This is a genomic window from Dactylosporangium maewongense (genome assembly GCF_039531485.1).
Lineage (GTDB): Bacteria > Actinomycetota > Actinomycetes > Mycobacteriales > Micromonosporaceae > Dactylosporangium > Dactylosporangium maewongense.
In genome coordinates, this window is sequence record NZ_BAAAQD010000005.1 from 339,359 (window position 1) to 395,608 (window position 56,250).

The 56,250-nt window shown below is 74.1% G+C and carries 53 protein-coding genes (1 of these 53 running past the window's edge); 18 read left to right on the plus strand and 35 right to left on the minus strand.

What is annotated here, in order from left to right; all coding sequences use genetic code 11:
• The 3 genes from ABD332_RS15845 to ABD332_RS15855 form a co-directional block, all read right to left on the minus strand.
• A protein-coding gene (locus tag ABD332_RS15845; RefSeq protein WP_344502656.1) for an aldo/keto reductase crosses the window boundary here: on the minus strand, positions 1-817 show its 5' portion. The gene continues 110 nt to the left of window position 1, outside the view; 817 of the gene's 927 nt are visible here — the first part of the coding sequence; its start codon is at positions 815-817; its stop codon lies beyond the left edge, outside the window.
• The gene (locus ABD332_RS15850; RefSeq protein ID WP_344502657.1) at positions 814-1,569 is read right to left on the minus strand and encodes an SDR family NAD(P)-dependent oxidoreductase; all 756 of its coding nucleotides are present in this window, start codon (positions 1,567-1,569) and stop codon (positions 814-816) included. Before ABD332_RS15850 ends, ABD332_RS15845 begins: the two co-directional genes overlap by 4 nt.
• A gap of 76 nt (positions 1,570-1,645) precedes the next feature.
• Positions 1,646-2,539, minus strand: a complete 894-nt coding sequence (locus ABD332_RS15855; RefSeq protein WP_344502658.1) for a serine/threonine-protein kinase — start codon at positions 2,537-2,539, stop codon at positions 1,646-1,648.
• 112 nt (positions 2,540-2,651) lie between these two features.
• On the opposite strand from ABD332_RS15855, the gene ABD332_RS15860 reads away from it, so the two are divergent.
• Both ABD332_RS15860 and ABD332_RS15865 read left to right on the plus strand, forming a co-directional pair.
• Positions 2,652-4,997: a putative bifunctional diguanylate cyclase/phosphodiesterase gene (locus ABD332_RS15860; protein ID WP_344502659.1), complete on the plus strand. Its 2,346-nt coding sequence runs from the start codon at positions 2,652-2,654 to the stop codon at positions 4,995-4,997.
• Positions 4,994-6,823 (plus strand): diguanylate cyclase domain-containing protein, encoded by a 1,830-nt coding sequence (locus tag ABD332_RS15865; RefSeq protein WP_344502660.1) that lies wholly within the window; start codon positions 4,994-4,996, stop codon positions 6,821-6,823. Before ABD332_RS15860 ends, ABD332_RS15865 begins: the two co-directional genes overlap by 4 nt.
• Here the strand turns inward: ABD332_RS15865 and ABD332_RS15870 are convergent.
• Complete coding sequence (locus tag ABD332_RS15870; RefSeq protein WP_344502661.1) at positions 6,802-7,005, minus strand: hypothetical protein; 204 nt, start codon at positions 7,003-7,005, stop codon at positions 6,802-6,804. The genes ABD332_RS15865 and ABD332_RS15870 overlap by 22 nt on opposite strands.
• Before the next feature lie 152 nt (positions 7,006-7,157).
• Between ABD332_RS15870 and ABD332_RS15875 the strand changes: the two genes are divergently transcribed.
• On the plus strand, positions 7,158-8,024 hold the full coding sequence (locus ABD332_RS15875) for an aldo/keto reductase (protein ID WP_344502662.1): 867 nt from the start codon (positions 7,158-7,160) through the stop codon (positions 8,022-8,024).
• Between the two features lie 3 nt (positions 8,025-8,027).
• Here ABD332_RS15875 and ABD332_RS15880 read toward each other — a convergent pair whose 3' ends face one another.
• Genes ABD332_RS15880 through ABD332_RS15890 form a run of 3 tightly spaced genes read right to left on the minus strand, consistent with a single transcriptional unit; the run spans position 8,028 to position 11,461 of the window.
• Positions 8,028-9,299 carry an aldehyde dehydrogenase family protein gene (locus tag ABD332_RS15880; RefSeq protein ID WP_344502663.1) on the minus strand — a complete coding sequence of 424 codons (1,272 nt, stop codon included), beginning with the start codon at positions 9,297-9,299 and terminating at the stop codon, positions 8,028-8,030.
• Positions 9,300-9,347: 48 nt separating this feature from the next.
• Positions 9,348-10,202, minus strand: coding sequence for a class I SAM-dependent methyltransferase (locus ABD332_RS15885; RefSeq protein ID WP_344502664.1), 855 nt, complete (start codon positions 10,200-10,202; stop codon positions 9,348-9,350).
• Positions 10,199-11,461 (minus strand): glycosyltransferase 87 family protein, encoded by a 1,263-nt coding sequence (locus ABD332_RS15890; protein WP_344502666.1) that lies wholly within the window; start codon positions 11,459-11,461, stop codon positions 10,199-10,201. The genes ABD332_RS15885 and ABD332_RS15890 overlap by 4 nt, the downstream gene beginning before the upstream one ends.
• Positions 11,462-11,734: 273 nt before the next feature.
• Between ABD332_RS15890 and ABD332_RS15895 the strand changes: the two genes are divergently transcribed.
• Together ABD332_RS15895 and ABD332_RS15900 are read left to right on the plus strand one after the other, a co-directional pair.
• A complete protein-coding gene (locus ABD332_RS15895; RefSeq protein WP_344502667.1) occupies positions 11,735-13,267 on the plus strand; it encodes a diguanylate cyclase domain-containing protein in 1,533 nt (510 codons plus the stop codon).
• 9 nt (positions 13,268-13,276) lie between these two features.
• On the plus strand, positions 13,277-14,491 hold the full coding sequence (locus ABD332_RS15900; protein WP_344502668.1) for an RNA polymerase sigma factor: 1,215 nt from the start codon (positions 13,277-13,279) through the stop codon (positions 14,489-14,491).
• On the opposite strand, the gene ABD332_RS15905 is transcribed toward ABD332_RS15900, so the two are convergent.
• The gene (locus ABD332_RS15905; RefSeq protein ID WP_344502806.1) at positions 14,472-14,822 is read right to left on the minus strand and encodes a MarR family winged helix-turn-helix transcriptional regulator; all 351 of its coding nucleotides are present in this window, start codon (positions 14,820-14,822) and stop codon (positions 14,472-14,474) included. The two genes, ABD332_RS15900 and ABD332_RS15905, sit on opposite strands and share 20 nt — an antisense overlap.
• A 154-nt stretch (positions 14,823-14,976) precedes the next feature.
• Between ABD332_RS15905 and ABD332_RS15910 the strand changes: the two genes are divergently transcribed.
• Together ABD332_RS15910 and ABD332_RS15915 are read left to right on the plus strand one after the other, a co-directional pair.
• Positions 14,977-16,764, plus strand: coding sequence for an ABC transporter ATP-binding protein (locus ABD332_RS15910; RefSeq protein WP_344502669.1), 1,788 nt, complete (start codon positions 14,977-14,979; stop codon positions 16,762-16,764).
• 53 nt (positions 16,765-16,817) lie between these two features.
• Entirely contained in the window at positions 16,818-17,057 is a 240-nt protein-coding gene (locus tag ABD332_RS15915; RefSeq protein ID WP_344502670.1) for a hypothetical protein, read from the plus strand.
• Between the two features lie 317 nt (positions 17,058-17,374).
• Here ABD332_RS15915 and ABD332_RS15920 read toward each other — a convergent pair whose 3' ends face one another.
• Both ABD332_RS15920 and ABD332_RS15925 read right to left on the minus strand, forming a co-directional pair.
• Entirely contained in the window at positions 17,375-17,740 is a 366-nt protein-coding gene (locus tag ABD332_RS15920) for a DoxX family protein (protein WP_344502671.1), read from the minus strand.
• 1 nt (position 17,741) lies between these two features.
• Positions 17,742-18,560, minus strand: a complete 819-nt coding sequence (locus ABD332_RS15925; RefSeq protein WP_344502672.1) for an NAD(P)H-binding protein — start codon at positions 18,558-18,560, stop codon at positions 17,742-17,744.
• Positions 18,561-18,641: 81 nt separating this feature from the next.
• Here ABD332_RS15925 and ABD332_RS15930 point away from each other — a divergent pair, with 81 nt between their 5' ends.
• Positions 18,642-19,139 carry a MarR family transcriptional regulator gene (locus ABD332_RS15930; RefSeq protein ID WP_344502673.1) on the plus strand — a complete coding sequence of 166 codons (498 nt, stop codon included), beginning with the start codon at positions 18,642-18,644 and terminating at the stop codon, positions 19,137-19,139.
• Between the two features lie 22 nt (positions 19,140-19,161).
• On the opposite strand, the gene ABD332_RS15935 is transcribed toward ABD332_RS15930, so the two are convergent.
• The 4 genes from ABD332_RS15935 to ABD332_RS15950 are packed head-to-tail and all read right to left on the minus strand — an operon-like array spanning position 19,162 to position 22,873.
• The gene (locus tag ABD332_RS15935; protein ID WP_344502674.1) at positions 19,162-20,130 is read right to left on the minus strand and encodes a glycoside hydrolase family 88 protein; all 969 of its coding nucleotides are present in this window, start codon (positions 20,128-20,130) and stop codon (positions 19,162-19,164) included.
• A 1-nt stretch (position 20,131) separates the two neighbouring features.
• Positions 20,132-20,569: a nitroreductase family deazaflavin-dependent oxidoreductase gene (locus tag ABD332_RS15940; RefSeq protein ID WP_344502675.1), complete on the minus strand. Its 438-nt coding sequence runs from the start codon at positions 20,567-20,569 to the stop codon at positions 20,132-20,134.
• A 36-nt stretch (positions 20,570-20,605) separates the two neighbouring features.
• A complete protein-coding gene (locus tag ABD332_RS15945) occupies positions 20,606-21,937 on the minus strand; it encodes an AI-2E family transporter (protein ID WP_344502676.1) in 1,332 nt (443 codons plus the stop codon).
• Positions 21,938-21,997: 60 nt separating this feature from the next.
• The gene (locus ABD332_RS15950; RefSeq protein ID WP_344502677.1) at positions 21,998-22,873 is read right to left on the minus strand and encodes a hypothetical protein; all 876 of its coding nucleotides are present in this window, start codon (positions 22,871-22,873) and stop codon (positions 21,998-22,000) included.
• 237 nt (positions 22,874-23,110) lie between these two features.
• Between ABD332_RS15950 and ABD332_RS15955 the strand changes: the two genes are divergently transcribed.
• Positions 23,111-23,392, plus strand: coding sequence for a DUF3040 domain-containing protein (locus tag ABD332_RS15955; protein WP_344502679.1), 282 nt, complete (start codon positions 23,111-23,113; stop codon positions 23,390-23,392).
• A gap of 174 nt (positions 23,393-23,566) precedes the next feature.
• On the opposite strand, the gene ABD332_RS15960 is transcribed toward ABD332_RS15955, so the two are convergent.
• On the minus strand, positions 23,567-24,436 hold the full coding sequence (locus ABD332_RS15960; RefSeq protein WP_425552218.1) for an NAD-dependent protein deacetylase: 870 nt from the start codon (positions 24,434-24,436) through the stop codon (positions 23,567-23,569).
• Between the two features lie 31 nt (positions 24,437-24,467).
• Here ABD332_RS15960 and secA2 point away from each other — a divergent pair, with 31 nt between their 5' ends.
• On the plus strand, positions 24,468-26,795 hold the full coding sequence (gene secA2 / locus ABD332_RS15965; protein WP_344502681.1) for an accessory Sec system translocase SecA2: 2,328 nt from the start codon (positions 24,468-24,470) through the stop codon (positions 26,793-26,795).
• Positions 26,796-26,856: 61 nt separating this feature from the next.
• Here the strand turns inward: secA2 and ABD332_RS15970 are convergent, their stop codons facing one another.
• Positions 26,857-29,655: an ATP-binding protein gene (locus ABD332_RS15970; RefSeq protein ID WP_344502682.1), complete on the minus strand. Its 2,799-nt coding sequence runs from the start codon at positions 29,653-29,655 to the stop codon at positions 26,857-26,859.
• 126 nt (positions 29,656-29,781) lie between these two features.
• Here ABD332_RS15970 and ABD332_RS15975 point away from each other — a divergent pair, with 126 nt between their 5' ends.
• The 3 genes from ABD332_RS15975 (at position 29,782) to ABD332_RS15985 (ending at position 32,829) form a co-directional block, all read left to right on the plus strand.
• Positions 29,782-30,846, plus strand: a complete 1,065-nt coding sequence (locus ABD332_RS15975) for a class I SAM-dependent methyltransferase (RefSeq protein ID WP_344502683.1) — start codon at positions 29,782-29,784, stop codon at positions 30,844-30,846.
• Positions 30,847-31,042: 196 nt separating this feature from the next.
• Positions 31,043-32,344: a ferredoxin reductase family protein gene (locus ABD332_RS15980; protein WP_344502684.1), complete on the plus strand. Its 1,302-nt coding sequence runs from the start codon at positions 31,043-31,045 to the stop codon at positions 32,342-32,344.
• On the plus strand, positions 32,344-32,829 hold the full coding sequence (locus ABD332_RS15985; RefSeq protein WP_344502685.1) for an FMN-binding protein: 486 nt from the start codon (positions 32,344-32,346) through the stop codon (positions 32,827-32,829). Before ABD332_RS15980 ends, ABD332_RS15985 begins: the two co-directional genes overlap by 1 nt.
• A 4-nt stretch (positions 32,830-32,833) precedes the next feature.
• On the opposite strand, the gene ABD332_RS15990 is transcribed toward ABD332_RS15985, so the two are convergent.
• Both ABD332_RS15990 and ABD332_RS15995 read right to left on the minus strand, forming a co-directional pair.
• Positions 32,834-33,313 (minus strand): GNAT family N-acetyltransferase, encoded by a 480-nt coding sequence (locus tag ABD332_RS15990; protein WP_344502686.1) that lies wholly within the window; start codon positions 33,311-33,313, stop codon positions 32,834-32,836.
• A gap of 12 nt (positions 33,314-33,325) precedes the next feature.
• Positions 33,326-35,401 (minus strand): ABC transporter ATP-binding protein, encoded by a 2,076-nt coding sequence (locus ABD332_RS15995; protein ID WP_344502687.1) that lies wholly within the window; start codon positions 35,399-35,401, stop codon positions 33,326-33,328.
• Between the two features lie 127 nt (positions 35,402-35,528).
• Here ABD332_RS15995 and ABD332_RS16000 point away from each other — a divergent pair, with 127 nt between their 5' ends.
• Together ABD332_RS16000 and ABD332_RS16005 are read left to right on the plus strand one after the other, a co-directional pair.
• Positions 35,529-36,047 carry a type 1 glutamine amidotransferase domain-containing protein gene (locus tag ABD332_RS16000; RefSeq protein ID WP_344502688.1) on the plus strand — a complete coding sequence of 173 codons (519 nt, stop codon included), beginning with the start codon at positions 35,529-35,531 and terminating at the stop codon, positions 36,045-36,047.
• A 221-nt stretch (positions 36,048-36,268) separates the two neighbouring features.
• The gene (locus tag ABD332_RS16005) at positions 36,269-37,312 is read left to right on the plus strand and encodes a hypothetical protein (RefSeq protein WP_344502689.1); all 1,044 of its coding nucleotides are present in this window, start codon (positions 36,269-36,271) and stop codon (positions 37,310-37,312) included.
• 38 nt (positions 37,313-37,350) lie between these two features.
• Here ABD332_RS16005 and ABD332_RS16010 read toward each other — a convergent pair whose 3' ends face one another.
• Positions 37,351-38,013: an SDR family NAD(P)-dependent oxidoreductase gene (locus ABD332_RS16010; RefSeq protein ID WP_344502690.1), complete on the minus strand. Its 663-nt coding sequence runs from the start codon at positions 38,011-38,013 to the stop codon at positions 37,351-37,353.
• A 58-nt stretch (positions 38,014-38,071) separates the two neighbouring features.
• Between ABD332_RS16010 and ABD332_RS16015 the strand changes: the two genes are divergently transcribed.
• Complete coding sequence (locus tag ABD332_RS16015) at positions 38,072-39,037, plus strand: dipeptidase (protein WP_344502691.1); 966 nt, start codon at positions 38,072-38,074, stop codon at positions 39,035-39,037.
• A 52-nt stretch (positions 39,038-39,089) separates the two neighbouring features.
• Here ABD332_RS16015 and ABD332_RS16020 read toward each other — a convergent pair whose 3' ends face one another.
• From ABD332_RS16020 to uraD, 11 genes are all read right to left on the minus strand, one after another.
• Positions 39,090-39,593, minus strand: a complete 504-nt coding sequence (locus ABD332_RS16020) for a flavin reductase family protein (protein ID WP_344502693.1) — start codon at positions 39,591-39,593, stop codon at positions 39,090-39,092.
• Between the two features lie 102 nt (positions 39,594-39,695).
• On the minus strand, positions 39,696-40,652 hold the full coding sequence (gene alc / locus ABD332_RS16025; protein ID WP_344502694.1) for an allantoicase: 957 nt from the start codon (positions 40,650-40,652) through the stop codon (positions 39,696-39,698).
• On the minus strand, positions 40,649-41,947 hold the full coding sequence (gene allB, locus ABD332_RS16030; RefSeq protein WP_344502695.1) for an allantoinase AllB: 1,299 nt from the start codon (positions 41,945-41,947) through the stop codon (positions 40,649-40,651). Before allB ends, alc begins: the two co-directional genes overlap by 4 nt.
• Positions 41,944-43,098, minus strand: coding sequence for a DUF6986 family protein (locus ABD332_RS16035; RefSeq protein ID WP_344502696.1), 1,155 nt, complete (start codon positions 43,096-43,098; stop codon positions 41,944-41,946). The genes allB and ABD332_RS16035 overlap by 4 nt, the downstream gene beginning before the upstream one ends.
• 2 nt (positions 43,099-43,100) lie before the next feature.
• Complete coding sequence (gene pucD / locus ABD332_RS16040) at positions 43,101-45,353, minus strand: xanthine dehydrogenase subunit D (protein WP_344502697.1); 2,253 nt, start codon at positions 45,351-45,353, stop codon at positions 43,101-43,103.
• Between the two features lie 61 nt (positions 45,354-45,414).
• Positions 45,415-46,761 carry an 8-oxoguanine deaminase gene (locus ABD332_RS16045; protein WP_344502698.1) on the minus strand — a complete coding sequence of 449 codons (1,347 nt, stop codon included), beginning with the start codon at positions 46,759-46,761 and terminating at the stop codon, positions 45,415-45,417.
• Positions 46,758-47,216, minus strand: coding sequence for a (2Fe-2S)-binding protein (locus tag ABD332_RS16050; protein ID WP_344502699.1), 459 nt, complete (start codon positions 47,214-47,216; stop codon positions 46,758-46,760). Before ABD332_RS16050 ends, ABD332_RS16045 begins: the two co-directional genes overlap by 4 nt.
• The gene (locus ABD332_RS16055; protein WP_344502700.1) at positions 47,207-48,058 is read right to left on the minus strand and encodes an FAD binding domain-containing protein; all 852 of its coding nucleotides are present in this window, start codon (positions 48,056-48,058) and stop codon (positions 47,207-47,209) included. The genes ABD332_RS16050 and ABD332_RS16055 overlap by 10 nt, the downstream gene beginning before the upstream one ends.
• Positions 48,046-48,897 (minus strand): factor-independent urate hydroxylase, encoded by an 852-nt coding sequence (gene pucL / locus ABD332_RS16060; protein WP_344502701.1) that lies wholly within the window; start codon positions 48,895-48,897, stop codon positions 48,046-48,048. The genes ABD332_RS16055 and pucL overlap by 13 nt, the downstream gene beginning before the upstream one ends.
• A 3-nt stretch (positions 48,898-48,900) precedes the next feature.
• Positions 48,901-49,191, minus strand: a complete 291-nt coding sequence (locus ABD332_RS16065) for a hydroxyisourate hydrolase (RefSeq protein WP_344502702.1) — start codon at positions 49,189-49,191, stop codon at positions 48,901-48,903.
• On the minus strand, positions 49,188-49,664 hold the full coding sequence (uraD, locus tag ABD332_RS16070; RefSeq protein ID WP_344502703.1) for a 2-oxo-4-hydroxy-4-carboxy-5-ureidoimidazoline decarboxylase: 477 nt from the start codon (positions 49,662-49,664) through the stop codon (positions 49,188-49,190). Before uraD ends, ABD332_RS16065 begins: the two co-directional genes overlap by 4 nt.
• 140 nt (positions 49,665-49,804) lie before the next feature.
• Between uraD and ABD332_RS16075 the strand changes: the two genes are divergently transcribed.
• Positions 49,805-51,082 carry an AAA family ATPase gene (locus ABD332_RS16075; protein WP_344502704.1) on the plus strand — a complete coding sequence of 426 codons (1,278 nt, stop codon included), beginning with the start codon at positions 49,805-49,807 and terminating at the stop codon, positions 51,080-51,082.
• Positions 51,083-51,309: 227 nt separating this feature from the next.
• Here ABD332_RS16075 and ABD332_RS16080 read toward each other — a convergent pair whose 3' ends face one another.
• The 3 genes from ABD332_RS16080 to ABD332_RS16090 form a co-directional block, all read right to left on the minus strand.
• Positions 51,310-52,083, minus strand: a complete 774-nt coding sequence (locus ABD332_RS16080) for a GNAT family N-acetyltransferase (protein WP_344502705.1) — start codon at positions 52,081-52,083, stop codon at positions 51,310-51,312.
• Between the two features lie 48 nt (positions 52,084-52,131).
• Entirely contained in the window at positions 52,132-52,488 is a 357-nt protein-coding gene (locus tag ABD332_RS16085) for a hypothetical protein (protein WP_344502807.1), read from the minus strand.
• A gap of 361 nt (positions 52,489-52,849) precedes the next feature.
• The gene (locus ABD332_RS16090) at positions 52,850-54,289 is read right to left on the minus strand and encodes an MFS transporter (RefSeq protein WP_344502706.1); all 1,440 of its coding nucleotides are present in this window, start codon (positions 54,287-54,289) and stop codon (positions 52,850-52,852) included.
• A gap of 102 nt (positions 54,290-54,391) precedes the next feature.
• Here ABD332_RS16090 and ABD332_RS16095 point away from each other — a divergent pair, with 102 nt between their 5' ends.
• Positions 54,392-54,787 (plus strand): MarR family winged helix-turn-helix transcriptional regulator, encoded by a 396-nt coding sequence (locus ABD332_RS16095; RefSeq protein ID WP_344502707.1) that lies wholly within the window; start codon positions 54,392-54,394, stop codon positions 54,785-54,787.
• Here the strand turns inward: ABD332_RS16095 and ABD332_RS16100 are convergent.
• Together ABD332_RS16100 and ABD332_RS16105 are read right to left on the minus strand one after the other, a co-directional pair.
• On the minus strand, positions 54,769-55,467 hold the full coding sequence (locus tag ABD332_RS16100; RefSeq protein ID WP_344502708.1) for a class I SAM-dependent methyltransferase: 699 nt from the start codon (positions 55,465-55,467) through the stop codon (positions 54,769-54,771). The two genes, ABD332_RS16095 and ABD332_RS16100, sit on opposite strands and share 19 nt — an antisense overlap.
• 300 nt (positions 55,468-55,767) lie before the next feature.
• On the minus strand, positions 55,768-56,220 hold the full coding sequence (locus ABD332_RS16105) for a hypothetical protein (protein ID WP_344502709.1): 453 nt from the start codon (positions 56,218-56,220) through the stop codon (positions 55,768-55,770).
• Positions 56,221-56,250 lie beyond the last annotated feature (30 nt).

Sequence of the window (56,250 nt, forward strand, 5' to 3'; positions counted from 1 at the left end):
CGGCGGTGACGGCCGGGTCCGTGGCGGCGAAGGCGAGCGCCGCCGCCGGCAGCGTCGTGCCGTGCCGGTCGCAGGCGGCGGCGAGCTCGCGGGCCTTCGCGACGAGCGCGGCGGGTGCGGTGGCGTACTCGTAGGGCAGGTCGGCGCGCGGGTCGGGCAGCGCCAGGAGCCCGCTGTTGAACACGCCCGCGTTGTACACCTGGACCCCCGCCGCCTTGCACGCCGGCAGCAGCCGCTCCTCGGCGGTCTGGTCGAGCAGCGTGTGGCGGCCGGCGACGAGGACGACGTCTGGGGTGCACTCGACGACGACGCGGGTCAGCACCGCGGCGTCCTTCGACCCGGCGCCGATGGCGCCGACGACGCCTTCCGCGCGCAGTTCGGCGAGAGCCGGGAAGCCGGTGCGCAGCGCGACCTCCGGATGCTGCTCGGGGTCGTGCAGCAGCGCCACGTCGATCCGGTCGAGGCCGAGCCGGGCCAGGCTGGCCTCCAGGGAGCGGCGGATCCCGTCGCGGCTGAAGTCCCAGACCCGCCGGTGGGTGGCGGGCACCACGAACCCTTCGGTGTCCATGCCGCCGGCGTAGGACGGGTCGCCGACGAGGAGCCTGCCGACCTTGGTGCTGACGGTGTACTGGTCGCGGGGCCGCCCCCGCAGCGCCTCGCCGAGCCGCCGCTCCGACAGGCCGAGCCCGTAGTGCGGCGCGGTGTCGAAGAGCCGCACCCCGGCGTCCCAGGCGGCGTCGACGGTCGCGTGCGCCCGCTCGTCGTCGATCTCGTGGTACAGGTTGCCCAGCTGGGCGCAGCCGAGCCCGAGCTTCACGCCGGGGGTCGCAGTCGCAGGCCGTGCATGCCGCCGTCGACGGACAGCACGGTGCCGGTGGTCGCCCCGGCGAGGGGGCTGGCGAGGTAGGCGATGGCGTGCGCGACCTCCTCGGCGCTGACCAGGCGGCCGGTCGGCTGGCGGGTCTTGAGCGCCGCGAGCTCCGCGGCGGGGTCCGCGGCCTGGTCGAGGAGCCGGCGCACCCAGGGCGTGTCGGCGGTGCCGGGGTTGACGCAGCAGACCCGGATGCCTTCGCGGACGTGGTCGGCGGCCATCGCCGCGGTCAGCGCCTGCACGGCGCCCTTGCTGGCGCTGTAGAGGGCCCGGTCGGGCAGGCCGGCGTGGGCGGCGATCGAGCAGGTGTTGACGATCGCGGGGTGCGCGGAGCGGCGCAGGTGCGGCAGCGCGGCCCGGCTCACCCGGACCAGGCCGACGACGTTGACGTCGAGGACCCGGTGCCACTCGTCGTCGGGGTTGCTCTCCACGGTGCCGATGGCCCCGATGCCGGCGTTGTTGACCAGGATGTCGATGCCGCCGAGCCGTTCGGCGGCGGCGGCGATGCCGGCCCGCACGGTGGCGTCGTCGGACACGTCGGCGGTGATGCCGATCAGCGGCTCGGGCAGCTCGCCGGGCCGCAGGTCGAGGCAGGCGACGCGGGCGCCGCGCTCGGCCAGGTGCAGCGCCGTGGCGAGCCCGATCCCGGACGCGCCCCCGGTGACGACGGCGGCGAGCCCGTCGAATTCTCCTCGCACAAGACCCCCAAATACATCGGAGGTTTGATGTGTATCAGGCGCAAGCCACGAAACACAAGGGCTGGCCTTTCGAGATTCATCCGATGACATCGGTTGCGAGCGTCGGGGCGTCCAGCGCGTGGGGCAGCGGGCGCGGCCGGTGCGTCAGGACCGGCGGGACGTGGACCGACACGTCGACGGCGGCGGCCAGGATCAGGGCGAGGGCGACCGCCGTCGGCCGGCACTCGGGGACCTTCGACAGGCATGACGTGCACAGCTCGGCGATCTCCGGGGGCAGGCCCGGGATCGGCGGCAGCGCCTCCGGCGGGGTGAACCGGTGGGCGCGCAGGACCTGCTCGTCGGTGCTGGCCGGCCACGGGATGCGGCCGGTCAGGCACTGGTAGAGCAGGACACCGAGGGCGTAGACGTCGGTGGCGGGGCTGGCGGGCCCGGTGTCGAGGCGCTCCGGGGCCAGGTACGCGGGGGTGCCGAACACGATCCGCTCCGACGGGTGGCCGACGGGGGCGGCGACCCCGAAGTCGAGGATCTTCGCGCCCGCGGGGGTCAGCACGACGTTCGCCGGCTTCACGTCGCGATGGACGATGCCGTGGCCGTGCGCGGCGGCGAGGCCCGCGCCGACCTCGGCGCAGATCCTGACCGCGACCTGCCAGTCGAGGGGGCCGGCGCGCATCGCGTCGACGAGCAGCGGGCCCTCGACGAGCTCCATCACCAGGTACGCGGTGCCCCGGCCGCCGCGGCGGGACGTGCCGAAGTCGTAGACGGCCACCACGTTGGGGTGGGCGAAGCGGGCGCCGGAGCGGGCCTCGTTGCGGGCGCGGTCGAACGCCTCGGGGTCGGCGGCGTGCTCGGGGGTGAGCAGCTTGACCGCAACGTCCCGGTCGAGGACGTCGTCGTGCGCCCGCCAGACACTCGCCATGCCGCCCTCGCCGAGTTTCGCGCCGAGGTGGTACCGCCCGCTCAAGCACCGCATGTGTATTCCATGCCCGCTTCACCGCGGAACCACACGGCAACGACCTGGGCAACCGCGCCGCAACCACCCGCGGGTGCACTCGACGTAACCCGATCACCGAGCGGAGGCGCGCGTGCACACGACGAGATGGGTGCTGCTCACCGCCGGTGCGGCCGGGATCGCCGCATCGGCGGTGACCGACGGCCGGCTCGGGCGGGTGATCTGGCTGCTCACCGCGCTCGTGTGCGCGTCGCCCCTGCTCGCGCGCATGTGGCGGGAGCGCGCCCGGGCACGCGGGCCGTGGCGGCTGGTCGCGGCCGGGTTCGCGGTCCGGCTCGGCGCCGACCTGGCATGGGGCGCCGAAGGGCTGAGCAAGGGCACGGTCCCGTTCCCGTCCTGGAACGACATCGGCTACCTGGCGTCCTACGGCCTGCTGATCGCCGGCCTGATCCGCGCGGCGGGCGGGCGGGCCCGCACCGCCCTGCTGGACGCGTCGATCATCGCGGCCGGGCTGGCGCTCGTCGACTGGATGATGCTGCTGCACCCGTACCTGCACCACGCCGACCCGGGCGGGCCGGGCGCGACGACGCTGGCGCTGCTGTACCCGGTGTGCGACCTGGTGCTGTTCGCGGCCGGGGTGCGGGTGCTGTTCGCCGGCGCGATGCGCGACCCGGCGAACCGGCTCGTGCTGCTGGCCCTGGGCCTGCTGCTGGCGGCGAACTTCATCTTCTTCGCGCACGCCGCGACCGGCGCGACCCGGTCGGTGGCGCTGCTGGACAACGTGCTGTGGCTGCTGTCGTACCTGGCGCTGGGCCTCGCCGCCCTGCCGCGGCACCGGCCGGAAAAGCAACCGCAGGAGCGGCAGACGCAGGAGCGGCGGCCGCAGGTGGACGCCGAGGTGGCCTCCCACCCCCGGATCCTCATGTTCGCCGGCGCCGCGGTGATCGGGCCGGTCGCGTTCGTCGTGCAGCGGGGCACCGCCGGCAACGACCACCTGTACGTGCCGGCGCTGCTGTCCGCCGCCCTGTCGCTGCTGCTGGTGCTGCGCCTCGGCGGCCTGGCCAGGGTCGCGCAGCGGCGCTCCGGCGAGCTCGACGCGCACGCGGGCGAGCTGGAGCGGCGCGGGCGGGAGCTGTCCGACGCGCTGGTGGAGCGCGAGGCGCTGGAGCACCAGCTGCGGCACGGCGCCCTGCACGACCCGACGACCGGCCTGGCCAACCGTGCGCTGCTGACCCAGCGGATGGAGTGGGCGCTGACCCGGGCCGAGCAGGGCCGGCACGCGCTGATCCTGCTGGACCTGGACCGGTTCACCGACGTCAACGACGCGCACGGGCACGCCTTCGGCGACGAGGTCCTCGTCGCGGTCACCGCCCTCCTGCGGCAGCTCGCCGCGCCCTCGGACACGCTCGCGCGGCTCGGCGGCGACGAGTTCGCGCTGTTCGTCGAGGACGTCGAGCAGCTGCGGGCCGCGCACCTCGCCGAGCACCTGCGGGCGGAGCTCAAGGCGCCGCTCACCGTCGGCGGGCGGACGGTGCACCTGACGGCGAGCCTCGGGCTGGTGCACCTCGCGGCGAAGGCCGCGCCCCGCGACGCGGTCGCCGACGCCGAGCTGGCGCTGCGGGCGGCGAAGCGCTCCGGGCGGGACCGGGTCAGCGTGTACCGGCCGGAGCTGCGCACGGCCCGCGAGACGTTCACCCGCATCAGCGCCGGGCTGCGGCACGCGATCGACCGCGGCGAGCTGGCCGTGCACTACCAGCCGGTGGTGGAGCTGCCGTCGGCGCGGATCGTGGCGGTCGAGGCGCTGCTGCGCTGGACGCCGGCGGGCGGGCCGGTGCCGCCGCTGGACTTCATCCCCGTCGCCGAGGAGACCGGGATGATCGTGCCGATCGGCGCGTGGGTCCTGGACCAGGCGTGCCGGGACGCGAAGGCGTGGCACGACCGGCACGGCGCGTCGCTGACGGTGAACGTGTCGGTGCGGCAGCTCGCCGAGCCCGGCTTCGCCGAGCAGGTGCTGCGGACCCTCGCCCGGACCGGGCTGCCGGCGTCCGCGCTCGTCCTGGAGATCACCGAGTCGGTGTTCGTCGGGGTCGCCGACGACGCGGCGCCGCTGCTCGCCGCCCTCGACGGGCTGCGCGAGCACGGGATCCGGGTCGCGATCGACGACTTCGGCACCGGGTACTCGTCGCTGTCGTACCTCACCCAGCTGCCCGTCGACATCCTGAAGATCGACCGGTCGTTCGTGCCGGCGGACCCCGCCGACGCCGCGGGCGGCGACCACGCGTTCACCCGCGCGGTGCTGCAGCTGGGCACCAGCCGGCAGCTGCCCGCGATCGCGGAGGGCATCGAGACCCAGGAGCAGGCGCGGCTGCTGCACGACCTCGGCTGCCGGCTCGCGCAGGGCTACCACTTCGCCAAGCCGGGGCCGGTCGCGCACGTCGAGGCCGCGTTCCTGCGCCTCAATCCGGCGCTGACCCCGTGATCGGGCACCTGCGGCGCGACCGTGCCCTGCTCGCGATCGCCGCGGCCGCGGTGGTCGTCGTCGGCTGCCTGCTGACCGGCGCCGGCGGGGTCCGGCTGTTCTGGACCGTGCTGCCGGTGTCCGACCTGCTGATCTGGGTGTTCGCGCGGCGGGTCGCGGCGCTGCCGCAACTGTCGGGGGACGCGCGCCGGTTCTGGCGGCAGGCGGCGAACGCCGCGGTGTTCTTCGTCGCCGGCGACCTCAGCCAGACCGTCGTCGCGTGGACGCACCCGGGGCCGGCGGCGGCGGTGCCGAACTCGTTCCAGGCCGTGGCGATCCTCGCCGGTGCCGGCTGGCTCATCTGGGTCATGCTCAGCCACCCGGCGCCCCTGACGACGCCGCGGTTCTGGCTGGACGCCGGGTCGGTGATGATCGGCGCCGTGGTGCTCATCTGGCTGCTGCTCCTGCCGCAGGCCGGCGGCTCCCCGGTCGCGCTGCTGCTCGGCACCGTGATCACCGCGTTCGCCGGGTTCGCGGCGGTGAAGCTGGTGCTCAGCGGCAACGCGCCGCTGAGCGTGCTGGCGGCGGCGCCGATGGTGGCCGCGGCCGTGATCCAGGGGTTCGTCGGATCGCTCGTCACCGCCGACGGCCGGCACCTGCGGCTGCTGCTGGCCGCGCAGGTGCTGCCGGCGCTGCTGCTCGCCGTCGCGCCGCGGCTACAGGAGCACTCGGTGCGGCTGGACCAGCGGTCTACGCAGCGGACCCGGCGGCCCTACAGCCTGCTGCCGTACACGACCCTCGCCGGGCTCTTCGCGGCGCTGCCGGTCGTGCTGCGCGACGGGCTCGGCCCCGACGTGTGGCTGCTGCTCGGCGGTCTCGCCGCGACCACCGTCCTGGTCGTGACCCGGCAGCTGCTGGCGTTCCGGGAGAACGCGGCGCTGCTCGCGGAGCTCGGCGCGCAGCAGGAACGCTTCCGGTCGCTGCTGGCCCACTCGACCGACATCACCTCGGTCGTCGACGCCACCGGCGCGCTCACCTACGTGACCCCGGCGACGGAGCGCCTGCTGGGCAAGTCACCCGCGGCGGTGCTCGGCACGACCGTCATGTCGCACGTGCACCCCGACGACCTGCCGGCGTTCGCGGCGGCGATGGACACGCTGCGGGCCGCCCCGAACGCGTCGGTGAGCTACCAGGTGCGGTACGCGCACGCCGACGGCTCGTGGCGGTGGCTGGACGTCGTGAGCCGCAACCTGCTGCACCTGCCGAGCGTCGGCGGCTACGTCAGCAACGCCCGCGACGCCACGCAGGCCCGGCTGCTGCAGGACGAGCTGCGGCACCAGGCGACCCACGACGGACTGACGGGCCTGGCGAACCGGGCGCTGTTCGACGCGCGGCTCGCCGCCGCGGCGGCGCCCTCCCCCGACAACACGGCCGGCAACACAGCCGGCCACACGGTCGCGGCGGTGCTCCTCGTCGACCTCGACGACTTCAAGATGATCAACGACACCCACGGCCACCACGCCGGGGACGCGGTGCTCGTGGCGGTCGCGGAGCGGCTCGCCGCCAGCGTGCCGGCCGGCGGGACGGCGGCCCGCATCGGCGGCGACGAGTTCGCGGTGCTGCTGCCGGGCTCCGGCGCGCGGGCCGCCGAGGCCGTCGCCCGCAGGTTCCTGGACCTGCTGGACGTGCCGGTGCCCGTGCAGGGCCACCGGCTGCTGGTGCGGGCGAGCGTCGGCGTCGTCGACGGCGACCCGCGGGCCGCGGAAGCGCTGCTGCGGCGCGCCGACGCCCGCATGTACGCGGTGAAGCGCGAGACCCGCCTGGCTCAGATGTCCTCGTCGAGCTGAGTCGCCCGGCGCGGCTCGCGGACCAGCTGGCCGGTCGAGTCGACCGCGCCGTCGTCGATGCGCCCACCGCGCTGCTCGTGCACGGCGCGGCTCTGCGCCTGTTCGTACTCGCGCCGCGCGGCCGCCCTGGCCTGGCCCTCGGGGCTGTCGGGATCCACCCCGGTCGGGTCCTGTGCGTTCATGACATCACTCCCAGCGGTCGGCGTGACTCCCAGGCGGTTGGCGTGAGGAGGGTCACCTTACCCATACCTCTCCGCGCTAATCCAGCCGTACTTCGCCACAGCGCTACGTTTGGACGGTTGCCTGCCATACCGTTCTGAGGAGAGCCATCCGCATGTCAGAGCAGACCAGCGTGCACGCCGCGGCGGCGGCCGGGACCATCGACCTCGGCGGTGACCTGACCGTCAACCGGCTCGGCTTCGGCGCCATGCGCGTCACCGGCACCGGCATCTGGGGCGACCCGCCGAGCCGAGCCGACGCGGTGGCGGTGCTGCGCCGCGCCGTGGAGCTCGGCGTCAACTTCATCGACACCGCCGACTCCTACGGGCCCGACGTGAGCGAGGAGCTGATCGCGGAGGCGCTGCACCCCTACGCCGACGACCTCGTGATCGCCACGAAGGGCGGCCTGGAGCGGCCGGGGCCCGGCGAGTGGACGTCGAACGGGGACCCCGCGCACCTGCGCCGCGCGCTCGAAGGGAGCCTCCGGAAGCTCCGGCTGGAGCAGATCCCGCTGTACCAGTTCCACCGGCCGGACCCGAATGTGCCGTTCGAGGACTCGGTCGGCGCGCTGGTCGAGCTCAAGGACGCCGGCAAGATCCGCCACATCGGCCTGTCGAACGTGACGGAGGAGCAGCTGCGGGTCGCGCAGCGGCTGACCCCCGTCGTCTCGATCCAGAACCGCTACAACGTCGACGACCGCGGCTCCGAGTCGCTGGTCGACCTGTGCGAGCAGGAGAGCATCGTGTTCCTGCCGTGGGCGCCGATCCAGAACCTCGACGGGGTGACGGCGGTGGAGGAGATCGCCGCGCGGTACGGCATCACGACCCGGCAGCTCGTGCTCACGTGGCTGCTCGCCCGGTCGCCGGCGATGCTGCCGATCCCGGGGACGGGGTCGGTGGCGCACCTGGAGTCGAACGTGGCGGCGGCGTCGGTCGCGCTGACCCCGGCCGAGGTCGCGACGATCACCGCCGCCACATCCTGAGGCTCAGGCGCTGACGTCGCCCGCCCGGTCGGCGGGCACGACCACGTACTGGCGCAGCGACAGGTCGCGGAAGGTCACCGGACCGCGCGGCCCCGGCACCCGGTCGATGTTGATGCCCGTCTCCGGCAGCGCGAGGAGCTTGAACCCGTCGAGGAGGCGGGTGGTCGCGTTCCAGAAGGCGCCGGTGCCGGCGTAGGCGGCGAGGAACTCCCGTGCGGCGGCGGTGGACTCGGTGACGATCCCCGCCGCCAGCCCGGACGTCTCGTCGTTGGCGATGCGGGCCGCCTCCTGGACGCCGGAGACCGGGGCGATCGTGACGGTCGCCTCGCCGGCGGAGTCGAGGGCCCACTCGTAGCCGAGGGCGTGGCTGTGCGGCGGCAGCGACGCGGCGATCGCCGGGGTGCGGGCGGCGAGCGCGTCGACGACGCCGGGGACGGTCGCGTCCCAGATCGCCTGGTGGACCAGCAGCAGGTTGAGCCGGTTGCACACGCCGAGCCGGTCGAGGCCCGCGTCGATGAGCGCGGCCGCCTTGGCCGGGTCGGCGGCCTCGTCGAGGTAGAGGACGCCGCCGCCGTCGGCGTGGGCGAGGGTGCGCACGCCGTGCAGGGCGGCGCGCTCGGCGAGGCTGCGGGTGCTGTCGCCGCTGCCCCGGAGGATGACGAGCGGGATGAGGCCGGGCTGCGACACGAGCGCCTCGGCGCTGTCGCGGCCCTTCGCCCGCACCAGCTGCACGGCGGCGGGGTCGAGGCCGGCCTCGGCGAGGGCGGGCGCGACGACGGCGTCCATGAGCGCGACCGCGGACGCGAGGGCCGCGGAGCCGGTCCGCAGCACCCCCGCGTTCTGCGACTTGACCAGCTGCGACGCGACGTCGACGGTCACGTTGGGACGGGCCTCGTAGTTTGCGCCGATGACCCCGACGGGCCGGCGCCACTCCTGCAGGACCAGGCCGCCGTCGAGGGTGCGGATGGTGCGCTGTGCCGGCTCGGCCTCGACCCCGGCGAGGATGTCGAGCTGGGCCGCCATCGCGGTCAGCCGGGCCTCGTCGAGCTTCAGCCGGTCCAGCAGCCCGCCGCTCATCCCGCCGGCCCGCGCCGCAGCCTGGTCCTCCTGGTTGGCGGCGAGGATCGCCTCGCGGGCGCCGCCGCCGAGGCGGCGGGCCATGCCGCGCAGCGCCTCGTCGATCGTCTTGGCCGGCGCCGCGGCGAGTGACGGCGCGGCGGCCCGGGCGGCGCGGGCAGCCTCGGAAACGGCCTCGGACGACGGCGAAGCGGACACGCGGCACTCCCGGGGAACGACGACTGGTGAAGCCCAGATTCTAGAGCGTCACCGTTTCCGGGCCTGGAGGGTGTACGTCTGCGGCAGCCGCCACGGCCGGTCGGTGAGGCGGTGTTCGCCGTGCTCGTCGGCGGTGGTGCGGCCGGGCAGGGCGTCCCACGGCGCGCTGTCGTGCTCCCGCAGCATGGTGAGGTCCAGGCCGGCGTCCATGACGGCGGTGACGATCTCGCCGAGGCCGTGGTTCCACTGGTGGGTGGTCGTGCTCTGGAAGACGGTGTCGGTCTCGACGTAGGTGCCGTCCTCGTCCCACACGAGGGGGTCCTCCCGTTCGAAGTACGCCTGGTCGATCGCGAGGAGACCGTCGGGGCGGGTCTCGTCGACGGCCCACAGCATCGGGTGGCCCTCGCGGATGAACAGCCGGCCGCCGGGCTTCAGCAGCGCGGCGACGACCCCGGCCCAGCGGCGGACGTCCGGGAGCCAGCAGAGCGCGCCGATGCCGGTGTACACGAGGTCGAAGGAGCCCGGTTCGAGCACCCGCGGCGCGTCGTACACGTCGGCCTCGACGTAGCCGACGTCCGCCCCGGTCGCGGCGGCCAGGGCGCGGGCCTCGGCGAGCGACGCGCCGGAGAAGTCGAGACCGGTGACCGCCGCGCCGAGGCGGTGCAGCGACAGCGTGTCGGTGCCGATGTGGCACTGCAGGTGCACGGCGCGCAGGCCGCGGATGTCGCCGAGCCGCGGCAGGTCGAAGCGGACGACGTCGCTGAGGAAGGCGGGGTCGTCGAGGAACCGCTGCCGGGAGTAGCCGGGCGACGCGGCGTGGGCGGGGGCCCGCTCGTCCCACTGGGCGCGGTTCAGGTGCAGGTATTCGGAGGCTGCCGAGAGGGCGCGACTGGGCTGATTCACACGGTCGAACCTGCCACGCCCGCCGGCGCCCCGACAGCGGTTTTCCCCGGCCGCAACCACACCGCGGCGAGGACCAGCAGAGCGACGCTGACCAGGGTGTACGTGTCGCCGACCAGCCGTTGCACGCCGTGCCAGGTCGCGGGGTCCTCGATGTCGGGTAGATGCCACAGCAGGCCGCGCGGGGCGGCGATCCGGTCGCCACGGCCCTGCATCGGCCAGGCGAGGAAGGCCATCGCGAGCAGCCCGGGCAGCCCCGCGGCGAGCCACCGCAGCCGGGCGGGGACCTGCGCCACGACGGCGGCGGTCGCGACCAGCACCGGCACGATCCAGGCGTAGTGGTACGTCCACGACACCGGCGAGACGAGCAGGCCGGTGAGCGCGGTGCAGGCGACGCCGGCCAGCTCCTCGCCGCGGAGGTGGGCGGTGCGGGCGACGGCGAACCCGAGGACCCCGACGGCGGCGGCCAGGGCGTAGTAGACGGCGGTCGAGCCGGTCCAGCGTTCGGCGAGGGTGTGCAGCGACTGGTCCAGCGACCCCCCGAGCGCGCTGTCCTGCGTGACCCGGCCGGAGCTGGCGAACATGCCGGTGAACCAGTACTGGGCCGAGTCGCGCCCGTCGGTGGCGAAGCCGAGCAGCGTCAGCGCGGCGAATGTCCCGGCCGCCGTCGCGGCGGCCCGGAACCGGCGGGTGACCAGCAGGTACACGATGAAGATCCCGGGCACGAGCTTGGCCGCGGTCGCCACCCCGACGGCCACACCCCGCAGCCGGTGCCCGTCCGGCAGCGCGAAGTCGGCGAGGACGAGCAGCACCAGGATCATGTTGATCTGGCCGTCGTTGAGGTTCGCCTGGACGGGCTCCAGCCACAGGGCGCCGGCGGCGAGGGCGAGCGCGGCACCGGCGACGCCAGGCCCGCCGCGCAGCCCGGCCATCCGGAGGCTGAGCAGGCAGACCCCGACGAGCGAGGCGACGGTCAGCGCGTTGAGCGCGACGAGGGCGTGGGCGCTGCCGAGCCGGGACAGCGCGTCGAAGGCGAGCAGCGTCACCGGCGGGTAGGTGAACGGCCAGTGCCCGGCGGTGAACGCCAGGTCGTAGACGTGCGCGTGGTGCCGGAACGCGGCGCCGGCCTGCACGTACACCTCGATGTCGCGGTCGTCCAGCTGCGGGCCCTCGATCCTGGCCACCTGCAGGTAGCTGGCCAGCGACACGACGAACGCCAGGGCCCCCGGCAGGGCCAGCCAGTTCGGGACGTTGCGCTGCACGGCCGCAGCGTCCCACACCGGGGTGCCGCCGCGACGCGGCCCAACGGACGGGATCCGCGGGTCGGCCGGGCGTCCGCGGCCAGCCGTCCGGCCGGTCCCGGCGTCACCGTTCTGGGCGTCTGGGTGCGTCCGGGTGCGTCCGGGAGGTGGATCATCCGTCCCGCTCACCCCGGTCGATGGTACGGATATGAACCGTGCCACGTTTCGCGCGGTTCCGGCCCGCCGCGCCGATAGGACAGCGTCGGACCGGTGACGCGACGGGAGGTGTGGCGCATGCGTTCGCGTGAGACCGTGGTCGTCGCCGTCCTCACCGCCGCCCTGCTCGTCGTCGTGCTCCAGCACCCCGGTGCCTCGTACACCGGCTGGGCGACGTGCGTGATGACCTTCGGTGTCGGGCTGCGCTGGCTCCAGTCGGCGGTGCCGGCGCGCGGGCGGATGCGGATCGGGCTGCGGCTGCTCGCCGCCGGGTTCATGGTCTGGTCCGGCGGGCAGCTGGCGTGGCTGGCCGACGCGCCGCAACTGGCGACGGCGACGTTCAACACGGCGATGCTGCTGATGGCGGCCGGCGCGGCGTGGATGGCGGCGACCCGCCGCCTCGGCTCGGTCCGCGCCGTCCTCGACGGGCTCATCATGGCCACCAGCCTGTGCTTCATCAGCTGGGCCGTCGCGCTCGGGCCGCTGTACCGGGCGAGCGACGGCGGGACGGCCGCGTACAGCGCCGCCACGTACCCGCTCGGCGACGTGCTCATCGGCAGCATCACCCTGCTGATGCTGTACGAGACCCGCGGACCCCGCCGCCGTTCGGTGGCGATCGCGGCGGCCGGGCTGCTGACCGTGTTCGCCGCCGACACCGCCTACGCCTCGCAGGTGTTCGCCGGCACGTACCGGCCCGGCGGCCCCACCGACCTCGGCTGGTTCCTCGGCTTCGCGATCGTCGGGATCGGCGCGCCCCGGGCCGACGAGATCGACGGCACCGTCTCCATGGTCACCGAGGAGCGGACCTGGAACCACCTGCCGTACCTGCCGTTCGGGGCGGCGCTGTGCGTGGGCGTCGGCGAGCTCGCGCTGCGCGGCGGCCGCGTCGACGGCGTGCTGTTCCTGCTCATGATCCTGATGACGGTGCTGATCCTGGTCCGGCAGGTCCTCGCGCTGCGCGACAACCGGCTGCTCAACCGGCGCCTCGCGGAGCTCGTCGACGACCTGCGCCACCGCGCCTACCACGACCCGCTGACCGGCCTGCCCAACCGGGCGCTGCTGCTGGACACCCTGGAGCGGCGGCTGGAGACGGGCCGGCCGGTGGCGCTGCTGTACGTGGACCTCGACGGCTTCAAGCCCGTCAACGACACCCACGGCCACGAGGCCGGCGACCGGGTCCTCGCCACGATCGCGGCGCGGCTCGCCGAATGCGCCGGCGACGAGGTCGTGGCGAGGATGGGCGGCGACGAGTTCGCGCTGCTCGTCCCGCCGGCCGCCGCCGAGGACCTGGCGGCGGCCGTGATCGCCGCCGTCGGCGCCCCCGTCCCCATACCCGGCCACATGCCCGGCCACGGCCACGGCCACGGCCACGGCCACGGCCACGGCACCATGGTCATCACCGGGGCGGGCGGCGGCAGCCCCGATCCGGCCGCCACGGTCACCGTCGGGGCGAGCGTCGGGATCGCCGTGGGCGGCACCGGGGCCGGCGACCTGATGCGCCACGCGGACGTCGCCATGTACGCGGCGAAGCTCCGCGGACGCAACCGTGCGGTCACATTCACGCCGCGGCTCGAACCCATGGCGCCGCTGACGACGGCGTCTGCCGCATAATCGGCGGTCGTGGACGTTCGCGACACGGTCGAGGCGGTCTTCCGGATCGAGTCGGCCCGGCTCGTCGCCGGGCTGGCCAGGATCGTGCGCGACGTCGGCCTCGCCGAGGAGCTCGCCCAGGACGCGCTGGTCATCGCCCTGGAGCAGTGGCCGGTGCGCGGCGTGCCCGACGACCCCGGCCCGTGGCTGATGGCGACGGCGAAGCACCGCGCCGTCGACGCGCTGCGCCGCCGCGCCAACCACGACCGCAAGCTCGCCGTCATCGGCGTCACCGACGTGACCCTCGACGAGGAGCCCGACGTCGACGACCACGTGCGCGACGACCTGCTCCGCCTCATCCTGACCGCCTGCCACCCGGCGCTGACCACCGAGTCGCAGGTGGCGCTGATCCTGCGGACGCTGGGCGGGCTCAGTACCGCCGCCATCGCCCGCTCCTTCCTGACCACCGAGGCGACCGTGTCGCAGCGGATCCTGCGGGCCAAGCGGGCCCTCACCGGCGTCGCGTTCGAGCTGCCCGCCCCCGCGGAGCTGCCGGCCCGCCTGACCGCCGCCCTCGGCGTGATCTACCTGATCTTCAACGAGGGCTACTCGGCGTCCGCCGGCGACGACTGGGCCCGCCCGCAGCTGTGCGAGGAGGCGATCCGGCTCGGCCGGGTCATGGCCGGGCTGCTGCCGTCGGAGCCGGAGGTGCACGGGCTGTGCGCCCTCATGGAGTTGCAGGCCGCCCGGATCCCGGCGCGGACGGCGGCGGACGGCTCGCCAGTGCTGCTCATGGACCAGGACCGGCGGCGGTGGGACCGGCTGCTGATCCGCCGCGGGCTGGCGGCGCTGTCGGCGGCGGAGACCCTCGGCACGCTCGGGCCCTACGGGCTGCAGGCCGCGATCGCCGCCTGCCACGCCAGGGCGCCGCGCCCCGCGGACACCGACTGGGACCGCATCGTCGCCCTGTACCGGCTGCTCGCTCACGTCGCGCCGTCCGCCGTGGTACGGCTGAACCTCGCCGTCGCGGTCGGCATGGCCTCCGGCCCGTCGGCGGGGCTGGCCCTGCTCGACGAGCTCGACGGCGCCCTGGCGAACTACCCCTACCTGCCGGCGGCCCGCGGCGACCTGCTCGAACGCCTCGGCCGCCACGAGGAGGCCCGGGCCGAGTTCGCCCGGGCAGCGGCCCTGACCCGCAACGAGCGCGAGCGGAGCCTGTTCCTGGCTAGGGCCTCAGCGTCCTGAGGATCCGCCCGAGGGTCTCGCGGTCCTCGGCGTCGAGGCCGGCGAAGAAGCGCTCGGCCTCGGCGTGCCGGGCGGCGCGGATCGCCTCGGCGGTCGCCTGCCCGGCGTCGGTGAGCGCGACCAGGGTGGCGCGCCGGTCCGCCGGGTCGGGGCGCCGCTCGACCAGGCCGCGCTCCTGCAGCCCGTCGACGACCTCGGTGGTCGAGCGCGGCGCGATCCGCAGGTGGTCGGACAGCTCGCTCAGGCGCATGACGCCGTGCCGCATGAGCACCGCCACCGCGCGCGACTGCCCGGGCGTGATCCCGATCGGCTCGAGGGTCTCGTGCGTCATGTGCCGCAGGCGGCGGGCCACGCTCCAGAACACCTCGGCGAGACTCTCGTCACCGGACCGGTCGGCATCTTTCACGGGAATACGGTAGCAGGGGTTGGTGTTGCTGCCTCATAGTGAGGTAACCTCACCATTACCCGAAAGAAAGCGAGCCCCCTTGGAACCCCAGCACCGGACCCGGCCGCCGCGCGAGATCAGCACCGCTGACAAGGCCCGCGCCAAGAACGTCTCCCTGACCCGCATCGGCCGCCTCTTCACCGCACACCGCGGCCCCCTCGCCACGGTCGTCGCCATCATCGTCGTCTCCTCCGCGCTCGGCGGGGCGACCCCGTTCCTGCTCCGCGAGGTCATCGACGTCGCGCTCCCCCGGCGCGACACCACGCTGCTCGCCTGGCTCGTCGCCGGCATGGTCGGCGTCGCCGCCGTCACCTCCGCGCTCGGCGTCGTGCAGACCTGGATCTCGACCAAGGTCGGCCAGCAGGTCATGCACCGGCTACGCACCGACGTGTTCACCCACCTGCAGCGCCAGTCCGTCGGGTTCTTCACCCGCACCCGCACCGGCGAGGTGCAGTCCCGCATCACCAACGACATCGGCGGCATGCAGAGCGTCGTCACCTCGACCGCGACCTCGGTCGCGTCCAACCTGACCACCACCGTCGCCACCGCGGTCGCCATGGCCGCGCTGTCGTGGCGGCTGTCGCTGGTCTCCCTCATCGTGCTGCCCCCCGCGGTCTACGTGACCCGCAAGGTCGCCGGGATGCGCCGCGACATCACCGCGCAGCGCCAGCGGGAGCTCGCCGACCTCAACGTCACCATCGAGGAAGGCCTCTCCGTCAGCGGCGTGCGCCTCAGCAAGACCATGGGCGCCGGCGCCGCCGTCGTGGACCGGTTCACCGCCTCCTCGACCCGGCTCATCGACCTGGAGCTGCGCTCCGAGCTCGCCGGCCGCTGGCGGATGGCGTCCATGAACATCATCTTCGCGGCGATCCCCGCCGTCATCTACCTCAGCGCCGGCCTGCCGCTGACCGCCGGCTCGCTGAGCATCGGCACGCTGGTCGCGTTCACCGCGCTGCAGTCCGCGCTCTTCCGGCCGCTCATGGGCCTGCTCGGGGTCAGCGTCTCCATCACCAGCAGCCTGGCGCTCTTCGCGCGGATCTTCGAGTACCTCGACCTGCCCGTCGAGGTCGACGACCCCGCCGACCCGGTGCCGCTGCCCCGCGCCAGCACCCGCGGCCACCTGCGCTTCGAGGACGTCACCTTCACGTACCCGGGCAGCGACGCCGCCGCCGTCGCCGGGGTCAGCCTCGACGTGCCCGCCGGCACCTCCCTCGCCCTCGTCGGCGAGACCGGCTCCGGCAAGAGCACGATCGCGTCGCTCATCGCCCGCCTGCACGACCCCACCGGCGGCCGGATCACCATCGACGGCGTCGACCTGCGCGACGTCCGCCTCGCCGACCTCGCGGCGGTCGTCGGCGTCGTCAGCCAGGAGACGTACCTGCTGCACACCACCATCCGCGAGAACCTGCGCTACGCGAAGCCCGGCGCCACCGACCTCGAGGTCGTCGAGGCGGCGAAGGCCGCGCAGATCCACGACCTCATCACCCGCCTCCCCGACGGCTACGACACCATGGTCGGCTCCCGCGGCTACCGCTTCTCCGGCGGCGAGCAGCAGCGCATCGCGATCGCCCGCACCCTGCTGCGCGACCCGCGCATCCTCGTGCTCGACGAGGCCACCAGCGCCCTGGACACCGAGACCGAGCGCGCCGTCCAGCGCGCCTTCGACACCCTCGCCGAGGGCCGCACCACGATCACCATCGCCCACCGCCTCTCCACCGTCCGCGACGCCGACCAGATCCTCGTCGTCGACCACGGCCGCGTCGTCGAGCGCGGCACCCACACCACCCTCCTCCAGGCCGACGGCCACTACGCCGCCCTCTCCGCATAAATTCGGTGACATCCCCGATGCGCGCACCGCCCCGGCGGGCGCACATTGGATGCATGGGTCGATTCCTCGCAGCGGCCGCCGCCGTCATCGTCGGGCTGTTCGTCGTCGGCGCGCTCGCCATCTGGCTGTTCAAGGTGCTCATGAGCGTCGCGTTCTACCTCATCGTCGGCGCGGCCGTGGTCGGCGGAGGCATCTGGCTCTACAACAAGGCCCGCCGCGGCCTCAGCAGCGGCGGCCGCAACCAGCGCCGCATCGAGGCCTTCCTCGCCACCCGCCGCGGCCGCATCCGCTGACACCCGCCGCACGCCGGTGCGCGCCGCCGCTCCGCTGGGTGCGCCCTCACCGACGCGCGGCTTGTGCCGCCCCGCATCCGCCTGCTCCCGATGTACGGCCTGGGTCGCCGCGCGGCCGAGCCCTGTCCGCCACGCGGCCTCGGGCCGCCAGACCCCCCGGCTCTGACCCGGCGCAGGGTCGGGTCGCCGCCCGGCCGGGGGCTGGCCGATACGCAGGCTCGGGCCGCCACGCGGCCGGGGCCGGTCGACGCGCAGGGCTCAGGCCGACGCGCAGGGCGCAGGCCACCACGCAGCCGGGCCGGCCGACGCGCAGGGTGCTAGCCGACGTGCAGGGTCGGGTCGAGTGCCAGGGTCGTCGCGGCGAGGGCGAGGAAGCCGATCGCCAGGGCGAACTGGGCGGACAGGTCGGCGGCCCGCAGGTGCGTGTACACGGCGCAGACGAAGAACAGCACGAGGCCCGCGGCCGCGGCGGTGCCCAGCACCGCGGGACCGGCGAGACCGGCGAGCAGCCCCGCGGCGCCGGCGAGCTTCAGCACGCCGATCGGGAACGTCAGCCACGACACCGGCACGCCCGCGGCCGCCATGCCCGGCAGGATCGGCCTGAAGCGCAGCACCGCGCAGGTGCCGGAGAACAGGTTCGCCGTGGCCGTGACCAGGGCGACCGTGACGTATGCGGCGCTCATGTCAGAACGCGTCCGCGTGGTCGGCGACCCACGTCGCGAACGGGGTCGCGGGGCGGCCGAGCACCTCGTCCACCACGCCGGTCGGCGGGTGCTGCGGGGCGGCGAGGTGGCGCTCGTAACGCTCCATGAGCGCCCCGGCGAACCGCTCCGGCAGGCCGGCGACCGTCAGCCGCCACGCGGCGACCTGGGCCGGCACCTCCTCGAAGGTCAGCGGGCGGCGCAGGACCGCGCCGATGGTCGCGACCTGCTCCCCGTGCGTCAACGACTGCGGGCCCGTCAGCTCCAGCACCCGCCCGGCCAGGGTGTCGTCGCGCAGCGCCCGCGCCGCGACCTCGGCGATGTCGCGCTCGTCGACGAGGGACTCCTCGAAGGCGCGGAACGGGTACCGCACCGTCGCGCCCGCCCGGACCTGCGGCCCGAACGCGCGGGCGGTGTTGCCGGCGAACGCGGCGGGGCGCAGGCACGTCCAGGCCATGCCGCTGTCCCGGGTGGCGAGGTCGAGCTCCTTGTTGCGGTCGCCGGCGTACCGCGACGGCTGCTGCTCCTCGGGGTCGCCGACATTCATCGCGGTGAGCGCGACGACCCTGCGGACCCCGGCGGCGCGCGCGGCGGCAAGGATCTCCGGCGCGTCCTCACCGGCGACCCGCGGGTGCAGGAACAGTCCGGTGGCGCCCGCGAGGCCGTCGCGGACGGTGCGGACGCAGTCGGCGCCGGGCAGCGGGGCGCCGCGGGTGACGGCACGGACGGGCTCACCCGCGTCGGTCAGCGTCCGCAGCAGGTGCCGGCCGATGGCGCCGGTCGCGCCGGTAATGAGGATCATGAGGGTCCCTCCCGGGTATCGTGTCATCGACAACCGATATCGTATGGATCTCATAATATTTGGATCCGGGATCGAGATGGTATGAGTTCCGTATCACAGTCGCGTGACAACCGGCAGCGGCGGCGCTCCACGACCGCGATCAAGGAGTCGCTGCGGGAGCTGTCGATCCAGCTGTCGCTGCTGAACCACCAGGTCGGCGGGCGGCTCGGGGTCAAGGACGCCGACTTCGACTGTCTCGACCTGATCAACCGGCACGGCCCGATGAGCCCCAGTGCCCTCGCCCGCCGCGCCGGCCAGCACCCGGCGACGATGACCGGCGTCCTGGACCGCCTGGAGCGCGCCGGCTGGATCACCCGCGAACGCGACCCCGCCGACCGCCGTGCGGTGCGGGTCCGTGCGCTGAAGGAGCGCAACGCGGAGATCTTCGGCCTGTACGCGGGGATGAACGAGGCCATGGACGACCTGTGCGCCGGCTACGACGAGGCTCAGCTGGCGCTGCTCGCCGAGTTCCTCGACCGCGCCACCACCGCCGGCCGCCACGCCACCGACGCCCTCGCCGAGGGGCCGTCAGACGGGTGACCGGGCCGCCGGCCCGGGGGTGTCAGACGGGAAGGCGGGCCGCCGCGGCCTGAGCCATCAGGTAGAAGGACTGCGCCTCGGCGGAGGTGCCGGGGCGGTCGAACACGGGGGCGCCGCACACGCCCGTGACCAGGCCGTCCGGGGTGACCAGCGGCGCGACCGCGGCGATCAGCGACCGGCCCACGGCCGCGTAGGACGGCGGGAGCCAGCCGTCCGCGACGCCGGTGCAGGTGGTGTACGCGAGCATCTGCGCGACGTTCGCCTCCGGGAACGACGCGGGGTCGTCCAGGACGTTGCCGAACAGGCCGTCGGGGCGGCGCAGCGCCAGGCACGCGTCGACGATCTCCCGGGCGTGGCCGGCCAGGGCGGGCTCCAGCGACGGGTCGTGGCGCAGCGCCCGGGCGATGCCGGCGGCGACCCAGCCGCTGCCGGTGCCCCAGTGCTCCGGCCCGGTGAGGGCGGCGGTGTCCTCGTCCCAGCGGGCCGCGTACAGGCCGCCGCTGCACAGGCGCTCACGATGGCCGGCGACCTGCCGGACGGCCTCGCCGGGGTGGCCGGCCGCGGCGAGCAGCGGCACCACCATGTAGACCGTGTCGGCCCACACCTCCCGGGAGCCGATCACGTGGAAGAGCGTGCCGTCCGCGGCCCGCGGCGCCCGCGCCAGCAACCAGTCGAGCTGCGCCGCCAGCGCCGGGTGCGCCGCCACCGCCCGCGCGCCCGCCGCCGGGTCGTCCGGGGCGGGCCGGCCGATGAGGGCCTCGCCGCAGGCGGCGCCGTTGACGGAGCCGGACTCCTCCCCCACCGTGCCGAGGCGGCCGTCGGGACTCTGGTGCACGACCGCGTCGAGGGCGAGCAGCCGCGCCAGGTCCGTGTGGCCGAGGTCGAGCAGGGCGTGCGAGGCGACGCCCTGCTCCCACGAGTGACGCTGCATGGCCAGCAGCGCGAGCAGCACCGGATGCTGCCGGGAGGGACCGGCGGCGGGGTCGGTCAAGTCAGCTCACGGGGGTGAGCACGAAGACGGGGATCTCCCGGTCGGTCTTGGTCTGGTAGCTGTCGTAGTCGGGCCAGGTCTCGTTGGCGCGCTTCCACCAGGCGGCACGCTCGTCGCCGGTGACGAGCCGGGCGGTGTAGTCCTTGCGGACCGGGCCGTCCTGCAGCTCCACCCGCGGGTGCGAGACGAGGTTGTGATACCAGACGGGGTGCTTCGGCTGCCCGCCGGCGGAGGCGACGACCGCGTACTCCCCGTCGTGCTCGATCCGCATCAGCGGGTTCTTGCGGATCTTTCCGGTCTTGGCGCCGAGCGTGGTGAGCAGGATGATCGGCCGGTCGCGCAGCGTGTTGCCCTCGGCGCCGTTGGTCCGCTCGAACAGCTGGGCCTGCTCGTTGGCCCAGTCCGCGGCGCCCGGTGCGTACTCTCCGGTCAGCGGCATGTCAGCTCCTCCTGGGTGGTCGGTGCGCGACCAACCCTACTCGCGCGAGCGGGTGCTCCCGGAGGTTTCCGCGTCCGGCAGGTCCTCGCCCGGCGGGGGCGGGGTGGGCTCGGCCGGCTCGGACGCGATCGGGCCGCCGTCGGACTCGTCGGAGGGCTCGGTGCCCGGTGGCTCCTTGTCCGGTGTCGGCTCGCCGTCGGGATGGTCGACGAGGTACCGGATGGCGGTGTTGCCGACCGCCAGCAGCGGCACCGCGACGAGCCCACCGACGATGCCGGCGGCGACCACCCCGGTGGTGATCGCGAGGATCACCGCGAGGGGGTGCAGGGAGACGGCCCGGCCCATGATGAGCGGCTGCAGCACGTGCCCTTCGAGCTGCTGCACGGCGATGACGATGGCGAGGACCAGCAGCGCGTGCAGCGGGTCCTTGGTGACGAGGGCGACGAGCACGGCGACCGCGCCGGACAGGGTCGCGCCGACGACGGGGATGAACGCGCCGAGGAACACCAGCGCCGCGAGCGGCAGCGCGAGGGGGATGCGCAGGATCGCCAGCCCGATCCCGATGCCGACGGCGTCGACGAACGCGACGAGGACCGTCGCCCGCACGTACGACACCAGCGTGAACCACGAGTAGTGCCCGGCGCGGGCCGCGGGCAGCCGCGCGGGGCGGGGCAGCAGGCGGCACAGGAACTCCCAGATCTGCCCGCCGTCGCGCAGGAAGAAGAACAGCGTGAACAGCACCACGAAGAAGCCGGTGAGGACCTCGCCGAGTGTGGTGGCGGTGGTCAGCGCCCCGGAGGTGAGCGCGCCCCGGTTGGTCTTCAGCTGGTCGCCGAACCCGGCCATGGCGCTGTCGACCTGCTCCTTCGACACGTGCAGCGGGCCGCGGGCGAGCCAGTCACGGATCTCGTTGACGCCCCCGGCGACCTGTTCGGAGAGGCTGTCGAACTGGGCGATGAACGTCTGCACGATGACGCCGAGCCCGCCGAAGACGATGACGAGCCCGGCGACGAGCACGATCCCGGCGGCGAGCGAGCGGTGCACGCCACGCTTGCGCAGCGCGGCGGCGGCGGGCTCGAGCAGGGCCGCGAGCAGCAGGGCGACGACGACCGGGATCACCATCAGCCGCAGCGCGCCGATCAGCCGCAGCAGGAGGTACGCCGCGAGGATGAACAACACGATCCGCCACGCCCACGCGCCGGCGACGCGGACGCCGTGCGGGATGCCGTCGTCCACTGTGGAACGCTGGTCGACGACCAGGACGTCGCGGTCCGGGACCTCGCGGCGGAACTCGGGGACCACGCCGGTGCGGCGGGCCGTCGTCAGCCGCGCCCTGGCACGGTCGGACACTTGCGCGATCCAGGTCATGCTGGTCGCTGTACCCCTCGACGGGCATCGCCAATCGAGGGGTTTCAGCCAGGTGTCAGATCACTTGACCTTGTCGTAGCGGGCGAACGTGTCGTCGGACTCGCCCTGCGTGCGCCACACGTCGGAGACGCAGGTGTACGTCACGGGGTCGAGGTTGGGCTCGAGGTTGATCGTGCCGGCCTTGCGGCCGTCGACCGAGATGACGACCGACGACGTGCTCTCCTTGCCGGCGAACTCGATCTTCCGGTCGACCGTCTTGACCTGCCAGTCGGTCTTGCCGGAGAACGTGGCGTTGATCGTGCGGCCCTTGTCGTCCTTGCCGCTGTACACGGTCTTGGTGTCGTCCTCGACCGCGGTGCCGTCGGCGTTGATCGTCCACTGCTTGCCGCCGCCGGTCATCTTGACCTTGCCGATGCCCTCACGCTTGTCGATGTCGGTGCCGCCCAGGTCGACGATCTTCTGGTAGCTGGTCTGGTTCCACTTGCCGACCAGGCAGGCGTCGACCGGGCCCGACTGGGACGCCGACGCCGCGACCGTGGGCCCGGCCGCGGGCTTCTTGTCCTGGTTCAGCGCGACGACGACGATCGCGACCACCAGCACGACGACCAGGACCCCGCCGATCGCGAGGATCGGCACGAGCCGGTTGCTGCGCGACCGCGGCGGGGCGGGCAGCGGCGTCGACGTCACGTACGGACCGGGCGCCGCATACGGGTTGGCGGGCGGTCCGCTGTACGGCGCGGCGGAGTTGGGCGCGATGTTGTACGGCTGCGCCGAGTACGGCTGGTTCGGGTACTGCGGCTGCTGCTGCGGGTGCGACGGCTGCTGCGGCTGCTGAGGCTGCTGCGGGAACTGCGTCGTGTGTTGCGGGTACTGCTGCGGCGGGTACTGCGGCTGCTGCCCCTGCTGCGGGTGCTGCCACTGCTGCGACGGATCCACGATCGTCCTCCCCGATGCCTGACGTGTTCGCCGTAGAGAATCGCACACCGGACATCAGCTCGCAGGTCGCCAGAAGTGACAAATGGGGCATTTGCCTGTTCAGGCAGCAACCCCGCAGGCTGGGAGTTTCTCACTGGCGCCGATCGACCGACCCTAAACCCGCCGAAGTGTGTGACCATCGAGCGGAGCGGGTACACGTCGCGCACCGGGCAGGCCCGTCGGAGGAGGTTGAGCATCATGCTCAGCGAGAGCGAGCAGCAGCGGCTCGCGGACATCGAAGCCGCACTGCGCAATGACACGCGGTTCGTCAACGGGTTCAACCGGGCGATGACCCGCCGCGTCACACCCCGTCGCATCACCGCGGTCACCATCGCCGTCGCCGGAGTCCTCGGCGTCGTCGTGGGCCTGGCCGCCACCAGCGTCGCGGGCACCGTCCTGGCGATCTGCGCCGTCGGCGTCGCCGGAGGCGTGTGGACCTGGCGCCCGCCACACCGGTCAGATCCCCCCGTCACCCCATAACCGTCTCCGCACGCGCACATCGACCCCCGAAGGCCCGCCGGCCGTCGGGGGTCAGTGCACCGCGCGCAGACTTTGTCCGGCGTTGCACCCGATCGCCCGGATCAAGGTCGCGCTGAACGCCGGCCGGCGGTGTGGTCGCCCTCCTGATCGTCGTCGCGGCGTCAGTACGAGGGGTCAGGCGGCCAGCCCGGCCAGGTGCGTCAGGGTCTTGCCGAGCGGGGCGTCCACCAGTACAGCTGCCAGGTCGTCGCTCTTCGTCGGCCCCTGGTTCACGATGGCGATCGGCACGCCCAGCTTCGCGGCCCGGATCACGAAGCGCCGCCCGGACAGGACGGTGAGCGACGAGCCGAGCACCAGCAGCGCCGCCGCCCGCTCCACGAGCGCGAACGCCGCCTCCACGCGCGGCATCGGCACCTGCTCGCCGAAGAACACGACGTCGGGCTTGAGCATGCCGCCGCAGTCCTCGCAGCCGACCGTGACGAAGTCCGCCGCCTGCTCGTCGGTCAGGTCGACGTCGCCGTCGGGGTTGATGTCCCCGCCGGCCTGCGCATAGGCCGGGTTCGCGCCGCGCAGCCGCCCGTCGAGGGTCGTGCGGGCGGTCACGTCGCCGCAGTCGAGGCAGACCACCCGGTCCAGGCCGCCGTGCAGCTCGATGACCGGATCCGCGCCGCCGGCCTGGTGCAGGCCGTCGACGTTCTGCGTGACGATCCCCGTGACCAGGCCGCCGCGCTGCAGCCGGGCGACCGCGCGGTGCCCGTCGTTGGGCGACGCCTCCGCGATCGTGCGCCAGCCCAGGTAGCTGCGCGCCCAGTAGCGCCGCCGGGCCACCGGGTCGCCGGTGAACGTCTGGAACGTCATCGGCGACGCGTTTCGCTGCAGCCCGCTCGGACCGCGATAGTCCGGAATGCCCGACTCCGTCGACAGCCCGGCGCCGCTGAGGACGACCACGCCACCGCCTTCGACGAGCCTGCTCAACTGTTCCACTCCACGATTGTCGCTCGGCTTCCCGGTGGCGCCGCCAAGTGACGGTGATGGGGCGCACATGTCCGGCGGGCGGGGACGTATCGTGGGGGCCATGGGTTTGGTGAGCAAATTCAACGCGTGGCGTCGCAAGCTGCAGGAGCAGCCCGGCACCACGATCGACCTCGAGCCGATGCGGGCACTCCTGCCGGAGATCGAGGAGCGCGAGGCCGAGCTGTCCGAGCTCACCGACGACGAGCTCCGCGCCGCCGCCACGGCGCTGCACCAGCGGGAGGACCCGCAGGACTTCGTCGAGGCGTGCGCCCTCGGCCGGGAGGCCGCGAAGCGCGCCCTCGACGAGCGCCCCTATGACGTGCAGCTGCTCGGCGCCCAGGTGCTCCTGGCCGGACATGTCGTCGAGATGGCCACCGGTGAGGGCAAGACCCTGACCGCCGCGATCGCCGCCGCCGGCTATGCCGCGCAGGGCCCGGTCCACGTCATCACGGTCAACGACTACCTCGCCCGCCGCGACGCCGAGTGGATGCGCCCGGTCTACGAGCTGCTCGACCTGACCGTCGGCTGGGTCAACGAGTCCTCGACCCCCGAGGAGCGCCGGGCGGCGTATGCCTGCGACATCACGTACGTCTCCGTCAGCGAGGCCGGCTTCGACCTGCTCCGCGACAGCATCGTGACCGACACCGAAGACCGGGTGCACCGCGAGTTCGGCACCGTCATCATCGACGAGGCCGACTCGATCCTCATCGACGAGGCCAAGGTCCCGCTGGTCCTGGCCGGCTCGACCATCGACGAGAAGGACTCGCCGGTCGCGATCGCCGAGATCGTCAGCGGACTGCGCCGCGACCACGACTACGAGGTCGTCGACGAGGGCCGCACCGTGCATCTTTCAACGTCCGGCCTGGCGAAGGTCGAGGCGCTGCTCGACCTGGACCTCTACGCCGCCGAGCACATGGACTCGCTCACCGCCGTCAACCTGGCGCTGCACGCCGAGGCGCTGCTGGTCCGCGACGTCGACTACATCGTCCGCGACGAGAAGGTCGAGCTCATCGACGAGTTCCGCGGCCGGGTCGCCCAGCGGCGGCGCTGGCCCGACGGCCTCCAGGCCGCCGTCGAGGCCAAGGAGAAGATCCGCAGCAGCGGTGGCGGCACCGTCCTGCAGACCATCACCGTCCAGGCGTTCCTCACGCAGTACAAGAAGATCTGCGGCATGACGGGCACGGCCCTGCCCGTCGGCGACCAGCTCCGCGAGTTCTACAAGCTGGAGGTCGCGGTCATCCCGCCGCACCTGCCCAATGTCCGCAAGGACTGGCCCGACCGCGTCTACGCCTCCGCCGAGGAGCGCGACATCGCCGTCGTCAACGAGATCGTCGCGATGCACGCCACCGGCCGTCCCGTCCTCGTCGGCACGCTCAGCGTCGCGGAGTCCGAGCAGCTCGCCGCCACCCTCGCCGAGGAAGGCGTCGAGTGCGTCGTGCTCAACGCCAAGAACGACGAGAAGGAGGCCGGCATCGTCGCGGAGGCCGGCTCGTTCAACGCCGTCACCGTCTCCACCCAGATGACCGGCCGCGGCGTCGACATCCGCCTCGGCGGCAGCGACGAGAAGGACCGCGAGCGGGTCGAGGGCCTCGGCGGCCTCTTCGTCATCGGCACCGCCCGCAACGACAGCCGCCGCATCGACGACCAGCTCCGTGGCCGCGCCGGCCGCCAGGGCGACCCCGGCGAGTCCATGTTCTTCGTCAGCCTCGAGGACGAGCTGATCGAGCGCTACGGCCCCGAGCCCATGCCGATGGGCAAGGCCGACGCCGACGGTGCCATCGACGACGAGGACGTCCGTTGGGCGATCGGCTCCGCCCAGCGCGTCGCGGAGACCGTCAACCTGGAGATCCACCGCAACACCTGGCGCTACAACTACCTGCTGGACCAGCACCGCCAGCTGCACGCGAAGCGCCGCGAGGAGCTCCTCACGACCGATGCCGCCGGCGAGCTCCTCGCCGAGCGCGCCCCCGACCGCTACAACGAGCTGGCCGAGGAGCTGGGCGAGGAGGCGGTGCTCCACATCGCCCGCACGATCGCCCTCTTCCACGCCGACTCCGCCTGGTCGGAGCACCTCGCCGACATGAGCGAGCTCCGCGAGGGCATCCACCTGCGCGTCCTCGGCGCCCAGGACCCGCTCGACGAGTTCCACCGCGAGGCGATCCCCGCGTTCCGGGGCCTGCTCGCCGAGATCGACGACCGCACCGTCAAGGAGTTCGAGGAGCTGGAGATCGACGGCCCCGACTGGGAGCCCGCCGACGCCGGCCTCGTCCGCCCCAGCGCCACCTGGACCTACGTCGTCAGCGACAACCCCTTCGGCTCCGAGATGGAGCGCTTCTTCGCCGGCATGGTCAAGCTGTTCCGCAGCGGCAAGGGCGTCAAGAAGGGCTGACCCGCGTTCCACGGTCCCCGCGGCCGCCACCGGTTCCTTCCCGGTGGCGGCCGCCACTGTTTCAGGCCGGCAGGTGGCGCAGGGCTTCCGCGGCGGCCTCGTCCGCGGTCCGCAGGCGCCCCCGCTGCCACGCCTCGTCGGCGGTGTCCGCCGGCAGCCGGAGCCGCACCGCCGCGAGCGCCTGGGCGAGCCGGGAAGCCTCCGCGCCGTACACCCCCGACGGCACGTCCAGCGCCCCGGCGAGCTCGACCGCGGGCACGTCGCGGCCCGTACGCGCGAACAACACCACCAGATTGCGCAGCGCGATGATCAGCATCGGCCGGCCGCCGGTCGTCCGCCAGTGCCTGATCGCGCCGGCGAACAGGGCGAGCGCCGGCTCCGGCGGCCCGTGGCGGCCGCGCAGCGCGACCATGGCCGTGCGGGCGACGCCCATGACGAACCGGCCGCCGACCGCCGTCGCGAGCCGCAACGACTCGTCGAGCGCGGCGATCGCGGCCGCGGGGTTGCCGTCGCCGTGGGCCTCGGCGAGGGCGAAGAGCGCGAACGCCGTCGCGGACGGGTTGCCGGTGGCGCGGGCCGCCGCGAGACCCGCCTCGGCGGCGGGAAGCGCGGCCGGGTCCTGCCGGTACGCCAGCGGCAGCGCGAGGTTGGCCGCCGCGATCGCCTGCGCCGCACCGCCCGCGGGAAGCGCGGCGACCGCCCGCTCGTACTGCGTGCTGGCCCCGTCGAGGTCGCCCTGGATGAGGGCGATGTCGCCGAGCAGGTCCGCGGCGCCGGCGTGGCCCGCGTCGAGGGCCTCGCGGGCGATCCGCGCGGCGGTGGTGAAGTCGCCGTCGAGCCAGGCGGCGTACGCCGCGCCGGTCAGCACCCCGGGCGCCTGCCGGGCGGCGCGCAGCGGCAGCGTCAGCGTCGACCAGGCGAGCAGGTCGGCCCGCAGGTGCCAGAACCCGACGAACGCGACCGCCCCGGCGATCCGGGCCGCGAGCGCCGGCGCGTGCGTGCGCGACCAGCGCCACGCCTGCCGGGCGTCGTCCAGCGCACCCTCGACGACCGCCACCCACGCGGCCTCGTCCGGGCCCGAAAGACCCCGTTCGGCCGCCTCGAGGAGGCCGGCGAAGTGGGTGGCGTGCCGCAGCCGCAGCTCCCGGTCGGCGGCCGGGTCGAGCAGTTCGGCGGCGTAGACGCGCAGGCTCGCCAGCATCCGGTACCGCCCGACGCCCGCGCTGCCGGGCCGGGTCAGCAGCGACCGTTCGGCCAGCATCGCGACGACGTGGGCGACCGAGCCGGCCGGCAGCGAGCCGTAGCCGATGACGGCCTCCGCCGCGTCGAGGTCGATCCCGGCGGCGAACACGTGCAGCCGCGCGAACGCGATCCGCTCCTGCTCGCCGAGCAGCCGCCACGACCAGTCGACGACCGCCCGCAGCGTCTGGTGCCGCGCCGGCCGGCCGCGCGGGCCCGCGTCCAGCAGGACCAGCCGCGCGTCGAGCCGCCGGCTCAGGTCGTCGACGGTGAGCGTGCCGGCGCGGGCCGCCGCCAGCTCGATCGCCAGCGGCAGCCGGTCGAGCGCCTCGCACAGCGCGCCGACCCGCGCCGCGAACCCCGGGTCCGTCAAAGCCGCGAAGCCCGGGTCGGCGGCGGACGCGCGCGCCGTGAACAGCCGCACCGCGTCGGGGGCGGTGAGCGGGTCGACGACGTACACGCGCTCGCCCGGCAGCCCGATGCGCTCCCGGCTGGTCGTCAGGACCCGAAGGGCCGGGCAGTCCTCAAGCGACAGTCCGACGAGGACGTCGTGGACGGCGTCGACGAGATGCTCGCAGTTGTCGACGACCAGGAGCCCTTCGGCGCCGCGCGCCCACGCGGCGAGGGCGTCGGCGAGCCGCCCCTCGACGACGAGCCCGGCGGCCGCGGCGACCGCCGGCGCGACGGCGGCGGGGTCGCCGACCGCGGCCAGGTCGACCCACCACGCCGGCCCGCACGCCCGCGCGAGGCTGGTCTTGCCGACCCCGCCGGACCCGACCAGCGTCACGATCCCACCGGCGCCTGCCTCGACGAGCGCGGCGACGGCGCCGAGGTCGGCGTCCCGCCCGATGAGCCCAGCGGTCCTCCGCGTCGGCGTTCCCGGCGTCGGTACCGTTGAAGCCCGGTCGCTCAGGAGCCGGCGCTGCAGGGCGAGCACCGCCGCCGACGGGTCGAGGCCGGTCTCGTCCCGCAGCCAGTCCCGGTGCGCCCGCACCGCGTCGAGGGCCTCGGCGGTCCGGCCCGCGGCGGCCAGCGCCGACGCGAGCGCCCGCACCGCCCGGTCGCGGCCCGGGTCGGCGGCGACGAGCGCGGACGCGGCGGCGACGGCCTCCGCGGTGCGCCCGAGGCCGGCGAGCAGCTCGACGCGGGTCTCCTCGGCGTCGCGGCGCAGCTGCGTGAGGCGGGCGGCCTCGGCCCTGGCGAGGTCGGGGAACTCCGCGTACGCCGCGCCCCGCCACAGCCCGAGCGCCGTGTCGAGCCGGACGAGCGCGTCGACGGCCGGCTCCCCCGGCCGCGGCGCCGTCAGCGCCACGAACTCCTCCGCGTCGACGCTGCCGGAAGGGACGTGCAGGACGTACCCGGGCGGCCTCGTCCTCAGGTGCCCCGCCGCCGCGCCCAGCGACCGGCGCAGCCTGGCGACGTACGTCTGGGCGGCGTTGCGGGCGTCGGGGCCGGTCGCGCCGGGCACGACGAGCGCGCCGAGCCGGTCGACGCCGAGGACCGCGGGGCGGCTCAGGACCAGCGCGGCGAGCACGGCACGCTGCCGCCCGCCGGCGATGTCGACGGGGCGGCCGTCGACGGTGACCTCCAGCGGTCCGAGGACTCCGATGCGCAGGCTCACGACCGGAGGCGGTAGTCGGCGCCCGGCGTCATGCAGTCACCTTCCAGGAATGGTTCACGGGTCTCGTACAGTTCACGTACTCCGGTTGTACGCGGTTCGACAGCCGGAGGGCTCAGCCTTGAGGGCATGACTGACACCGAGAGCCCGAACCTGACCGAGCGCCTCCTCGCGCAGCTGCTGGCCGGCACCGAGCTGTTCAGCGTGCACCTGGGCATCCAACTCGGGTTGTACCAGGTGCTGCACGAGCATCCCGGCGCCACCGACGCGGTCCTCGCCAAGCAGGCCGGGATCGCCGAGCGGTATGCCCGCGAGTGGCTGGAGCAGCAGGCCGCGGCCGGGTACCTGGAGTGCACGTCGCTTGCGGACCGGACGTTCCGGCTGCCGGACGGCGCCGCCGACGTGCTGCTGGACCCGGCGCATCCCGCGTCCGGGGTCGGGCTCGTGACCGTGTTCGCCGGGGTGGCGCAGGCGGTGCCGGCGCTGGCCGAGGCGTACCGGACCGGCGACGGCGTCCCGTACGCCGACTACGGCCCGTTCACCCGTGACGGCATCGCGGCGATGAACCTGCCCGGCTTCCGGCACAGCCTCGCGCAGGAGTGGCTGCCGGCGCTGCCCGACGTGGTGCAGCGGCTGGCGCAGGCGCCCGCGGCCGGGGTGCTGGACCTCGGGTGCGGCGCCGGCGCGTCGACGCTCGCGCTCGCCGAGGCGTTCCCGCGGGCCGCGGTCACCGGCATCGACCTGGACGAGGCGTCGATCGCGGCGGCCCGGCGGGTCGCGGCCGACGCGGGGCTCGCGGACCGGGTGTCGTTCCTGCGGCAGGACGCGACGGCCGCGGCGGGCGACTACGCCCTCGTCACGATCTTCGAGGCGCTGCACGACATGGGCGACCCGGCCGGGGTGCTGCGGACCGTGCGGGGCCTCCTCGCGCCGGGCGGAGCGGTGCTCGTCGCCGACGAGCGGGTGGCCGACGAGTTCACCGCGCCGGCGGGTGAGGTCGAGCGGCTGCAGTACGCGTTCAGCGTCCTGCACTGCCTGCCGGCGACGATGGCGGAGGATCCGGTGGAGGCGGCCGGGACCGCGCTGCGCGCGCCGACGGTGGCCCGGTGGGCGGCGCAGGCCGGCCTGTCGTGCACGGTGCTGCCGATCGAGCACGACTTCTGGCGCTTCTACCGGCTGTCCGTTCTGGACTGAGTCCAGTGTGGACGGCCCTTGGATTAGGGCCGCTTTAAAAGCACCTGAAGGGTTTGGCCGCCGGCCCACGCGGTTGGTAAGACCGTCCCCGGTGGACATTCAAGGGGCACTACGAGAGCCAGTTCCAGGGGCGGTCATCCCGCGTGAGTTCCGCCGGCCGTACCGGCGCCGGCGCTCCGTCGACGCGTGGCGGGCGGTGACGATCGCCGCGTTCTGGCTGGGGCTGGTGGCGACGCTGCTGCCGTGGTGGTGGAACACGCCCGCCGGGTTCCTGCGCGACCCGGCGACGTCGCTGACGGCGGTGGGGCGGATCACCGGGCTCGTCGCCGGCTACGTCCTGCTGGTGCAGGTGCTGCTGATGTCCCGGGTCGCCTGGCTGGACCGCTGGCTGGGCGCCCGGGACCTGCTGCACTGGCACCGCGACCTCGGCGTGTTCGTCGTGGCCGCGGTGCTCGCCCACGCCGCGTTCACCGTCCTGGGGTACGCGAAGCTCGAACGCGTCGGGCCCGCCCGCGAGGTCGTCCGGTTGCTCACGGTCGACAAGTACACCGGGATGCTCGGCGCGTTCGTCGGCACCGGGCTGCTCGTGGCGCTCGCGGTCCTGGCGCTGCCGCTGCTGCGGCGCCGCATGTCCTACGAGGTCTGGCACCTGCTGCACCTCACGTCCTACCTGGTGCTGGTGCTCTCGGTCGGGCACCAGTTCGCGGTCGGGCAGGAGATGTCGGCGCCCGGCTTCTCGCGCGCCTTCTCGCTGGCGCTGTGGTGCGCGGTCGTCGGCGCGGTCCTCTGGGGTCGGTTGTTCGCTCCCGTACGGATGAACCTGCGGCACCGCTTCCGGGTGCGGTCCGTCGTGCTCGAAGGCCCCGACATGATCTCCATCTACATCGGCGGCGACCGGCTGCCGGAGCTTCGGGTCCGCGCCGGCCAGTTCTTCCGCTGGCGGTTCCTCGACGACCGCAACTGGTGGCAGGCGCACCCGTTCTCGATGTCGGCGGCCCCGAACGACGACTGGCTGCGGCTGACCGTGAAGGTCGTCGGCGACCACACCGCCGGCCTGCGCCGGCTGCGCCCCGGCACGCGCGTCTTCGTGGAGGGCCCCAGCGGCGACTTCACCGCCGACCGCCGCCGGCAGGCCCGTGCGCTGCTCATCGCCGGTGGCAGCGGCATCGGCCCGATCAGGGCGCTGCTGGAGGAGCTCCCGCCGCGGACGGTCGTGCTGTACCGGGCGCGCAACGCCGGCGAGCTGGTCTTCCGGGAGGAGCTGTCGCTGCTCGCCGAGGCGCGCGACGCGCAGGTCTGGTACGTCACCGGCGGCCGCGACGACCCCGGCCCGCGGCGCGCGTTCAGCCCGCGCGGGCTGCTCGAGCTGGTGCCGGACCTGACCCGCCGCGACGTGTACCTGTGCGGGTCGGCCGGTCTCGTCGACGCGTCCGTGGTGGCGCTGCGCCGGGCCGGGGTGCCGGCCCGCCAGATCCACCTCGACCCGTTCGAGTTCTGATGCGACGCATCGGCATAGCCGTCCTCGGCACCGGCGTGCTCACCGCGCTCCTGGTCGCGGTGAAGTCCCAGCTCCCGGCCGCGGTCCCGCCGGCCGCCGCCACCCGCCCGTCCGGCCCCTCCACGGCCCACGCCCCGGCCGTCGCCTCCCAGCCCGCGCCGGGTGTCCGCGTCGTGGACCCGTCCCGGATGATGGACGGCTCCCACCTCGGCGCGGTCTTCACCAACCCGTTCGGGCCCGTCCAGGTCCGCGCCGACGTCCGCGGCGGCCGCCTCGTCGACGTGGTCACGGTGCGCCTCCCGACGGCCGCGGCCCGCGGGATCGAGATCGGCATGCGCGCGGCACCGGTACTGCGTGCGCAGGCCCTCGAACGCCAGAGCGCCGACCTCGACACGGTCTCGGGCGCCACCTACACCAGCGACGGCTACCGGCGCTCGCTGCAGTCCGCCCTCGACGCCGCCCGCACCGGCCGCCCCGCCGCCTGACCGGTCAGAGGGCGATCACCATCGACGGGTGGTCCACATCGCGGAAGCCGAACCCGCGGTAGAGGTCGTAGCCTTCCTCGGAGGCGTGCAGCTGCGCCCGGACGACCCCGTTGTCCCGGAACCAGCCGAGCAGGGCCGCCACGCACGCCTTGGAGAAGCCGCGGCGCCGGTACCCGTCGTCGGTGGAGACGTTGAAGACGTAGCCGCTCAGGCCGGTCGGGTTCGACGGGGAGCCGAGCCGCTCGTCGATGACGCCGACGGCGCACGCCGCCAGCCGTCCCGGTTCGCCGGGCCGGTCGACCACGAACGCCGCGGTCCGCGCGTCGTCGCCGGGCAGCCGCCGGCGCAACGAGCTTGCGGTCTGCTCGGCCCAGTCCCCCGGCTCGAGCACCACACCGTCCATCGCCTGGAACATCACCATCCGCAGCCGGACCAGCTCGCCGGCGTCGGCCGCGGTGGCCCTGCGGGCATGCACCTCGATCACGCCGCGAAGGTATCAAGCGGCCGTGTACCCCGTCGCCTGCAATGCGAACAGCTCCGCGTACGTGCCGCCGGCGGCGAGCAGGTCGAGGTGGGCGCCGTGCTCGACGACGTGCCCCTCGTGCAGGACGTAGATGTGGTCGGCGTGGCGGACGTTGGCGAGGCGGTGCGTGATGAGCACCGTGATCCGGTCGGGCGCGCCGGCCCGCAGCGCCGCGAACAGCGCGTGCTCGGCCCTCGCGTCCAGCGCCGCGGACGGCTCGTCGCAGATGAGCACCGGCGCGTCGCGGTAGAACGCCCGCGCGGCGGCGAGGCGCTGCCACTGGCCGCCGGACAGGTCCTGGCCACCGGCGAAGTTGCGCGACAGCAGCGTGTCGTAGCCGGCCGGCAGCCCGGCGATCATGTCGTGGGCGCCGGCCTTGCGCGCGGCGGCCTCGACCAGCCCGTCGTGCGTGTTCTCGCGCGGCTCGTCGCGCGGCTCGTCGTTTGTGCCGTCGCGCGGGCCGTCGCGCGGGGCGTCGCGCGGGGCGTCGCGCGGGCCGTCGCGCGGGGCGTCGTTCGTGCCGTCGCGCGGGGCGTCGTTCGTGCCGTCGCGCGGGGCGTCGTTCGTGCCGAGCAGGATGTTGCGTTCCGCGGTGAACGGCCAGTGCCAGTACTCCTGGCTGACCATCGCCACGTGCTGCCACGCGTCCTCGGGGTCCACGGTGGACAGCGGCGTGCCGTCCCACGACACGGTGCCGCTGTCCGGGTGGTACAGCCCGGCGATGAGCCGCGCGAGGCTGGTCTTGCCGGAGCCGTTCTCCCCGACCAGCGCGATCGTCTGTCCGCGGTGGACGGTCAGGTTCGCGCCGAGGACCGCGGGCGCGTCGGTCTCCGCGTAGTGCAGGGTGGCGTCGCGGACCTCGATGCTCGCCGGCGCCCGCACGGTCGCCTCCCTGGTCACGGGCGGCATCCGCTCGCCGGCGCGGGCCAGGAAGTCGGTGTAGTCGTTGAAGTACAGCCCTTCCTCGTAGACGCGGTTGACGTTGGTGACGGCGAGCGCGAGCGCGTTGCGGGCCGCCTGCAGCGCGAGCACCGCGGTGCCGGCCGCGGCGAGCGGCAGCCGGTGGTCGACGAGGAGCGCGCCGAGCGCCACGTACACCCCGAACGTCGCGACGCCGGAGAACACGCCGCCGACGAGCCGGGTCATCGTCTGGCGCCGGACGACCTCCAGCTCCGTCCTCGTCTCCGCGCCGGCCATGATGTCGTACTCGCGCAGGAGGAACGGCCGCATCGTGAACGCGCGCAGCTCCGCGGCCGTGGCCCGGTTCGCCATCAGGTCGGACAGCATCCACAGCCGGCGCCGGCGGCTGGTGCGCGCGTGGTTGCTGAGGTAGGCGAGGCGGGCCGCCCGCACCGCCGCCCACGCGGCCGGGACGCTGGCCAGCAGCAGCGCGCCGAGCAGCACGGGGTGCAGCAGCGCGAGGGTGACCGCGGTCGCGGCGAGCCCGGCGAGGCCGGCGGTGAGGTCGATCGCGCCGCGGGTCAGGAACTGCACCGCGAGCGACCCGCGGTTGCGGGCGCGTTCCATCTCGTCGGAGAACCCGGCGTCGTCGAACGCGGCCAGCTTGACCTGCGTCGTCAGCTCGAACAGCCGCCGCTCCGCGGTCGTGAGCACCTGCGGCTCGAGGCGCGCCTGCGCCCAGCCGGCGATGATCGACAGTCCGCTCCGCACGAAGGTCGCGGCGGCGACGACGACCAGCGACGGCACCGCCGCCCGGACCCGGTCCAGGGTCGGACCCGCGGCGAACAGCGCCTGCAGGACCCCTCGCGTCGCGAGCAGCCCGAACGCGGTCGCGACCCCGGCGAGCAGGTTGAACGCCAGCGCGGCCACGGTGTCGCGGCGGCTGGCCTGCCACGCGATCGTGACCGCCTGCCGGAGGACCGCCGGAAGACGCCGCGCCATCGCGCTGAACCGCACGCTGGCCAGGGCCACGCTGTGCGACTCCCACCACGACGCCTTGAGCTCCGGCAGCTGGGAGCTGCCGGAAGGGTGTGACGGCCGGGAACTGCCGGAAGGGCGTGACGCCGCGGTCACCGTCGCCTTGGCCATCGACCCTCCTCGATGTCTCGGTTCGAGGATAGCGGCGTCCGGCGCCACGGGTGAGCCGTCACACGCTTGGGTGGTCGCGCAGCGGGTAGGCAACAGGGGAACGCGACACAGAAGGAGGACATCGACGATGAATGTCGCATTTCTGGTTGCCAAGGAGGGCATCGAGCAGGTCGAGCTCACGGAGCCGTGGAAGGCTGTCGAACACGCGGGTCACACGCCGCGCCTGGTCTCGCCCGAGCCGGGCCGGGTGCAGGCATACCACCACCTGGACAAGGCCGACGCGTTCGACGTCGACGTGACCGCGGCCGACACCCGCGCCGACGACTACGCCGCCCTCGTCCTACCCGGCGGCGTCGGCAACGGTGATCTGTTGCGCTGGCAGCGGCCCGCCGTCGGCCTCGTGAAGGACTTCGTCGCCTCGGGCAAGCCCGTCGCCGTGATCTGCCACGGTGGCTGGGTCCTCATCGAGGCCGGCGGCGTCGGCGGCCGCCGCGTGACGTCGTGGCCGTCGATGCAGACCGACTTCCGCAACGCCGGCGCCACGTGGGTCGACGAGGAGGTCGTCGTGGACGGCCCGCTCATCAGCAGCCGCAAGCCCGACGACCTGCCCGCGTTCTGCAAGGAGCTGGTCGAGGCCCTGGCCTGACCGCCACCGGCGAGGCAGCGGCATGCCACCACCGGCGAAGCCTTGGCATGCCACCACCGGCCGGCATGACCACCACCCGGCCAGCCGTGGCATGACCTCCACCCTGACCAAGCGGGCATGGCCTCCACCCTGGCGGGGTCTGGCATGACCACGACCGGGCCTGGCCCGCGCGACCGCGCGGCCCGGTCGTGCCCGCCCCGGGGTACTAGAGTCGGCGGGCGATGCTGGACCTCACCCGGGAACTGATCCGCCGTCACGAGCGCGGGGCGGCCGGCCGGCACGACGTCTGGGTCCGCGCCGCGGCACGGGCGATCAGGCGGGCCGGCGACGCCCACGACGCCGCGGCGCTGCTGCCCTGCTTCCTCGACGACCCCGAGGCGCGCGGCGCGCTGCTGCCGGTGCTCGCGTGCCACGGCGACCGCTCCACCGCGGCGGCGCTGCTCGCCGTGCACGACCGCAACCCCGAGGTGCTGCACGTGGTCGGCTGGTTCGGCCACGAGCCGGCGACCCTCATCCTCTGGGACCACGCGCTGCACGGGGACTGGGACGAGCAGTGCAGCGCGGTGCTCGGCCTCCTCCACCTCAGGTGCGACGGCATCGACGTGGCCGCGGAGCTGCGCCGGCACGAGGGCCGCGGACTGTTCCCCGAGCTGCTGCCCGCCCTCGCCGTGAAGACCGGCGACCCGTCGTGGGCGCGGCGGCTCCTCGACTGGGGGACGACCGGCGCCTCGACCGACTGCAACGGCGGGCTGCTCCTCGGCCTGGCGCTGCTCGGCGCCGCCGGCCGGGACGCGTTCGACCTGGCGCTGTGGAGCCCCGCGTGGGAGACGTGGTCGGGCTCGACGGGGACGGTCCGCTGGGCGGCGCGCGGCGTCCTCGCCACCGGGTGGGGCGTCGCCGGACTGCGGTCCCGCTTCGACGCGCACGTCAGCGCCGCGACCGACCCCGCCGACCGCACCAACGCCGTCCTCGTCCTCACCGGCGTCGTGGACCGCTGGCTCGACGACGAGTGGACCGGCCTGCGCGCGGCCGTGGCGCCGCCGGAGACGAGGGAACAGGCGTTCCGGCTGCTGTTCGAGGGCGAACGGGCGCTGGACCGCCTCGCCGAGCGGCTGGTCGACGAGGCCGGGGACGGCGGCCGCACCGAGATCGAGCCGGGACTGCCGCTCCGGTTCGTCCTGCGGCAGGTGTACGACCTGCGCCGCCGCCTCGAAGACGCCGTCCACCACGAGGCGGACCTCGACGCCCGGACCCGCACCCCCTGATGCCACCGCGCGGCGCCGTCACGGGCGGTGCGGCACGGTCACCGCTTCAGGGTGCTCCGCGTGATCATCCGCAGGGCCCGGGCGGCGACGGACATCCTTCTCGGGTAGGACACCACGGGCCGGCGGGTGCGAACGGCCTGCATGAGCACGTCCACCGCACGGTCGACGCTGACCAGCATCGGCTTCGCGGCACCCTGGGCCATCTTCGTGTCGACGAACCCGAACCTGACCGCGGTGACCGCCACGCCGCGCGGGCGCAGCGCCGCCGACAGGCCGAGCAGGTAGGAGGTCAGGCCGGCCTTCGAGGCGGCGTACCCGGGCGCGTCGGCGGAGATGAGCACGTCGGCGAGGCTCGACAGCCCGATGACATGGCCGCGCCCGGCCGCGAGCATGCCCGGCACGACCGCCTCGACGGTCCGGGCCGCGCCGATCAGGTTCACCTGGAGCGCCCTCGTCTGCGCCGCGAGGTCCGCGGGGTCGAACATCTCGCCGACGCCGGCCGCGTACACGCACAGGTCCACCGGGCCGACCGCGGCGAGCACCGCGGGGAACTCGTCCGCGGTGACGTCCACGACGTGCTGCACGACGCCGTCCCGCGGGCTGCGTGACACGCCGGTGACGCTCCACCCCTCGGCGACGAGGCGCTGCGTGAGCGCGAGTCCGATCCCGTCACTGTTGCCGACCACGAGGGCACGCTTCACCCGGCGAGCGTAACCACGCCCCTCGGCGGCGGCCAAGACATGCAGGTAGCGTGCCCGTATGACGGTTGATCGGCTGCTGTGGGAGCAGCACACCTGCCTGCCGCTTTCGGTGCGGGCACGGGTCAGCGACCTGCGGCGCTACCGGAGGCCGGGCGGGACGTTCGCGTCGGTCAACGTCGGGTACGCACCGCACAGCGCCGACGAGGTCCGCACGTTCCTTGCGGCGTTCCGGGCCGGGGTGGCACTCGAGGAGGAGATGGTGCTGGGCGAGTCGGTCGCCGACATCGACCGGGTGCACCGGGACGGCGGGATCGCCGTCGCGTTCGACCTGGAGGACTCCGGGCCGCTCGAAGGGGACCTCGGGCGCGTCCGGGAGTTCTTCGACCTGGGCGTGCGGACGATGCTGCCGACCTACAACCTGCGCAACGCGGCCGGGTCGGGCTGCCTCGACGAGGTGGACGAGGGGCTGACCGCGTACGGCCGCGACCTCGTCCGGGAGATGAACGCCGTCGGCATGGTCGTGGACGGGTCGCACTGCAGCATCCGGACGGGCCTCGACCTGGCGGAGGTGACGCAGCGGCCGATGGTGTACAGCCACTCGTCCATGCGGGCCGTGTGGGACCACCCCCGCAACGTGACCGACGAGCAGGCCAGGGCGTGCGCCGCGACCGGCGGGGTCATCGGCATCACCGGCGTCGGGATCTTCCTCGGACCGAACGACGCCTCCGTCGAAGCGCTCGTCCGGCACATCGACTACGCCGTGGAGCTGGTGGGACCCGACCACGTCGGCGTCGCGAGCGACTTCGCGTTCGATCACGAGGACCTCGTCCAGGAGATGACGACCAACCCGGAGCTGTTCCCGGAGAGCTACACGCGATGGGGGCCGATCGAGCTCATGCCGCCGGAGGGCCTGCTCCAGGTCGAGGCGGCCCTGGAGGCGAGGGGCTACCCGGCGGACGCCGTGACCGCCGTCCTGGGCGGCAACTTCCGCCGCGTCGCCACCGAGGTCTGGTCCGCCCCGTAGCCGGCCGGCCGGGGTCGGAAGGGTGAGGTCAGGCGGGCGACCGGGCCGCGGGTCAGCGGTCGAGGGCCAGGTAGCTGCCGTCGTGGTACACGAGCGGCGTCGCGGTGGCGTCGGAATGGTGGGCGGCGTGGACCGGGGACGCCACGACGATCACGTGGTCACCGGCCTCGACGTGGTTGACGACCTCGCAGATGAGGACCGCCAGCACGCCGTCCAGCAGGGGGACGCCGTCAGGGCCTGAGGTCCAGGTGCCGCCGGCCGCGGCGTACGTCGCGTAGCGGTCGGCACCCCTGGCGGCGAACGTGCGGGCCACGGGCTCCTGCCCGGCGGTGAGGACGTGCACGCCGACCAGGCCGGCGCCGCGGACGATCGGCCACGCCGAGGCGGCCTTGGCGACGCAGAAGGAGACCAGCGGCGGGTCCAGCGAGACGGACGTGAAGGACGTCGCCGTGAAACCGGTCGGCGGGGAGCCCGGCGCGGTGACGACGACCACCGCGGCCGCGTGGCGGCGCAGGACACGGCGAAACAGCCCGGAGTCGATCGCGGTAGCGGTCACCCGTCCTCCTGTCACATCCGCTGCCCGGAAGGCCCTGCCCCGAACGCACTGCCCGGAAGTCAGGGGAACCTTACCCGTGGGTACCAGATGCAACCATCGGCGTCAGAGGGTCTCGCCGAAGAGGCGGAGGCGGGCCATCCCGCCGTCGGGGAAGACGTCGAGGCGGACGTGGGTGGCGGGGACGGTGCTGTCGAGGCGGAAGCGGTGCCTGGTGTCGGGCTGCAGGTCGACCCGGGGCAGCAGGTCGAACCAGGCCGCATCGGACGAGGGGTCCAGGGTGCCGCGGAGCGTGGCGGCGGCGGGGGCGTTGCCCTTGAAGTGGGTGGTGTCGAGCTCGGCCAGGCGGATGGTGCCCCGGGCGGCCAGGCGGACGAGGACCCAGTCGTTGCCGTCGTCGCGGCGGCGGGCCGTCTCCCAGCCGTCCCCCATGACGCGCGCGTGGCCGGGCAGGATGAGGTTGTTGGCGGAGCCGTAGAAGCGGTTGCTGCAGTCCACGACGAGACCGCCGAGCTCGATGGCCGCGAGGTCGACGGTCATGCCGTGCAGCAGCGCCGGGTCGGGGTCGACGACGCCGTGCACGCGGAGGCGGGCGACGCCGCCGTCGGGGAAGATGTTGAGCCGCACGTGGGTGACCCGGCGGTGGTCGGTGACCTCGAAGAGGTTGCGCGTGTCGCCCCGCACGGCCGACCGGCCGACGAGGGGGAACCAGCCGGTCAGCGCGGCGGGTGCGGGATGCCCGGGGACCTCGCAGCCCTCGACCGAGACGTGCGGCGGGTAGTTGCCGGTGAAGTGGGCGGTGTCGACGACGACGCCGTGCACCGCGCCGGGGGCGCCGAGGCGCACCACGGCCCAGTCGCGCAGGTCCGGACCGAGGGTGCGGCGCCGGCGGGTCTCCCAGCCGTCGTAGACCTTCCCTTTGGGGCCGAACGTCCACGTCTCGAACGTGGACGGCTCCGGGTTGACGAGGTTGTCGCGGGCGGCGAAGAACTCGTCGTTGGCGTCGACCACGCCGCCGCCGAGCAGCCGGGACGCCAGGTCGGGCAGGTCCGTGAAGGTCATCGATCCTCCGAGCGCCGCAGCAGCGTTCCGTGTGGGGTGTCACCGACCGGCACGCCGCGCAGCCAGGTGGTGTGGACGACCCCGCGCAGCGCGGCGCCGGCGTAGGGCGTCACGGGGTGCCGGTGGTGCAGGGCGGTCGCGTCGACGACGAACGGCTCGTCGGGGGCGAAGGCGACCAGGTCGGCGTCGGCGCCCACCGCGATGCGTCCCTTGCGGGTCAGGCCCACGAGGTCGGCGGGTCCCAGCGCCATCCAGCGCACCACGTCGGCGAGGGTGAAGCCGCGGTCCTGCGCCTCGGTCCAGACGGCGCTGAGGCCGACCTGCAGCGAGGCGATGCCGCCCCACGCGGCCGCGAAGTCACCGCTCTCCCGGCGTTTGAGGTCTGGTGTACTGGGTGAGTGGTCGGACACGACGACCGTGATGGTGCCGTCCGCGAGGCCCGCCCACAGCCCGTCCTGGTTCACGGCGTCACGGATCGGCGGGCAGCACTTGAACTCGGTGGCCCCGTCGGGGACGGCGTGCGCGTCGAGGGTGAGGTAGTGCGGGCAGGTCTCGGCGGTGACCCGGACCCCGCCGGCGGCGGCCTCGCGCAGCAGCGGCAGCGCGTCGGCGGCCGACAGGTGCAGGATGTGCACCCGCACGCCCGCGGCGGCAGCGGCGGACAGGGCGGTGCCGACGGCGGCGACCTCGGCCACCGGCGGCCGGGAGGCGAGGAAGTCGGGGTAGGCGCGGGACGCGAGGGTGTCGCGCAGGTGCCCGGGGTCCTCGGCGTGCACGACGAAGAGCGCGTCGACGCTCGCGAACGCGGCGGCGAGGCCGTCGCGGTCCAGGGGCGGGAACTCGGGGACGCCCGAGTCGGCGAGGAAGCTCTTGAAGCCGAAGACCCCGGCGTCGTGCAGCGCGGGCAGCTGGCCGGCGTTGCCGGGGATGGCGCCGCCCCAGAAGCCGACGTCGACCCAGCACTTGCCGGTCGCGGCGGCCTGCTTCTCGCGCAGCGCGGCGACGGTCGTCGTCGGGGGCAGCGAGTTGAGGGGCATGTCGATGATGGTGGTGACGCCGCCGGCGGCCGCGGCGCGGGTGGCGGTGGCGAACCCTTCCCACTCGGTGCGGCCGGGCTCGTTGACGTGCACGTGGGTGTCGACGAGGCCCGGCAGGAGGACGAGGTCGCCGAGGTCCTCGTCGCAGTCGGCGTCCACGGGGCCGAGGGCGGCGATCCGTCCGTCGTGGACGGTGACGGTCGCCGGGCGCGGGCCGTCCGGGAGATACACCTGCCGCGAGCGCAGCGTGAACGTCACAGGGCCACCAACTCCTCGATCGTCCGCCCGACGGAGGGCGCCGACAGGGCTCCGCAGTGGACACCGCGGAGCAGGAAACGGGCGATGGCCCGGGCTGTGGCGGGCTCGTCGAGGATGCCGCTGTCACGGCGGGACAGGTAGGCGTCGAGGCGCCGGCGGGCCTCGGGCAGGCCGGCGAGGTAGAAGCCGAACGTGGCCGCGTAGCGGGTCGGCAGCTGCGCCGGGTGCAGGTCCCAGCCCTGGTGGATGCCGCGTTCGAGGCTGCGGCGCACCAGCCGGGCGTGCACCTGCCACGCGGCGTGCACGGCGGCGGTGTCGCCGACGGGGAGGATGTTGGTGGAGCCGTCGGCGACGTGGACGCCGGCAGCGGACGCCGCCGCCACCTGCATGACCGCCTTCGCGTGGTCGGCGACCGGGTGGTCGAGGGCCTGGTGCGCGGGCGCGACACCGAGGGCGGTGCTGTAGTCGTACGTGCCGTAGTGCAGCCCGGTGAGCCGCCCGCGCGCGGCGAGGATCATCCGCGGCAGCGGCGACGTGCCGTCCGGGCCGAGGACCGCCTGCGGGGTCTCGACCTGCAGCTCGAAGCGCAGCCGCCCCTCCTCCAGCCCGTGCGCGTGCTCCAGCTGGCGGCACAGCAGGACCGCGGTGTCGACGTTCGCGACCGAGGTGGGTTTCGGGATCGTGACGACGAACTCCGGCGGCGGCGGGCCGAGCGCGGACAGGAACAGGTCGAGGGTGCGGGCGGCGCGCCGCACCGTCGCCGGTTCGAGGCTCTTGACCCGCAGCCCGCTGAACGGCACGGCACAGGCGCGCAGGGCGGCGCCCGCCGCGAGGGCGTGCTCGTCCTCGACGGGGGAAGGGCGCACGCCGTAGCCGTCCTCGAAGTCGACGCGCAGGTCCTCGACCGGTTCGCCGGCGAGCTTCGTCCGTACCATGTCCACAATGGACTCAGAGAAGCCCGGGAGCCCGTGCTCCTCCAGGGCGGCCAGCGCGAGCGCTCCCCAGTCGCGGACCGTGGTGGCGCTGAACCGGTCGGCGGGCACGTAGCAGGTGTGCACGGGGCGGCGGGTGACCGGCGCGGGCGGCGGTGTGTCGCCGGCGTGCTCGGCGCTCGCGAGCAGCTCTTCGAGGTCGAGGTCGGTGAGTCCCATGCTCAGGTCCCCGTGAGATGTTCGGGCCGGACCGGGACGCGGTTGAGCGCGAGGCCGGTCGCGGCGCGGATCGCGGCGACGATCGCCGGGGTGGACGAGATCGTCGGCGGCTCGCCGACGCCGCGCAGGCCGTAGGGCGCGTCGGGGTCGCCGAGCTCGAGCACGTCGATGCGCATCGGCGGGACGTCGAGGATGGTGGGGATCAGGTAGTCGGTGAACGACGGGTTGCGGATGAGCCCGCCGTCGACCTGGATCTCCTCCATCACGGCGAGGCCGAGGCCCTGAGCGGTGCCGCCGGCGATCTGGCCGCGCACCGACTGCGGGTGCAGGGCCCGGCCGACGTCCTGCGCGGTGACGATCTCGACGACCCGCACGAGGCCGAGCTCGACGTCGACGTCGACGGTCGCGCGGTGCGCGGCGAACGCGTACTGCACGTGCGCGTCGCCCTGGCCGGTCAGCGGGTCCAGCGGCGTGGTCGGCCGGTGCCGCCACTCGACCGTCTCCTCGACCGGCACGTCGCCGAGCACGTCGGCGAGGTCCGCGATCAGCTCCCCTTCCCCGGTGACGAGCTTGCCGCCCTGCAGGGCGAAGTCGTCCCTGCCGATGCGGCGGCCGAGCTCCCGGCGGACGGCGGCGCAGGCGGCCTTGACGGCGCCGCCGGTGACGTACGTCTGCCGCGACGCCGAGCTGGAGCCGGCGCTGCCGATGGTGGTGTCGGCGGTGGCGACGGTGACCTGGTCGACGCCGAGCTCGGTGCGCACGATCTGGGCCTGGACGGTGACGAGCCCCTGGCCGACCTCGGCGGCGGCGGTGTGCACGACGGCGGCCGGCTCCCCGCCGACGACCTCGAGCCGGACGCGGGCGGTGGAGTAGTCGTCGAACCCCTCGGAGAAGCCGACGTTCTTGATGCCGACGCCGTAGCCGACGCCGCGGCGCACGCCTTCGCCGTGGGTGGTGTTGGCGACGCCGCCGGGCAGCTCCCGCAGGTCGCCGCCGCGGTCCGGGGGTTGCGGCGCGGCGCGGACCCGGTCGAGGAGGTCGGCGACGGGGGCGGGGCCACGCACCACCTGGCCGGTCGGCATGGTGTCGCCGGGCGCGATGGCGTTGCGGGTCCTGACGTCGACGGGGTCCATGCCGAGCGCGGCGGCGAGCTTGTCCATCTGGGACTCGTAGGCGAAGCACGCCTGCACGGCGCCGAACCCCCGCATGGCGCCGCACGGCGGGTTGTTCGTGTAGACGGCGTAGCCGTCGACGAGCACGTTGTCCACCGTGTACGGTCCGACGCCCAGCGTGGTCGCGTTCGCGACGACGGCCTTGGACGTGGAGGCGTACGCGCCGCCGTCGAGCACGATGCGGGCCTTCACGTAGACGAGCCTGCCGTCGGTGTCGGCGCCGTGCTCGTACCACATGCGCGCCGGATGCCGGTGGACGTGCCCGTGGAAGGACTCCTCGCGCGAGTAGACCATCTTCACGGGGCGGCCGGTGTGCAGCGCGAGCATGCACGCGTGGACCTGCATGCTGACGTCCTCGCGGCCGCCGAACGCCCCGCCGACGCCGGCGAGGCTGAGCCGCACCTTCGAAGCCGGCAGGCCGAGGCAGTCGGCGACCTGGTCGAGGTCGCCGTGCAGCCACTGGGTGGCGATGAAGAGGTCGACGCCGCCGTCCTCGGCGGGGATCGCGAGGCCCGACTCGGGCCCGAGGAACGCCTGGTCCTGCATGCCGACCTCGTACTCGCCGGTGACGACGACCGGGGCGGTGACGGACTGGTCGCCCTTGCGGATCGGCACGTGCCGCAGCAGGTTTCCCCTGTCGTGGACGGTGTCCGCGGAGTCGATGGCGGCGACCGGATCGGTGATCGGCGGGAGCGGCTCGTACTCCACGACGATCGCGGCGCACGCGCGGCGGGCGGTCTCCGGGTGGTCGGCGGCGACGATGGCGACCGGCTCGCCCGCGTAGCGGACCTGGTCGATGGCGAGGACGGGCTGGTCGCGGTCCTCGAGGCCGTACCGTTTGGCGCCGGGCACGTCGGCGGCGGTGAGGACCGCGTGCACGCCCGTGGTGGCGACGGCGCCCGTGATGTCGACGCGGACGATCCTGGCGCGCGGGTGGGGGCTGCGGAGCGTGGCGCCCCACAGCATGCGGTCGGCCCACAGGTCGGAGGAGAACGCGAACTCGCCGGTCACCTTCAGGGTGCCGTCGGGCCGCTGCGGCGAGGTGCCGATGCCCTGCTGCGTGCCCAGCGCCGCGGTCGTCATCGCGCCTCCAAGTCCTTGCGAGAGCCCGCACCTGCGAGTGGGCAGGGCGCTGGAGGCGCGGTCATCGGGCCTCCCGGAGCTTGCGGGCCGCCCGGGCGAGCGCCGCGGCGGCCATGGCCTCGTCCACCGTGGACAGCGCGCCGTCCTGGACGACGACGCGGCCACCGACGAGCAGCAGGCGCAGCGGCGCCGGCGGGCCGAACACGAGCGCGGCGACCGGGTCGTCGATGCCGGCGTGGCCGATGCCGTCGAGCCGCCACAGGGCGACGTCGGCGAGCTTGCCGGCCTCCAGGGAGCCGAGCTCGTCGGCGCGGCCGAGGCAGCGGGCGCCGCCGATCGTGCCCAGCGCCAGGGACTCGCGGGCGGTGAGCGCGGCCGGCCCGCCCCGCAGGCGGGCCAGGTACAGGGCCTGGCGCAGCTCCGGGCCGAGCTGCCCGGCCTCCTGCGACGCGGCGCCGTCGACGCCGAGACCGACCGGCACCCGCGCGTCGAGCAGGTCGCGGACGGGGGCGATGCCGGCGCCGAGCCGCCCGTTGGAGCTCGGGCAGTGCGCGACGCCGGTGCCGGTGGCGCCGAGCTTCGCGATCGCGCCGGGATCCAGGTGTACCGCGTGGGCCAGCCACACGTCGTCGCCGAGCCAGCCGAGCGACTCGGCGTAGTCGACGGGCGTGCAGCCGTGGACCTCCCGGCAGTACGCCTCCTCCTCCACGGTCTCGGCGAGGTGCGTGTGCAGCCGGACCCCTTCGGAGCGGGCCAGGTCCGCGGCCTCGCGCATGAGCCGCGGCGTGACGGAGAACGGGCTGCAGGGCGCGACCGCGATCCGCACCATCGCGCCGGGCGACGGGTCGTGGAAGCGGTCGATCGCGTCCTTGGTCGCGGCGAGGGCCGCGTCGGTGTCCTCCACGACGCTGTCCGGTGGCAGGCCGCCGTCCTTGACGGACAGGTCCATCGACCCGCGGCACGGGTGGAAGCGCAGGCCGACCGCCGCGGCCGCCTCGATCTCCGCGGCGAGGACGTCGCCGCCGTCGCGGGGGAACACGTAGTGGTGGTCGGTGCTGGTGGTGCAGCCGGACAGCGCCAGCTTGGCGAGGCCGGCGGTGGCGGCGGCGTGCACGGTCCCCGCGTCGATGCGGGCCCACACCGGGTACAGCTCCTTGAGCCAGCCGAAGAGGATCTCCTGCTGGGCGTAGCCGCGGGTCGCCGACTGGTACAGGTGATGGTGGGTGTTGACGAGCCCGGGCGTGGCGAGGCAGCCGGTGCCGTCGACCCGGGTCGCGTCCGGCGCGCCCTCGTACGGGCCGGGTCCCACGGCGACGATCCGGTCGCCCTCGACGGCGACGTGGCCGTCGGCGTGCTCGGTCCCGGCACCGTCCACCGTGGACACCGCGCAGTGTTCGATCACGATCATTCGCCGGCCGCCAGCTTCACCGCGGCGACGATGTTCTCGTAGCCGGTGCAGCGGCACAGGTTCCCGGCGAGGGCCTCGCGGATGTCGGGATCGCTGGGCACCGGGTTGCGCGCGAGCAGGTCGTGGACGGCGACGACGAGGCCCGGGGTACAGAATCCACATTGGACCGCGCCGGCGGTGAGGAACGCCTGCTGGACCGGGTCGAGGCCGTCCGCGTCCGGCAGCCCTTCGACGGTGCGGACGTCGCGGTGCTCGGCCTGGCCGGCGGCGACGAGGCAGGCGCAGACCGGGGTCCCGTCGAGGTAGACGGTGCACGATCCGCACTCGCCCTGCTCGCAGGCGTTCTTCGCGCCGGGCAGCCCGAGGCGTTCGCGCAGCACGTACAGCAGGCTCTCCCCCGGCCAGACGTCGTCGGCCTGGCGGTCCTCCCCGTTGACGGTCAGGTTCACGCGCATCGGTGCTCCTCCCAGGCCCAGCGCAGGGTGCGGCGGCCGAGGACGGCCAGCGCGTGCCGCCGGTAGGCCGCGCTGCCGCGCACGTCGTCGATCGGCCGGGCGGCGGCGCCGACGAGCTCGCCGAACCGCCGCGCGAGCGACTCCGGCAGCGGCGCGCGGTCCTCCCACGGCAGCTCGGCGGACAGGGACTCGGCGTCCGTGGCGCGCAGCGGGGTCGGCCCGGCGGAGCCGATGCCCGTGCCGACGCTGCGGCGGGACGGGTCGAGCGCGAGGGCGAACGAGCAGACCGCGATGACCATCGCGTTGCGGGTGCCGACCTTCGCGAACTGCTGCGGCCCCTTCGCGGCCGGCACGAGGAACGCGGCGATCAGCTCGTCGGGGGCCAGGACGCTGCGTTTGGGGCCCTGGAAGAAGTCGGTGACGGCGACGGTGCGGGTGCCGCGGACGGAGGCGACCTCGACCTCGGCGCCGGTGGCGAGCAGCGGCGGGTGCGCGTCGCCGGCGGGTGAGGCGGAGCCGAGGTTGCCGCCGACGGTGCCGCGGTTGCGGATCTGGGGTGAGCCGACGGTCCTGGCCGCCATGGCCAGCCCGGGCAGGCGCGTGCCGAGCTCGTCGATGATGCGCCGGTACGTGACGCCGGCGCCGATCCGCAGCCGGTCGCCGTCGGTGGCCCAGTCGGTGAGCGCCGCGACCCGGGTCAGGTCGAGCAGTGCGGGCGGCCGGCGGCGGTCGAAGTTGAGCTCGACCATGATGTCGGTGCCGCCGGCGATCGGCACCGCGTCGGGGTGTTCGGCCTTCGCGGCCAGGGCCTCGTCCCAGGTGGACGGTCTCAGAAACTCCACGTGACCTCCTCGGCGACATCGTCGTCGCGCCTGACGGTCCCTTCGATCAGCCCGTACGGCCGGTCGGCGGCGTAGTACACCTCGTCGGGGTTGTCGAGCCCGAACGGGGCCAGATCGACGAGGAAGTGGTGCCGGTTGGGCAGCGACAGCTTCACCTCCACGACGTCCGGGCACGCCGCCAGTACCGACGAACCCATCGCGAACAGGGTCTGCTGCAGCGCCAGGCTGTGGGTGGCGGCGAACGCCTCGACCAGAGCGGCCCGGGCCGCGCCGTGGTCCGCCGAGCCGGTGTGCCGCCAGGTGGCGTTCACGCTGGTGGCGAGGATCCGGTCGCGGGTCTCGGGCAGGGTGGTCCAGGCGTCCTTGACGAAGCCGTGGAACTCGGAGTCGGTCGTCTTGAGCAGCACCAGGTCGCGGACGCCGGACACGACCTGGGTGTGCTCCGCGTCGTGGTGGACGGTGGCGGTGCGCACCTCGCCGCCGTCGCGGCGGAACGTGTGGCGGCCGTCGACGGGCCGCCACGGGTACTGCTCGACGTGGACCCGGGCGCCGTGGATGCTCGGCTGGGAGCCGACGAAGTGCCGGGCCAGCCGCGCCGCGAATGATTCGATGTCGTCGATGCCGTGCTGGCGGGCGAACGCGTAGACGGTGTTCTTCTGCGTGTCGGTCGGCAGCACGGCGCCGTTGTCGCCGGTGAGGTGGCTGGCGGCGAGGTCGCCGCGCAGGGAGACGCTGACGTTGAGGTCCATGAGCTCGTCGCCGCCGGGCCCGCGGGTGACGCGCACGATGCGGATCTCGGCCTTGCCGTACTGGTTGGGTCCGAGGGCGAAGGTCGGCACGGGTCAGCTCCCCCGGTAGGTCGAGTACCCGTACGGGCTCAGCAGCAGCGGCACGTGGTGGTGCCGCTCATCGGCGACCGTGAAGACGATCGCGACCTCGGGGAAGAAGTCGGAGGCGAACTCCGTCCGCAGGACCAAGCGGTGCCGGCCCGCCTCGAGCGGCGCGTCGAACCGCCATCGGCCGTCCGTGTCGGTCACCCCGTCGTGCGGTCCCGAAGGAGTTTCGAGGCACACCGGTACGCCGGCCACCGGAAGCCCTCTGGAGGTGTCCAGCACGTGGGTGGAGAAGCTCATACCACGAGCCGTTCCAGGCGCAGCTCCACAATCTTGCGCAGCTCGCCCCGGACGACCCGGCGCTCGGTCTCCTCGTCGTTGCCGAGCCGGCCGCGGGCCTCGGCGAGGATCTCCGGCGCGCTCCTGCCGCTGGCGAAGATCAGAAACAGGTGGCCGAAGCGCTCCTCGTAGACCCGGTTGGCCTCGGCGAGCTCGGCGGATCCCTGGACTTCGGACTGCTCGCGGCGCGACCAGGCGGCCTCCTCGCTGTCGCCCTCGGGGCGCTCGCCGATGCGGGGGTGGGCGGCGAGGGCGTTGGCAAGGTCCGGCCAGCTCAGCGCGTCGAACTCGGCGACGCCGGTGACGATGAGGTCGGCGGATGTCGGATAGGGGCGGTGGCCGGCCACCCTGGCGGCCCAGCCGGGCGACGCGCAGCAGGCCAGCAGGGCCTCCTGCGCCGCGGCCGGCGGCAGATCGTTGAAGTGGGCGAGCATGGCCCCCCTCTCACTATCTCCGGCACCATACTCCGGAGATGTTTCATGTCTAGGCCTGTCCAGTATCCCCTTTTTGTCTCCCCAAGCCACGCCTTCTCCGTCGCGGTGCCGCCTGTCCGGCTGCGTGGCAGACTCGAAGAATGCAGTTGCGGCCGGAGATCGAGCTCGTCGAGGCGTCGGGCCGGTCGCTGCGCATCATCGACGCGCACCTGATCACCGACGGCCCGATCGGGCACGACCTGCCGGACCGCGGCGTCGTCCTGACCGCCGGCCCCGACGGGTACACGGCCCGCTGGTCCCGCGGTTTCGTGAACCTGCCCGGCCTCGCCCGGGCGTTCGTCGGCGGCGCCACGGGCGGGGCCCTCTTCCGGCTGCTCGGCCTGCCCGGCGCGGTGCTCGGGGCGGTCATCGCGGTCGGCCTGGCCCGCACCGCCAAGGACCGCCCCACGACCGTGCCCGACCCGACCGTCACCGTCGTCGAGGACGGCCCCGACCTGGTGCTGCGCTCGGCCGACCTGGCGTCGCTGGTGTTCGCCGTGATGGAGCTGACCGGCGCGACCGACCCCGTGACCGTGAGCCCCGCCTTGCAGCAGCCCTCGCTGACCGACTCCGAGGCCGTGCGCCTCGACGACGTCGGCGGGCTCGACGAGGTCGTGGCGCAGTTCCGCGACGTGGCCGTGTCCTTCCGCCACCCCGAGGTCATGGCCCGCTGGGGCGCGACCAGGCCGCAGGGCATCCTGCTCTACGGCCCGCCCGGCACCGGCAAGACGATGCTCGCCCGCGCCCTGGCCAACGAGATCGGCGGCGAGCTGCGCGAGATCCGCACCCCGGAGATCCTCGACAAGTGGGTCGGCAACTCCGAGAAGAACATCCAGCGGATCTTCGCCGACGCCCGCCGCCTCGACCACCCGACCGTCCTGCTCTTCGACGAGTTCGACTCGATCATCAGCTACACCGGCGCCGCCTTCGACGCCGCCGGCCAGATGATCAACGCGGTGGCCGGCATCTTCAAGCAGGAGATGAACACCCTCATCGAGCACAACCCCAACGTCATCGTCGTGGCCACCACCAACTTCCCCGACCGCGTCGACGCCTCGCTGATCCGCTCGGGCCGCTTCGACCTGAAGCTGGCGGTGCCGCCGCCCGGCCCCGCCGCCCGCGCCGACATCCTCGGGAAGCTGCTGCGCCGCCTCATCGCCCGGCACGAGGTCGGCGGCTTCCGCCTCTTCGCCGACGACGTCGACGTGCCTGCTCTGGCCGCCGCGGCGACCGGCCTGACCGGCGCGGACTTCAAGGAGGCGCTGCGCCGCGCCCAGCTCGACAAGGCCATGGACGAGGCGCGCCAGGGCCGGCCCCCGTCCCCGATCACCCACGCTGACCTGCTTGCTGTGATCGCCGCTGTACGACCCACCGCCTGACCGACTGTCCGGCGTCGCCTCCGCTGCTTCTCCGCGTCGCGCCAAGCGACATTTCGCCCCCGCGGCCTCGATCGAGCGCTCCGTCCCCGCGACCACCTTTGGCGCGGCGGCCCCGCGGCCTCGTTGAGCGCGGCGTTCGTCGTCAGCCTATGGCGAGGCCCAGGCCGAACGAGCGGGCGGCCAGGGGCGAAGGTCGCTGATCTGTCCGGTGTCGCCCCGAGTCGGGCTCAGGGGTTGTGGACGAACGGCGTCGTGGTGGCGAGTTGCTGGAAGCCGAGCCGGCGGAGGATCGGGCGGCTGTCGGCGGACGCGTCGACCTGCAGGTACCGGTAGCCGGCCGCGGCGGCGAGGGCGGCGCGGTGGGCGACGAGCGCCCGGAAGACGCCACGCCCGCGCCAGTCGGCGACGGTGCCGCCGCCCCACAGGCTGGCGAAGCCGGTGCCGCCGTGGAACTCGACCCGACCGGCGCAGATGGGCCGGTCACCGGCCATGACGACGGCGGCGGCGATCTCACCGGGACGGTCGGCGAGGCGTGCGGTGAGATCCTTGCCGATGCTCGAGTGGTCGCCGCCGAACACCTCGTCGTGGACCGCGACGACCAGGTCGGCCCCGGCCGCGTCGGTGACGGGCTCCAGCCGCGTGCCGGCGGGCAGCGTCACCTCGAGGGGAAGGCCGGCGACCTCGGCGAAGAGCAGGCCCTCGACGGGGCCGGGCTCGAACCCTGCGGCGAGGAGCCGCCCGGGCAGGTCGGCGGGGCGGTCGTGCGAGTAGTGCTTCCACTCCCACGGCTGGCCGAGCCGGCCGAACCGCTGGATCTGCGCGGCGATGACCGCGTCGGCGTCGAGGCGGTCGAGGTCGCACCAGGAGATGCCGTGCCAGCCGTCGCTGGAGGAGACGACCCGCACGATGCCCGGCTCACGCTCCACGACCGAGCCGGCGCCGGCCCCGGGCTCCTGGCGGATCTTCTCGTCGAACAGGGCTAGCACCCGCTGGGCATCCACGCCTCAAGACCACACCCTCGCCGATCCGCGTGCAAGCGGTTTGCGGCGTCAACCGGTGTAGGTGCCGATGACCTCGATCACGCCGACGAGATGCTCGTTGAGGGCGTCGACGTCCTCGGCGGGAATCCACAGCTCGAGCACGGTCCCGCCGCCCGCACGCCGGCTGACGTACCGCCGGGCGAACGCCGTCTCGACCCGGAACCGCGTCACGTGCCCGACCCCGGACGCCGGCACGTTCCATTCCCGGGCGATCTGCGTGGCGTACTCCTCGTTGAGGACCGGGTAGAAGATCGGCTGATCGGCCAGCCGCGCCGGCCAGCGCCGCCAGTCGGCCGCCTCGACGAGCCGCAGCTCCTCCGGGCCGACGGGCCGCCACAGCGTCGTCGTGCCGTCGGCGTTCTCCACCCGCCCCACGAGCAGCTGCGCGGCCAGCCGTGCCACGTCAGGGTCGACGCCCTGCCCGCCCGGCGGGCTCTGCTCCACCCACGCCGCCCGGTCCGCCGGGACGGCCGGCGCAGCGGCGAGGTCGTCGATGAGGGCGGCGAGCACGCGGTCGCCTTCCAGCCAGCGCAGTGCGGCGACGTCATCCGGGTCCGAGCTCTCGATGACCGCGGCGAGCGCCGCGGCGTCGAGCTCGTACGCCGCCGATCCGGCCACGTGACCGCACGCCGCCACGAGCGGCGGTGGCCAGCCGGCATCGGCCCGGACGAACTCGCCGCCGACCGGGCCGATGCCGTATGCCTTCGTCACAGCGGCAAGTGTCGCATCACGCGTGCCGGCCGCGACGCCCGGAGAGCACCGGCACCAGGCTCAGTGCGAGCCCGGCGAGCGCGACGCCGGTGACGAGGTTGACGCCGGGGTGGAACTGGGTGAAGTCGCCGGCGCCCGTCCCCGCGTCGCCGCCGGTCGCGACGAGGGCGGTGACCGCCGCAAGGATGAGGGCCGCGCCGACCTGGCCGGAACTCTGCACCAGTCCGGAGGCGAGCCCCTGCTCCTCGTCGGCGATGCCGTCGGTCGCCTGGGCCATGATCGAGCTGAACCCGAACGCGAAACCGCCGCCCAGCAGCAGCATCGCCGGCAGGATCGCGAGCAGGTAGTGCGGCGCGCTGCCGGCGGTGAGCAGGAACCAGCCGTAGCCCAGGCTCATCGACAGCATCGAGGCGACGATGAGGCGCGGGGTGCCGTAGCGGTCGATGAGCCGGCCGACGAAGGGCGAGCCGAACGCGACCAGCAGGCCCGCCGGCAGCAGTGCGAGCGCCATCCGCAGCGGCGACCAGTGCAGGACGCTCTGCAGGTACAGCGTCATCATGAACTGGAAGCTCAGGTAGGACCCGAAGAGCGCCACCATGCTCACGTTGGCGCGCACGATCGAGCCGACCCGCAGGATGCCGAGGCGGATGAGCGGGTGCGCGACGCGCCGCTCGATGAGCACGAACCCGGCCAGCAGCGCGACGGCGACGACGGCGGAGGCGAGCGTCACCGGGTCGAGCCAGCCGCGGTCGGGCGCGGACACGACGGTGTAGACCGCCAGGAGCATGCCGCCGACGAGGGTGGCCGCGCCCGCAAGGTCGTGCCCGCCGCCGTGGGCCGGCTCATCCCTGGGGATGAGGACGCGGCCCGCGACCAGCGCGGCGATGGCGAGCGGCACCGGGATGAGGAACGTCCACCGCCAGCCGACGCTGGTCAGCAGCCCGCCGAGGATCAGCCCGGAGCTGTACCCGCTGGCGCCGAAGACCGAGAAGACCGACAGCGCACGGTTGCGGGCCGGCCCCTCGTGGAACGTGGTGGTGAGGATCGACAGGGCGGTCGGCGCGGTGAACGCGGCGGCGAGGCCCTTCACGAAGCGGGTGGCGATGAGCAGCGTGCCGTCGTCGACGAGGCCGCCGACGAGGGACGCGACGGCGAAGACGCCGAGCGCGACGAGGAACACGCGACGCCGGCCGAGCAGGTCGGCGGTCCGCCCACCGAGCAGGAGCAGGCCGCCGTAGCCGAGGACGTACCCGTTGACGATCCATTGCAGCGAGGTGGTCGACAGGCCGAGCTCGGCGCCGATGGACGGCAGCGCGACGCCCACCATCGACACGTCGAGGGCGTCGAGGAACAGCACGGCGCAGAGCACCGCGAGGATCCCCCAGAGCCGCGGGGTCATCGTCGCGTGGGGCTCCGGCGCGATGGTCGTGCCTGGGGCCGGGAGTGTCGTAGTCACGGCACGGACACTAGATGCATGCGCATTCAATGTCCACGCACTAATTGCTGCTGCATTTAATGTGGGTGCATCGGGATGTGGTACCGGAGTAGGATGCGCGGCATGACGTCGCAGGCTGCGCTGATCGAGCACTGGCGCTCGCTGCTGACCAGCTACAACGAGGTCGCGAGCCATCTGGAGCGCGCCCTGTCGGAGACGCACGGGCTGAGCATGAGCGAGTTCGAGATCCTCGACCGGCTCGTCGCGCAGCAGTGTGAGAAGCGCCGCATGCAGGACCTCGCCGCCGACATGTACCTCAGCCAGAGCGCCCTGTCACGGGCGGTCGCGCGGCTGGAGAAGAGCGGCCTGGTGTCGCGCGCGCTGTGCGAGGCCGACCGGCGGGGCGTCTTCGTGACGCTCACCAGCGAGGGCCTGCACCGGCACACCGCCGCCCGGGAGACCCACCTGGCCGTGCTCGCAAGTCACTTGCAGGTCGGCGGTCAGGACACCCGACGGTAGTAGGAGTCGACCGCCGGCTGGCCGGTGTAGTTGGCGCCCGCCGTGTCGTCGGCCCCGAGGTACTCGTACGGCAGCGCGACGTCACCACGGTCGTCCCGGCCGATCCTGCGGCGGCGGCCGTCGTAGTTGAACCCCGCGTCCCGCAGGTGCGTGGCGAGCCGCCGCCCGGCGGGCCGGCCGTCCTCGAGCCGCACGCTGTCCAGGTCGATGTCCGCGACGAGCCGGCCACCGCCGGTCAGCCAGCCCGCCGCCTTCGCCAGGAGGCCGAGCTTGTCGCCCACGTAGTGCAGGCCGTGCACGCTGGTGATGAGGTCGTACCGCCGGTCGGGCTTCCAGTCGGCCACCGACGCGGTGGTCAGCCGCAGCCACGGCACGTCCGGCGCCGGGTCGAACATGTCGACCAGGTCCACCCCGTGGACGAGGACCCGCTCCCCGACACCGGCGGCGTCCAGCCTGGCGGCCGCCTCGACCAGCGCCCGCCCCGTGCCGCAGCACAGATCGAGCCACGCGACGGTGTCCGCGGTCCCGGTGACCGACACCAGCGGCAGGAGCGCGTCGACCGGGTTGAACCCCAGCTCGCGGTCATAGCTGTCGACCCCGGCGAGCCCGCGCCCGCGGTTCATCGCGGAGTTGGCCACCACTGACGAGCCGGCGAGCGTGTCGTCATCGAGCAGGGTCACCGGACCATGATCGCAACCATCCCCCACGAAGCCAACACCGCGCCGCCCTTCCCCCACCCTCGTCCGCCGTTCCGTCCCGTTCTCTGGGATGACTCCCCGCCGCACCGCCGCAACCCGCGTGCGGAGATCGCCATTCGCGGCGTACACACGAGCGACGCCGTCCTGCGATGTGGGACATGGCGGCAAGCCGTCTCTCATGAGCGAGCCCGCCGACCGACCCCGGCCGGTGCGGCACGCCCGCACCGCGGCCGTCGGCGCCGCTGGCTGTGAGCGGCGCCGACGGGGGTGTGGCCGGGTGGGTCAGCGGCGGCCGCCGTGGTCGTCGCCGGCGTCGTGGCCCGCGCCGTCGTCCGAGCCGTGGCCACCGCTGCCGTGGTCGTCGCCGACGTCGTGGCCCGGGCCGTCGTCCGAGCCCCCACCGCGGTGGCCGCTGCCCGAGCCGCCGCTACCGCTGTTCCCGGAGCCGCTGCCCGAGTTGCCGGAGCCGCTGGTGCGGTTGCCGCCGTGGTCGTCGGCGGACGGGGAGGCCGAGGCGGACGGGTGGTGGCCGTGGTCGTCCATCGATGCCGACGGGGACGCGGTCGGGTCGTCGCTGGACATCGACGGGGACGGCCAGGCGCTGTCGTCGGTCGACGGCGACGCCGAAACCCGGGCGGGACGGCCGTCGTTCGACGGGCCTGACGCGGCCAGGGCCGTGCCGCCGATGGCGAGGGCCGTCGTGACGGTCGCGGTGATGATGATGAGCTTGCGCATGTCGTACACACCTCCGTGGTTGTGCTGTGC

Bases quoted from the DNA above. Each gene is read 5' to 3' on its own strand.
- ABD332_RS15855 (WP_344502658.1), bottom strand. From the start codon at position 2,539: ATGCGGTGCTTGAGCGGGCGGTACCACCTCGGCGCGAAACTCGGCGAG.
- ABD332_RS15870 (WP_344502661.1), bottom strand. From the start codon at position 7,005: ATGAACGCACAGGACCCGACCGGGGTGGATCCCGACAGCCCCGAGGGC.
- ABD332_RS15875 (WP_344502662.1), top strand. From the start codon at position 7,158: ATGTCAGAGCAGACCAGCGTGCACGCCGCGGCGGCGGCCGGGACCATC.
- ABD332_RS15895 (WP_344502667.1), top strand. From the start codon at position 11,735: ATGCGTTCGCGTGAGACCGTGGTCGTCGCCGTCCTCACCGCCGCCCTG.
- ABD332_RS15905 (WP_344502806.1), bottom strand. From the start codon at position 14,822: ATGACGCACGAGACCCTCGAGCCGATCGGGATCACGCCCGGGCAGTCG.
- ABD332_RS15915 (WP_344502670.1), top strand. From the start codon at position 16,818: ATGGGTCGATTCCTCGCAGCGGCCGCCGCCGTCATCGTCGGGCTGTTC.
- ABD332_RS15920 (WP_344502671.1), bottom strand. From the start codon at position 17,740: ATGAGCGCCGCATACGTCACGGTCGCCCTGGTCACGGCCACGGCGAAC.
- ABD332_RS15925 (WP_344502672.1), bottom strand. From the start codon at position 18,560: ATGATCCTCATTACCGGCGCGACCGGCGCCATCGGCCGGCACCTGCTG.
- ABD332_RS15930 (WP_344502673.1), top strand. From the start codon at position 18,642: ATGAGTTCCGTATCACAGTCGCGTGACAACCGGCAGCGGCGGCGCTCC.
- ABD332_RS15940 (WP_344502675.1), bottom strand. From the start codon at position 20,569: ATGCCGCTGACCGGAGAGTACGCACCGGGCGCCGCGGACTGGGCCAAC.
- ABD332_RS15945 (WP_344502676.1), bottom strand. From the start codon at position 21,937: ATGACCTGGATCGCGCAAGTGTCCGACCGTGCCAGGGCGCGGCTGACG.
- ABD332_RS15955 (WP_344502679.1), top strand. From the start codon at position 23,111: ATGCTCAGCGAGAGCGAGCAGCAGCGGCTCGCGGACATCGAAGCCGCA.
- ABD332_RS15960 (WP_425552218.1), bottom strand. From the start codon at position 24,436: ATGTGCGCCCCATCACCGTCACTTGGCGGCGCCACCGGGAAGCCGAGC.
- secA2 (WP_344502681.1), top strand. From the start codon at position 24,468: ATGGGTTTGGTGAGCAAATTCAACGCGTGGCGTCGCAAGCTGCAGGAG.
- ABD332_RS15975 (WP_344502683.1), top strand. From the start codon at position 29,782: ATGACTGACACCGAGAGCCCGAACCTGACCGAGCGCCTCCTCGCGCAG.
- ABD332_RS15985 (WP_344502685.1), top strand. From the start codon at position 32,344: ATGCGACGCATCGGCATAGCCGTCCTCGGCACCGGCGTGCTCACCGCG.
- ABD332_RS15995 (WP_344502687.1), bottom strand. From the start codon at position 35,401: ATGGCCAAGGCGACGGTGACCGCGGCGTCACGCCCTTCCGGCAGTTCC.
- ABD332_RS16000 (WP_344502688.1), top strand. From the start codon at position 35,529: ATGAATGTCGCATTTCTGGTTGCCAAGGAGGGCATCGAGCAGGTCGAG.
- ABD332_RS16005 (WP_344502689.1), top strand. From the start codon at position 36,269: ATGCTGGACCTCACCCGGGAACTGATCCGCCGTCACGAGCGCGGGGCG.
- ABD332_RS16015 (WP_344502691.1), top strand. From the start codon at position 38,072: ATGACGGTTGATCGGCTGCTGTGGGAGCAGCACACCTGCCTGCCGCTT.
- alc (WP_344502694.1), bottom strand. From the start codon at position 40,652: ATGACCTTCACGGACCTGCCCGACCTGGCGTCCCGGCTGCTCGGCGGC.
- ABD332_RS16035 (WP_344502696.1), bottom strand. From the start codon at position 43,098: ATGGGACTCACCGACCTCGACCTCGAAGAGCTGCTCGCGAGCGCCGAG.
- pucD (WP_344502697.1), bottom strand. From the start codon at position 45,353: ATGACGACCGCGGCGCTGGGCACGCAGCAGGGCATCGGCACCTCGCCG.
- ABD332_RS16045 (WP_344502698.1), bottom strand. From the start codon at position 46,761: ATGATCGTGATCGAACACTGCGCGGTGTCCACGGTGGACGGTGCCGGG.
- ABD332_RS16050 (WP_344502699.1), bottom strand. From the start codon at position 47,216: ATGCGCGTGAACCTGACCGTCAACGGGGAGGACCGCCAGGCCGACGAC.
- ABD332_RS16065 (WP_344502702.1), bottom strand. From the start codon at position 49,191: ATGAGCTTCTCCACCCACGTGCTGGACACCTCCAGAGGGCTTCCGGTG.
- uraD (WP_344502703.1), bottom strand. From the start codon at position 49,664: ATGCTCGCCCACTTCAACGATCTGCCGCCGGCCGCGGCGCAGGAGGCC.
- ABD332_RS16075 (WP_344502704.1), top strand. From the start codon at position 49,805: ATGCAGTTGCGGCCGGAGATCGAGCTCGTCGAGGCGTCGGGCCGGTCG.
- ABD332_RS16095 (WP_344502707.1), top strand. From the start codon at position 54,392: ATGACGTCGCAGGCTGCGCTGATCGAGCACTGGCGCTCGCTGCTGACC.
- ABD332_RS16105 (WP_344502709.1), bottom strand. From the start codon at position 56,220: ATGCGCAAGCTCATCATCATCACCGCGACCGTCACGACGGCCCTCGCC.